Source organism: Mesorhizobium sp. B3-1-8 (assembly GCF_006439495.1).
In the GTDB taxonomy this organism is placed as follows: Bacteria; Pseudomonadota; Alphaproteobacteria; order Rhizobiales; family Rhizobiaceae; genus Mesorhizobium.
Genome location: NZ_VFTK01000026.1, coordinates 1 through 55866 on the forward strand (window position 1 = coordinate 1; position 55866 = coordinate 55866).

55 protein-coding genes, 1 tRNA gene and 1 pseudogene are annotated in these 55866 nt (G+C 65.1%); 34 read left to right on the forward strand and 23 right to left on the reverse strand.

Translation table 11 applies throughout. From position 1 onward, the window contains the following. Positions 1–167: 167 nt before the first annotated feature. Together FJ424_RS22555 and FJ424_RS22560 are read right to left on the reverse strand one after the other, a co-directional pair. The gene (locus FJ424_RS22555; RefSeq protein WP_140659307.1) at positions 168–1742 is read right to left on the reverse strand and encodes an alkaline phosphatase; all 1575 of its coding nucleotides are present in this window, start codon (positions 1740–1742) and stop codon (positions 168–170) included. Between the two features lie 279 nt (positions 1743–2021). Beyond that, a complete protein-coding gene (locus FJ424_RS22560; protein WP_140659306.1) occupies positions 2022–3305 on the reverse strand; it encodes an MFS transporter in 1284 nt (427 codons plus the stop codon). Positions 3306–3383: 78 nt separating this feature from the next. Here FJ424_RS22560 and FJ424_RS22565 point away from each other — a divergent pair, with 78 nt between their 5' ends. Together FJ424_RS22565 and FJ424_RS22570 are read left to right on the forward strand one after the other, a co-directional pair. Continuing rightward, a complete protein-coding gene (locus FJ424_RS22565; RefSeq protein WP_140659305.1) occupies positions 3384–3992 on the forward strand; it encodes a TetR/AcrR family transcriptional regulator in 609 nt (202 codons plus the stop codon). 44 nt (positions 3993–4036) lie between these two features. Further along, positions 4037–4627 (forward strand): hypothetical protein, encoded by a 591-nt coding sequence (locus FJ424_RS22570; RefSeq protein WP_140659304.1) that lies wholly within the window; start codon positions 4037–4039, stop codon positions 4625–4627. 24 nt (positions 4628–4651) lie between these two features. Here the strand turns inward: FJ424_RS22570 and FJ424_RS22575 are convergent, their stop codons facing one another. Then, a complete protein-coding gene (locus FJ424_RS22575) occupies positions 4652–5263 on the reverse strand; it encodes a TetR/AcrR family transcriptional regulator (protein WP_181182214.1) in 612 nt (203 codons plus the stop codon). 80 nt (positions 5264–5343) lie between these two features. On the opposite strand from FJ424_RS22575, the gene FJ424_RS22580 reads away from it, so the two are divergent. The 6 genes from FJ424_RS22580 (at position 5344) to FJ424_RS22615 (ending at position 14322) form a co-directional block, all read left to right on the forward strand. Continuing rightward, on the forward strand, positions 5344–7056 hold the full coding sequence (locus FJ424_RS22580; RefSeq protein WP_140659302.1) for an MFS transporter: 1713 nt from the start codon (positions 5344–5346) through the stop codon (positions 7054–7056). A 96-nt stretch (positions 7057–7152) separates the two neighbouring features. Then, positions 7153–9228, forward strand: a complete 2076-nt coding sequence (locus tag FJ424_RS22585) for a 3-hydroxyacyl-CoA dehydrogenase NAD-binding domain-containing protein (RefSeq protein ID WP_140659301.1) — start codon at positions 7153–7155, stop codon at positions 9226–9228. Between the two features lie 320 nt (positions 9229–9548). Then, a complete protein-coding gene (locus FJ424_RS22595) occupies positions 9549–10574 on the forward strand; it encodes a BMP family protein (RefSeq protein ID WP_140544243.1) in 1026 nt (341 codons plus the stop codon). A 231-nt stretch (positions 10575–10805) separates the two neighbouring features. Next, entirely contained in the window at positions 10806–12326 is a 1521-nt protein-coding gene (locus FJ424_RS22605; RefSeq protein WP_140659299.1) for an ABC transporter ATP-binding protein, read from the forward strand. Then, positions 12326–13381 carry an ABC transporter permease gene (locus FJ424_RS22610; RefSeq protein WP_140659298.1) on the forward strand — a complete coding sequence of 352 codons (1056 nt, stop codon included), beginning with the start codon at positions 12326–12328 and terminating at the stop codon, positions 13379–13381. Before FJ424_RS22605 ends, FJ424_RS22610 begins: the two co-directional genes overlap by 1 nt. Further along, on the forward strand, positions 13378–14322 hold the full coding sequence (locus FJ424_RS22615; protein ID WP_140659297.1) for an ABC transporter permease: 945 nt from the start codon (positions 13378–13380) through the stop codon (positions 14320–14322). Before FJ424_RS22610 ends, FJ424_RS22615 begins: the two co-directional genes overlap by 4 nt. A gap of 224 nt (positions 14323–14546) precedes the next feature. On the opposite strand, the gene FJ424_RS22620 is transcribed toward FJ424_RS22615, so the two are convergent. After that, the gene (locus tag FJ424_RS22620; protein WP_140659296.1) at positions 14547–15314 is read right to left on the reverse strand and encodes an SDR family oxidoreductase; all 768 of its coding nucleotides are present in this window, start codon (positions 15312–15314) and stop codon (positions 14547–14549) included. A 52-nt stretch (positions 15315–15366) separates the two neighbouring features. On the opposite strand from FJ424_RS22620, the gene FJ424_RS22625 reads away from it, so the two are divergent. From FJ424_RS22625 to FJ424_RS22630, 3 genes and pseudogenes are all read left to right on the forward strand, one after another. Then, positions 15367–15558 (forward strand): hypothetical protein, encoded by a 192-nt coding sequence (locus tag FJ424_RS22625; protein ID WP_140659295.1) that lies wholly within the window; start codon positions 15367–15369, stop codon positions 15556–15558. Between the two features lie 53 nt (positions 15559–15611). After that, positions 15612–15767 (forward strand): hypothetical protein, encoded by a 156-nt coding sequence (locus FJ424_RS33675; protein WP_181166914.1) that lies wholly within the window; start codon positions 15612–15614, stop codon positions 15765–15767. 385 nt (positions 15768–16152) lie between these two features. Further along, a pseudogene (locus FJ424_RS22630) lies at positions 16153–16856 on the forward strand (LLM class flavin-dependent oxidoreductase). Positions 16857–16867: 11 nt separating this feature from the next. Here the strand turns inward: FJ424_RS22630 and FJ424_RS22635 are convergent. From FJ424_RS22635 to FJ424_RS22645, 3 genes are all read right to left on the reverse strand, one after another. Next, complete coding sequence (locus tag FJ424_RS22635; protein WP_348640136.1) at positions 16868–17782, reverse strand: sigma-70 family RNA polymerase sigma factor; 915 nt, start codon at positions 17780–17782, stop codon at positions 16868–16870. An 8-nt stretch (positions 17783–17790) separates the two neighbouring features. After that, positions 17791–18105, reverse strand: coding sequence for an antibiotic biosynthesis monooxygenase (locus FJ424_RS34125; RefSeq protein WP_140659293.1), 315 nt, complete (start codon positions 18103–18105; stop codon positions 17791–17793). A gap of 130 nt (positions 18106–18235) precedes the next feature. Continuing rightward, entirely contained in the window at positions 18236–18910 is a 675-nt protein-coding gene (locus tag FJ424_RS22645) for an isochorismatase family cysteine hydrolase (RefSeq protein WP_140659292.1), read from the reverse strand. Between the two features lie 404 nt (positions 18911–19314). On the opposite strand from FJ424_RS22645, the gene exbB reads away from it, so the two are divergent. From exbB to FJ424_RS22705, 12 genes are all read left to right on the forward strand, one after another. Further along, a complete protein-coding gene (exbB, locus tag FJ424_RS22650; RefSeq protein WP_140659308.1) occupies positions 19315–20283 on the forward strand; it encodes a tonB-system energizer ExbB in 969 nt (322 codons plus the stop codon). A gap of 5 nt (positions 20284–20288) precedes the next feature. After that, positions 20289–20792, forward strand: a complete 504-nt coding sequence (gene exbD, locus FJ424_RS22655) for a TonB system transport protein ExbD (RefSeq protein WP_140659291.1) — start codon at positions 20289–20291, stop codon at positions 20790–20792. Further along, complete coding sequence (locus FJ424_RS22660) at positions 20789–21778, forward strand: energy transducer TonB (protein ID WP_140659290.1); 990 nt, start codon at positions 20789–20791, stop codon at positions 21776–21778. The genes exbD and FJ424_RS22660 overlap by 4 nt, the downstream gene beginning before the upstream one ends. Positions 21779–21930: 152 nt before the next feature. Next, positions 21931–23025, forward strand: a complete 1095-nt coding sequence (locus FJ424_RS22665; protein ID WP_140659289.1) for a transporter substrate-binding protein — start codon at positions 21931–21933, stop codon at positions 23023–23025. Further along, positions 23022–23624, forward strand: a complete 603-nt coding sequence (locus tag FJ424_RS22670) for an ANTAR domain-containing protein (protein WP_140659288.1) — start codon at positions 23022–23024, stop codon at positions 23622–23624. The genes FJ424_RS22665 and FJ424_RS22670 overlap by 4 nt, the downstream gene beginning before the upstream one ends. Continuing rightward, a complete protein-coding gene (locus FJ424_RS22675) occupies positions 23602–24507 on the forward strand; it encodes an ABC transporter permease (RefSeq protein WP_140659287.1) in 906 nt (301 codons plus the stop codon). The genes FJ424_RS22670 and FJ424_RS22675 overlap by 23 nt, the downstream gene beginning before the upstream one ends. 13 nt (positions 24508–24520) lie before the next feature. Then, positions 24521–25441: an ABC transporter permease gene (locus FJ424_RS22680; RefSeq protein WP_140659286.1), complete on the forward strand. Its 921-nt coding sequence runs from the start codon at positions 24521–24523 to the stop codon at positions 25439–25441. Positions 25442–25475: 34 nt separating this feature from the next. After that, positions 25476–27119, forward strand: a complete 1644-nt coding sequence (locus tag FJ424_RS22685) for an ABC transporter substrate-binding protein (RefSeq protein ID WP_140659285.1) — start codon at positions 25476–25478, stop codon at positions 27117–27119. Next, positions 27109–28053: an acetamidase/formamidase family protein gene (locus FJ424_RS22690; RefSeq protein ID WP_140659284.1), complete on the forward strand. Its 945-nt coding sequence runs from the start codon at positions 27109–27111 to the stop codon at positions 28051–28053. Before FJ424_RS22685 ends, FJ424_RS22690 begins: the two co-directional genes overlap by 11 nt. Further along, complete coding sequence (locus FJ424_RS22695) at positions 28050–29870, forward strand: ABC transporter ATP-binding protein (RefSeq protein WP_140659283.1); 1821 nt, start codon at positions 28050–28052, stop codon at positions 29868–29870. The genes FJ424_RS22690 and FJ424_RS22695 overlap by 4 nt, the downstream gene beginning before the upstream one ends. Positions 29871–30000: 130 nt before the next feature. After that, entirely contained in the window at positions 30001–31395 is a 1395-nt protein-coding gene (locus tag FJ424_RS22700; RefSeq protein WP_140659282.1) for a multicopper oxidase family protein, read from the forward strand. 96 nt (positions 31396–31491) lie between these two features. Next, a complete protein-coding gene (locus FJ424_RS22705; protein ID WP_140659281.1) occupies positions 31492–31986 on the forward strand; it encodes a hypothetical protein in 495 nt (164 codons plus the stop codon). Positions 31987–32431: 445 nt separating this feature from the next. On the opposite strand, the gene FJ424_RS33680 is transcribed toward FJ424_RS22705, so the two are convergent. The 3 genes from FJ424_RS33680 to FJ424_RS22715 all read right to left on the reverse strand — a co-directional run bounded on the left by FJ424_RS33680 (position 32432) and on the right by FJ424_RS22715 (position 33538). Beyond that, positions 32432–32608, reverse strand: a complete 177-nt coding sequence (locus FJ424_RS33680; protein ID WP_181175593.1) for a hypothetical protein — start codon at positions 32606–32608, stop codon at positions 32432–32434. A 234-nt stretch (positions 32609–32842) separates the two neighbouring features. After that, on the reverse strand, positions 32843–33286 hold the full coding sequence (locus tag FJ424_RS22710; protein WP_128257963.1) for a hypothetical protein: 444 nt from the start codon (positions 33284–33286) through the stop codon (positions 32843–32845). A gap of 176 nt (positions 33287–33462) precedes the next feature. Next, positions 33463–33538, reverse strand: a tRNA-Ala gene (locus FJ424_RS22715). A 166-nt stretch (positions 33539–33704) separates the two neighbouring features. Here FJ424_RS22715 and FJ424_RS22720 point away from each other — a divergent pair. Further along, entirely contained in the window at positions 33705–34004 is a 300-nt protein-coding gene (locus tag FJ424_RS22720; protein WP_140659280.1) for a YggT family protein, read from the forward strand. Next, positions 34004–34315, forward strand: coding sequence for a DUF167 family protein (locus tag FJ424_RS22725; RefSeq protein ID WP_140659279.1), 312 nt, complete (start codon positions 34004–34006; stop codon positions 34313–34315). The genes FJ424_RS22720 and FJ424_RS22725 overlap by 1 nt, the downstream gene beginning before the upstream one ends. Positions 34316–34745: 430 nt before the next feature. Here FJ424_RS22725 and FJ424_RS22730 read toward each other — a convergent pair whose 3' ends face one another. From FJ424_RS22730 to FJ424_RS22740, 3 genes are read right to left on the reverse strand one after another with little or no spacing between them, the layout of a single operon-like run. After that, positions 34746–35627: a MurR/RpiR family transcriptional regulator gene (locus FJ424_RS22730; RefSeq protein WP_140659278.1), complete on the reverse strand. Its 882-nt coding sequence runs from the start codon at positions 35625–35627 to the stop codon at positions 34746–34748. Positions 35628–35636: 9 nt separating this feature from the next. Then, positions 35637–36704 (reverse strand): sn-glycerol-3-phosphate ABC transporter ATP-binding protein UgpC, encoded by a 1068-nt coding sequence (gene ugpC, locus FJ424_RS22735; RefSeq protein ID WP_140659277.1) that lies wholly within the window; start codon positions 36702–36704, stop codon positions 35637–35639. Positions 36705–36706: 2 nt separating this feature from the next. Then, entirely contained in the window at positions 36707–37477 is a 771-nt protein-coding gene (locus FJ424_RS22740; RefSeq protein WP_140659276.1) for an SDR family oxidoreductase, read from the reverse strand. Between the two features lie 172 nt (positions 37478–37649). Here FJ424_RS22740 and FJ424_RS22745 point away from each other — a divergent pair, with 172 nt between their 5' ends. From FJ424_RS22745 to FJ424_RS22760, 4 genes are all read left to right on the forward strand, one after another. Further along, positions 37650–38879, forward strand: a complete 1230-nt coding sequence (locus tag FJ424_RS22745; RefSeq protein ID WP_140659275.1) for a sugar ABC transporter substrate-binding protein — start codon at positions 37650–37652, stop codon at positions 38877–38879. Positions 38880–38979: 100 nt separating this feature from the next. Continuing rightward, positions 38980–39849: a sugar ABC transporter permease gene (locus FJ424_RS22750; protein ID WP_140659274.1), complete on the forward strand. Its 870-nt coding sequence runs from the start codon at positions 38980–38982 to the stop codon at positions 39847–39849. Then, positions 39846–40670: a carbohydrate ABC transporter permease gene (locus FJ424_RS22755; RefSeq protein WP_140659273.1), complete on the forward strand. Its 825-nt coding sequence runs from the start codon at positions 39846–39848 to the stop codon at positions 40668–40670. Before FJ424_RS22750 ends, FJ424_RS22755 begins: the two co-directional genes overlap by 4 nt. A 24-nt stretch (positions 40671–40694) precedes the next feature. Beyond that, the gene (locus tag FJ424_RS22760; protein ID WP_140659272.1) at positions 40695–42194 is read left to right on the forward strand and encodes a M81 family metallopeptidase; all 1500 of its coding nucleotides are present in this window, start codon (positions 40695–40697) and stop codon (positions 42192–42194) included. A 4-nt stretch (positions 42195–42198) separates the two neighbouring features. Here the strand turns inward: FJ424_RS22760 and FJ424_RS22765 are convergent, their stop codons facing one another. The 6 genes from FJ424_RS22765 to FJ424_RS22790 all read right to left on the reverse strand — a co-directional run bounded on the left by FJ424_RS22765 (position 42199) and on the right by FJ424_RS22790 (position 47459). After that, a complete protein-coding gene (locus FJ424_RS22765) occupies positions 42199–44253 on the reverse strand; it encodes a M3 family metallopeptidase (RefSeq protein WP_140786377.1) in 2055 nt (684 codons plus the stop codon). An 80-nt stretch (positions 44254–44333) separates the two neighbouring features. Beyond that, positions 44334–44750 (reverse strand): nuclear transport factor 2 family protein, encoded by a 417-nt coding sequence (locus tag FJ424_RS22770; protein WP_140658706.1) that lies wholly within the window; start codon positions 44748–44750, stop codon positions 44334–44336. A 10-nt stretch (positions 44751–44760) separates the two neighbouring features. Then, positions 44761–45402 (reverse strand): carbonic anhydrase, encoded by a 642-nt coding sequence (locus tag FJ424_RS22775; protein ID WP_140647046.1) that lies wholly within the window; start codon positions 45400–45402, stop codon positions 44761–44763. Positions 45403–45549: 147 nt separating this feature from the next. After that, complete coding sequence (locus FJ424_RS22780) at positions 45550–46314, reverse strand: DUF429 domain-containing protein (RefSeq protein ID WP_140658705.1); 765 nt, start codon at positions 46312–46314, stop codon at positions 45550–45552. Continuing rightward, positions 46311–47195 (reverse strand): pyridoxal kinase PdxY, encoded by an 885-nt coding sequence (gene pdxY / locus FJ424_RS22785; protein ID WP_140658704.1) that lies wholly within the window; start codon positions 47193–47195, stop codon positions 46311–46313. Before pdxY ends, FJ424_RS22780 begins: the two co-directional genes overlap by 4 nt. Positions 47196–47207: 12 nt before the next feature. Next, complete coding sequence (locus FJ424_RS22790) at positions 47208–47459, reverse strand: hypothetical protein (RefSeq protein WP_140658703.1); 252 nt, start codon at positions 47457–47459, stop codon at positions 47208–47210. 241 nt (positions 47460–47700) lie between these two features. On the opposite strand from FJ424_RS22790, the gene FJ424_RS22795 reads away from it, so the two are divergent. The 5 genes from FJ424_RS22795 to ppa all read left to right on the forward strand — a co-directional run bounded on the left by FJ424_RS22795 (position 47701) and on the right by ppa (position 51275). Beyond that, the gene (locus FJ424_RS22795) at positions 47701–48348 is read left to right on the forward strand and encodes a LemA family protein (RefSeq protein ID WP_140658702.1); all 648 of its coding nucleotides are present in this window, start codon (positions 47701–47703) and stop codon (positions 48346–48348) included. Between the two features lie 203 nt (positions 48349–48551). Next, positions 48552–49364, forward strand: coding sequence for a YgcG family protein (locus FJ424_RS22805; RefSeq protein ID WP_181182160.1), 813 nt, complete (start codon positions 48552–48554; stop codon positions 49362–49364). 6 nt (positions 49365–49370) lie between these two features. Next, the gene (locus tag FJ424_RS22810) at positions 49371–50009 is read left to right on the forward strand and encodes a TPM domain-containing protein (RefSeq protein ID WP_140658700.1); all 639 of its coding nucleotides are present in this window, start codon (positions 49371–49373) and stop codon (positions 50007–50009) included. Between the two features lie 101 nt (positions 50010–50110). Then, positions 50111–50620: a GNAT family N-acetyltransferase gene (locus FJ424_RS22815; RefSeq protein ID WP_140658699.1), complete on the forward strand. Its 510-nt coding sequence runs from the start codon at positions 50111–50113 to the stop codon at positions 50618–50620. A gap of 121 nt (positions 50621–50741) precedes the next feature. Then, positions 50742–51275: an inorganic diphosphatase gene (ppa, locus tag FJ424_RS22820; protein ID WP_112101830.1), complete on the forward strand. Its 534-nt coding sequence runs from the start codon at positions 50742–50744 to the stop codon at positions 51273–51275. A 41-nt stretch (positions 51276–51316) separates the two neighbouring features. On the opposite strand, the gene FJ424_RS22825 is transcribed toward ppa, so the two are convergent. The 4 genes from FJ424_RS22825 to FJ424_RS22840 are packed head-to-tail and all read right to left on the reverse strand — an operon-like array spanning position 51317 to position 55773. Next, a complete protein-coding gene (locus FJ424_RS22825; RefSeq protein WP_140658698.1) occupies positions 51317–52264 on the reverse strand; it encodes an ABC transporter permease in 948 nt (315 codons plus the stop codon). Between the two features lie 2 nt (positions 52265–52266). Further along, complete coding sequence (locus FJ424_RS22830; RefSeq protein WP_181181663.1) at positions 52267–53244, reverse strand: ABC transporter permease; 978 nt, start codon at positions 53242–53244, stop codon at positions 52267–52269. A 1-nt stretch (position 53245) separates the two neighbouring features. Beyond that, on the reverse strand, positions 53246–54709 hold the full coding sequence (locus tag FJ424_RS22835; protein ID WP_140658697.1) for a sugar ABC transporter ATP-binding protein: 1464 nt from the start codon (positions 54707–54709) through the stop codon (positions 53246–53248). Between the two features lie 47 nt (positions 54710–54756). Continuing rightward, positions 54757–55773 (reverse strand): ABC transporter substrate-binding protein, encoded by a 1017-nt coding sequence (locus FJ424_RS22840; RefSeq protein WP_140658696.1) that lies wholly within the window; start codon positions 55771–55773, stop codon positions 54757–54759. Positions 55774–55866 lie beyond the last annotated feature (93 nt).

The window sequence follows — 55866 nt, forward strand, 5'->3', positions numbered from 1 at the left end:
CAGGAAATGGCAGTCGCTCCTTCGCTCAACTGCCTCTCCAAAGAATCCTTTCTCAGCCTAAACTCAACCCCAAAAACGCCATATGCGATTCCCCTGCCCTTGAGGGGGAGATGGCCGGCAGGCCAGAGAGGGGGGCCTCGCGCCGGCGCCTCGGATTTTATTGATCTTCAAGCCGACCGCACCGGATCGAGCGTCACCTTGTAAAGCTCGTTGTCGTCGCGATCCATCAGCCGCACGGTGAGCTGTTCGGTCGCGCCCGAAATATCGACCAGGCCGAAGAACTGCAGCCCGGCCGACGGCGGCAGATTCTGGCCCTGTTCGGCGGTCGGCGCCTTGATGAATTTCAACTCCGGCCCGAAGGTCATGTCGAGGTCGTTGGGGCCGAAGGTGCCGGCATGGATCGGGCCGGAGACGAATTCCCAGAACGGATTGAAATCCTGGAACTGCGCCTTGTCGGGGTTGTAGTAATGCGCCGCGGTGTAATGCACGTCCGCGGTCAGCCACACCGTGTTGGTGATGCCGGCATTCTTGATGAAGCGCAGCACGTCGGCGAATTCGAGCTCGCGGCCCTTCGGCGCGCCATTGTCGTTATTGCTGACGGCCTCGAAACCGACCTTCTTGGCCGCATCGTCCCAGACGACGAGGCTGAGCGGCATGTCGGCGGCGATGACCTTCCAGGTCGCCCTGGAATTGGCCAGCTCGCGCTTCAGCCACTTGGACTGCTCCTCGCCGATCATGCGCGACTTCGGCGTCAGCGTTTCTTCCATGTCGGGGCCGTTCGGGCCGCGATAGGAGCGCATGTCGAGGAAGAACACGTCAAGCAGCGGCCCATGCGAGATCTTGCGGTAGACGCGGCCTGGCTCCGACGGCTCGTAGCGGATGGTGGTCATCTCGTGGAAGGCACGCGCCGCTCTGGCCGCCAGCACATGGATCGACTTTTCGTGATAGCGGTCGTCGGCCGTCAGGTCCTTCGAATCCGACCAGTTGTTGAGCACCTCGTGGTCGTCCCACTGGTAGAAGGTCGGACAGATGGCCGACAGGCCAAGCACATGCTTGTCCATCATGTTGTATTTCCACTGGTCGCGGTACTCGTCCAGCGTCTCGGCGACCTTGCGCTTGCCGTCGAGCATGACGACGTTATTCCACTTGCCGCCGCCGGGCAGGTCGACCTCGTCCTTCAAGGCGCCGTCGGCATAGATCGTATCGCCGGAATGCAGGAAGAAGTCCGGCGTGTGCTTGGCGATGGTCGAATAGGTCTTCATGCCGGTCTCGTCGATGCCCCAGCCCTGGCCGGCCGTATCGCCCGACCAGGCGAAGCGCACATCACGCTTCGAAGACGGCGCGGTGCGGAAGCGGCCGACGATCGGCTCGGAGACAGCGTTGATATCGGAGAGATCGGCGGCCACCATGCGGTAGAAGATATCCTGGTCCGAGGCGAGGTCGGTGAGCAGCCGCTTCACCGTGTAGTCGCTGGCCGGCGAGGTGTCGAGCGGCGCGAGCCGGGTCGCATTGGCGAAGCTTTCGGTCGTCGACACCTCATACATGACGCGCGCCGGACGGTCGGTGCGGGTCCACACCATGCCGGAGGTGGCGTCGACGTCACCGGACTGGACGCCATGCGTGAAGGCCGGGCGCTGGCTGGCGCGGGAATAATATGGCAGCGCGAGACCGGAGGCGCCGACAAGGCCGAAGGCGCTGGCCGAGGTGACGAAAGCGCGGCGGGTCAACGAAAGCTTGTTCATGGCTGTCTCCGGATGGCGTTGAACGGGACCGCCAAGCTCTCGCCTCAATGTTTCAGGCGCATTTCGGAACCATGAAGTTTTGATAACAGTTCATCTTTCCCCGTCTCCCTTTGTGGAGAACGGGAAACCTGCGCCGGGAGCCGTGTCGATATTCGGGTCAGGACGAGCCGAAAACGGCGGTCTCCGAGAACCGGAGCGGAGCGTATTCAAAGTACGTGAGCACCGGAAGCGCAGGAGACTGCTGTTTCCTGGCCGGCCTCACCCGAATATCGACACGCCTCAAGCCGCCTGCGCCTCCGGCTCGAAAGCCGGCCTGTCGGTGTTGATCAGCAGCGAGATGCAGGCCGCCGCGATCCCGGTCATCCCGGCAATCAGGAACGCCAGCTCGTAATTGCCCTGCAGCTCGCGCATCGTGCCGCCGAAGGCGGCGGCCGCCGCGGCGCCCACCTGGTGGCCGGCGACGATCCAGCCGAACACGATCGGTCCGCTGCGATCGCCGAACGCCTCGTTGGCAAGCCTCAGCGTCGGCGGCACGGTGGCGATCCAGTCGAGCCCGTAGAGCACGGCGAAGATGACCAGGCTGGTCGCCGAGAAGCCGGAATAAGGCAGGTAGATCAGCGACAGCCCGCGCACCGCGTAATAGACGCCGAGGAGCTTGCGCGGATCGAAGCGGTCGGTGAGCCAGCCGGACAGCGTCGTGCCGATCAGGTCGAAGATGCCCATCATCGACAGCAGTCCGGCAGCCTGCACCTCGCCGATGCCCATGTCGCCGCAGAAGGCGATGAGATGCGTGCCGACGAGGCCGTTGGTGGTGAAGCCGCAAACGAAGAAGGTGGCGAACAGATACCAGAACACCCGGGTGCCGGCAGCCCGGCGCAGCGTGTTCAGCGTATGCGCCAGGAAATTGCCCTGCGATGCGGGCGACACCGGCGGCACGTCATCGGCATCGGCGCCGTAGCGCACCTGGCCGATCGAAGCGGGGCGCTCGGGTACCAGCAGCAGGACGAACGGGATCAGCGCCGCCGTCGCGATCGCCACGGTGATCGCCACCGGCTTCCATCCGCCGCTCTGCGCCAGCGAGGCGATCACCGGCAGGAAGATAAGCATGCCGGTGGCGCTGGAGGCCGACATCAGCCCCATCATCAGCCCGCGATTGGTCTTGAACCAGCGGTTGACGATGGTGGCGCCCAGCACGCTCGCCACCGCGCCCGAACCGATGCCGGAAAACACGCCCCAGGTGATGAAAAGATGCCAGGGCTCAGTCATCAACAGGCTGAGCGCGGTCGATCCCGACATCACCACTAGCGCGCCAAGCAGCGTGCGGCGCAGCCCGATGCGCTCCATCAGCGCCGCGGCGAACGGCCCGGTCAGGCCGTAGAGCAGGATGCCGACGCTGGCGGCCCAGGAGGTCACGTCACGGCGCCAGCCGAAGCTTTCTTCCAGCGGCACCATCATCACCGACGGCGCGGAGCGAAGCCCGGCCGCGATCAAAAGGCAGAAGAAGATGACGGCAACGACGACGAATGCGTAGCGCTGGCCAAACGGGCGGGACTGGGCTATCATGTTACTGACCGGTACGTTGCAAAGGGATGAAGCCATACATACGTACCGGTCAGTAACATTGTCAAGCGAGTTGTTTGCATGCCATCGGACAATAAAATTGAAGCGTCGTTGAGCGATGCCCCCGCTCCCAGGGCGGCGGACAAGATCCTGGACGTCGCGCGCGACCTGTTTTATCGCGAGGGCATCCGGGCGATCGGCGTCGACGAGATCGTCAAGCGCGCCGGCGTCACCAAGCCGAGCCTCTACCGCAGCTTCCCGTCCAAGGACGAGCTTGCCGCCTCCTATCTGCGCAAATACGACCTTGAGTTCTGGGAGCGCTTCGACGAGGCCGTCGACGCGCATCCAGGCAAGCCGCGCGCGCAGATCATCGCTTTCCTGACCCGGGTCGGCAAACGCACCCAAAAGCCGGATTATCGCGGCTGCGGCATGACCAACGCGGCGGTCGAATATCCCGAGCGCGGGCATCCCGCGCGGGTGGTGAGCGAGAACAACAAAGTGGAGCTGCGCCGGCGCCTGCGTGCCATGGCGGCCGCGATGGGCGCGCCCGATTCCGATACGCTGGGTGACGGTCTGCTGCTCCTCATCGAGGGCGCCTATATCAGCGGCCAGCTGTTTGGCCTGGGCGGACCGGCGGCGGCCGTCGCCCGCAACGCCGACCTCCTGATCGAAGCCAGCTTGAAGAAATAGCAATTGAAGCTACGCTTTCGGCAACTCGAACGGAGTTGTCAGCCATGCGTGCTCTTCTGATCCCGCTTGCCCTCGCCGGTTTCTGCCAAACGGTCCAGGCCGGCGAAATCTCCAGCGCCTACACCGATCTCGACTGGAAGAAGGACTGCGTGACCTATGCGCAGGCCGCGGAAGGCGACGGCGATTGGGCGAGCCTCGTCTGCGCGGGCTATCGCGGCTATCCGGTGCTGATCGGCTACGACGACGCGCGAGAGTCTCTCTATTACGGCTTTCCATCCGACGACATGACCGCGGTCTGGGAGAGCTTCACCGCCTTCAACGGCTCGGGCCCGAAGGTCGAGTGGCGCATCGAAACCAATGGCGATGTCGCCATTCCCTTCGCCGCCATCCACCGCCGCTCGATCAGCGACCCACAGGACGAGAAGAAATCGACCGACGTGCTGGTCGTCGCCAAGGTGGCGCAACCGGAAGAGCATCAGGGCTGCACCGTCGGCCTGGTTTTGGCCACCGGCAACCCGCAGGCCAACGACCAGGCGCGCAAGCTCGCCGACGAAAAGGCGAAGACCTTCGCCTGCCGCAAGGACAAGCGCGAAGTGATCGGCGACGTGCCCGCGTTCGGCCGGGTGGACAACTGACCCCAGCTCGGGCTGAGGGCTTGGTCAGCCTTCCCCGGCCTCCAGATGCCGGCTTAGCATCAGCCGCAATTCCTCCAGCACGCCGTCGCGCAGCCGCTTCTCGCCGATCAGCGTCAGCGGAATGCGCATCAGCTGCGGCACGATCACCGCCAGCCTTTCGGCCTGTCCTGCCGGCAGCGGCGGATCGGCCGCGGCGAACAGCGTCGCGATCTGGCTGCGACGGTGCCCTCGCATGGCGCGCCGCCAGCCGTCGTCGCCCGGCAGGTCGAGCAGCGCCGAATAGGCCGGATACCCGGCCATGAAGGTACCGAGCCGCGCGAACAGCCGGTCGGCGATCGCCGCCGCGCTCATCCCCTGCGTCCGGTCGCGCAGGTCGTCGAGTTCGGCCGAAAGCGCCTCGGCATTCTGGGCCAGGATCGCCTGCGCCACCGCCTGCTTGGTCGGGAAGAAAAGATAGAGCGTGCCGATGGCGGCGCCCGCCTTGGCGGCGATCTCGGTCATGGTCGTCGCGTCGAAACCCTTCTCGACGAACAGCTCCGAGGCCGCCGCCATCAGCGCGGCGACGCGGTCGCGGCCTCTTTTTTGCTGTGGGGCGCGCGGCTGCGGCACAGTTACGCTTGATTTTTCCGAGGCCATCCTCATATTCCAAACCTGAGAGTATCCTCATATATAGCCTGCCGGCCCTCGACGCGCCAGCAGCGCCGGATCTGAACGCCATGACCATCGCAAGACAGGACCGCACACAGAGCCACAAATGGATGGTTCTGAGCAACACCACGCTCGGCATGCTGGCCGCAGCCATCAATGGCTCGATCCTTTTGATAAGCCTGCCGGCGGTGTTTCGCGGCATCGGCCTCAAGGCGCTCGACCCCGGCAACATCAATTACCTGCTCTGGGCGATCATCGGCTACATGATCGCCACCGCCGTGCTGGTCGTCGCCTTCGGCCGGCTGGGCGATCAGTTCGGCCGGGCGAAGATGTACAATCTGGGCTTCGCCATTTTCACCGCCGCCTCCATCGCGCTCAGCCTTCTGCCGGGACAAGGCGATTTCGCCGCCATGTATCTGATCGGCGTGCGCATCATCCAGGGCATCGGCGGCGCGCTGATCATGGCCAATTCCACGGCGCTGCTCACCGACGCCTTCCCCGAGAACGAACGCGGCTTCGCGCTCGGCATCAATGTCGTGGCGGCGATCGGCGGCCAGTTCATCGGCCTTTTGATCGGCGGACTGCTCGCCGACACCGACTGGCGGCTGGTGTTCTGGATCAACGTGCCGTTCGGGCTCGTCGGCACTATCTGGGCCTATCTCAAGCTGCACGACGCGCCGAACCGCTCCAGCCACACAATCGATTGGCTCGGCAATATCAGCTTCGGCCTCGGCCTGGTCATGATCCTCACCGCCATCACCTATGGCCTGCAGCCCTATGGCGACCAGGTGATGGCCTGGACCAGCCCGAAAGTGCTGACGCTCTTTGCCGTCGGCATCGCTTCGCTGATCGCTTTCGTCATCATCGAGAGTCGTGTCGCCAAGCCGATGCTCGACCTGTCGCTGTTCCGTATTCCGGGCTTCGCCTATGGCAACGTCGCCAATCTTGCGTCGGGCATCGCGCGCGGCGGCCTGCAATTCATGCTGATCGTCTGGCTGCAAGGCATCTGGCTGCCGCTGCACGGCTATTCCTTCGAGCAGACCCCGCTCTGGTCGGCGATTTTCATGCTGCCGCTCACAATCGGCTTCCTGATCGCCGGGCCGATCTCGGGCTATTTCTCCGACCGCATCGGCGGCGTGCCTTTCGCCGTTGGCGGCATGGTCGCGGGCGCGGCCAGCTTCGTCGCGCTGATGCTGCTGCCGGCCGACTTCTCCTACACCGCCTTTGCCGGCCTGCTCTTCCTCAACGGCCTCGGCTCCGGCCTTTTCGTGGCGCCGAACTCGACGCAGATCATGAATTCCGTGCCGGCGCGCGAGCGCGGCCAGGCATCGGGCATGCGCGCCACCACCACCAATGCCGGGCAGGTGCTGTCGATCGGCCTGTTCTTCAGCCTGATGCTGGCCGGCCTCGCCGCCAGGCTGCCGGCGACGATGGAGGCGGGACTTCTGGCGCAACATGTGCCGGAGGCGATCGCGCACCAGGTCGCCAACATGCCGCCGGTCGCCAGCCTGTTCGCCGCCTTCCTCGGCTACAACCCAATGGGCGAACTGATCCCGGCCGACGTGCTTCACGCTTTGCCGCCGGCCAACGCCGCGACACTGACCGGCAACCAGTTCTTCCCCGAGCTGATGTCGGGGCCGTTCAAGCACGGGCTGGTCTTCGCCTTCACCTTCTCGGCGATCCTCTATCTGGTCGCCGCCATCGCCTCCTGGCGCGGCGGCCGCGGCGCCGAGGCGGAATTTTCAGAGAATCTGGCCGCCGAGGCAGCAAGTCGACGTTAAACGGTCAAGCGTTAGGCCAGCGCTGCATCGGGTTTCCATTCGGGTCGCTGCCTAGTAAACCCTTGCGCGATTGCAGCCGGCCTCGGGAGGTTCCGCTTGTCCAGTTTTGTCAGCGTCGCGAACGAAAACGGCGTGGCGGTGGTCACCATCGACAACCCGCCGGTCAATGCGCTGAGCTTTCACGTCCGCAAGCCGCTCCACGAGGCACTCGCCGCTTTGCGCGACGATCCCGCCGCAAGCGCGATCGTCATCGCCTGCGCCGGGCGCACCTTTGTCGCCGGCGCCGACATCACCGAATTCGGCAAGCCGGTCCAGCAGCCGGAACTACGCGCCATCATCGCCTTGCTTGAAACCATCGCCAAGCCGACGGTCGCTGCGATCCACGGCACCGCGCTCGGCGGCGGGCTGGAACTGGCATTGGGCTGCCATTTCCGCGTCGCCGACAAGGGCGCCAAGCTCGGCCTGCCCGAAGTGAAGCTCGGCCTTTTGCCGGGCGGCGGCGGCACCGTACGACTCCCACGACTTGTGGGTGCTGTGAAAGCGCTTGGCATGATCGTTTCCGGAACGCCGGTTTCGGCCGACGAAGCCAAGGCCACCGGATTGGTGGATGCGGCTTTCGATGGCGATCTGATTGTTCAGGCCATTCGTTTCGCCGGCGAAATGGTCGAGTGGGGCGGCCCGTTCACACCGGTGCGCGACCGCAACGACCGCCTTGCCGGGACCGATCTCGCCGCCTTCGACGCCCAGAGGGCGGAACTGGCCAGGAAGGCCCGCGGGCTTGAAGCGCCGCTTGCCTGCGCCGAAGCCGTGCGCAACGCGATCACCTTGCCGTTCGACGAGGCGCTTGCGGCCGAGCGGCAACTATTCCTGAAACTCGTTTCCGGCGACCAGTCGCGGGCGCAGCGGCATCTGTTCTTCGCCGAGCGCGAGGCGGCCAAGATTCCCGGCAAGGATCTGCGGAAGCGCCGGATCGAACGCGTCGGCATTATCGGCGCCGGCACCATGGGCGGCGGAATTGCCATGGCTTTCGCCAATGGCGGTCTTCCGGTGACTTTGGTCGAGACCAGCGAGGAAGCGCTGCGGCGCGGGCTGGCGACGATCGACAAGAACTATGCCGTTTCGGTCAGCCGCGGCTCGTTGACGGACGAGGCCAAGCAGAAGCGACTCGGACTGTTCAAGGGCAGCACCGACTATGCCGACCTTTCCCATTGCGATCTGATCATCGAGGCCGTGTTCGAGGATATGGCGGTGAAGAAGGAGGTGTTCGGCAGGCTTGACGCCATCGCCAGGCCCGGCGCCATCCTCGCCACCAACACCTCCTATCTCGACGTGAACGAAATCGCCGCCTCGACCTCGCGTCCAGGGGACATGCTCGGCATGCATTTCTTTTCGCCGGCAAACGTCATGAAGCTCCTGGAGATCGTGCGGGCCGAAAAGACCACGCCCGACGTGCTGGCGACGGTCACCGATCTCGCCCGGCGCATCGGCAAGGTGGCGGTGGTCGTCGGCGTCTGCCATGGTTTTGTCGGCAACCGCATGCTGGCCGCGCGCGGCGCGGAGAACGAAGCGCTGTTGCTCGAAGGTGCAACGCCCGCTCAGGTCGACAAGGCGTTCACCGATTTCGGCTGGCCGATGGGGCCGTTCCAGATGGGCGACCTCGCCGGCCTCGACATCGGCTGGCGCAACCGCAAGGCGCGCGGCCAGACGGCGGTGATCGCCGATACGCTGTGCGAGCAGAGCCATTTCGGCCAGAAGACCGGGCGTGGCTGGTACCGCTATAAGAGCGGCGCGCGGGAGCCGGTTGCCGATCCGGAGGTCGAGGCGTTGATCCGCGCCAAGGCGGAAGAACTGAGCATAGCGCGGCGCCAGATCGGCGCCGACGAGATCATCGAGCGCACGCTTTACCCGCTGGTCAACGAAGGCGCGAAGATCCTCGAGGAAGGCATCGCCGCGCGGGCGTCCGATATCGATGTCGTCTGGGTCAACGGCTACGGCTTCCCGATCGGCAAGGGCGGACCGATGTTCTGGGCCGGACTTGAAGGCGCGGCGAAGATCGTCGAGCGGTTGGAGCATTGGCATGGGCGGACCGGCAGGGCGATCTTCGAGCCGGCGCCGGTGCTGAGAAAGTTTGCCGAGACGGGGGCTTGGGAAGGTGCGGGCGACGCCCCATAACTTCGTCATTCCAGGGCGAAGCGAAGCGTAGACCCTGGAATCCATGCCGTTCCATCAGACAAAGAATGCGACGGTCCAGAACAGGCGGTGGCACAGCCGTCGATTGTTCTGCACCGTCGCGGCTCTCGAACGTTCCGGCATGGATCCTCGGGTCGGCGCTGCGTCGCTACGCTCCTTGCTTCGCCCGTGGATGACGAACGCGGGGGCGACATGCCAAATTTGACCATGTGGACAAATCTCAACCACCGTTCCATAGTCTCTCGTCTGACATTTTTTTGAACGGCCGGCTCGACACGGCTGTCGAACAGAGGGGCACTTCAATGGAAAACGAACGTAGCAAGACGCAACGCGCCGGCCTGTCGCGGCGCAACGTGCTGGAACTCGGCGCGCTCGGCCTCGCGGCGACCGTGCTGCCCGGCGCGGCCTTCGCCAAGGACAAGAAGCTGAAGGTGGCGGCGATCTTCGCCACGCCGATCGAGGAGCCGTGGGATAATCAGATCCATGTCGCCCTGCAGAAGGCCGAGAAGGAACTGGGCATCGAATACAAATGGTCGGAAAAGGTGCAGACCGCCGACTTCAGCCGCGTGATGCGCGAATATGCGCAGGGCGGCTATCAGCTGGTGCTGGGCGACGCTTTCGCCGCCGAGCGTGAATCGCGCCGCACGGCAAAACAATTCCCGAAGACGGCGTGGCTGTTCGGCTCGGGCGCTGGGCCCGCCGAACCCAATTTCGGCGTCTTCGACAACTGGATCCACGAACCCGCCTATCTCTCCGGCATGATCGCCGGAAAGATGTCGAAGTCGGGCACGGTCGGCGCCGTCGCGGCGATGGGCATTCCGGAAGTGAACCGGCTGGTCAACGCCTTCTTCGCCGGCGCCAAGGAGGTCAATCCGAACGTCAAGAAGAAGGTCGCCTTCATCGGCTCGTTCTTCGATCCGCCCAAGGCCAAGGAAGCGGCCGTGGCGCAGATCGATGCCGGCGTCGACGTCATCTACGCCGAGCGCTTCGGCGTCATCGAGGCGGCGGTCGAGAAGAAGATTTTCGCCATCTCCAACATGTCCGACCAGTCGAGCCTCGGGCCCGATACGGTCATCACCGGCCCGGTCTGGGATATGTACCCGACAGTCGAGCAGGCGATCAAGCTGGTCAAAGCCGGCGTCTTCACCGCGCAGGACTATGGCGATTTCTCGCGCATGGCCAAGGGCGGCTCGTATCTGGCGCCCTTCCACAAGTTCGACAAGACGCTGCCAGCCGACGTCAAGGACCTGGTCGAGAAGAAGAAGGCCGAGATCCTCGAAGGCAATTTCCGCGTCGACGTCGACGAGAACACGCCGGTTTCGGATTGACGCCTGGTTGAGGGGCGGCGCTAGGCCCCCCTCTCTGTCCTGCCGGACATCTCCCCCTCGAGGGGGGAGATTGGCAGTTCCGTCGACGGCGCTCGATCTTTCAGCATTGAAAGTTGGCGAAGGCCGCCGTGACATCTGATCTCCCCCGTGAGGGGAAGATGGCCGGCAGGTCAGAGAGGGGGTGCAGCGCTGCCCTCCATGGTTGGCCGGATCGCAAATCCAGGAGCACCCTTGTCCGCCCCACTCATCGAAATGCGCGGCATCACCAAGAGCTTCGGCGCCGTCAAGGCGAACGAGGCCGTCGACCTCAGCGTGGCGCCGGGCGAGATCCTCGGCCTGCTTGGCGAGAACGGCGCCGGCAAGACGACGCTGATGAACGTGCTGTTCGGCGCCTATGCGCCGGACGCCGGCGAGATCCTTGTCGAAGGCAGGCCCGTCGCCATCCACAATTCGGCCGATGCGCTCGCCGCCGGCATCGGCATGGTGCACCAGCATTTCCACCTCGCGCCGCGGCTGACGGTGCTGGAAAACCTCCTGATCGGCATTCCCGGCAAGTCCGGCCGCATCGACCGTGGCGGCGGACTGGCGCGGCTACAGGAGATCGGCCGCCAGCATGGCTTGAGCCTCGATCCGAACCTACCTGTCTCGGCGCTGTCGGTCGGCGAGCAGCAGCGGCTGGAGATCATCAAGGCACTGTTTCGCGGCGCCAGGCTTTTGATCCTCGACGAACCGACGGCGGTGCTGGCGCCTTCTGAGGTCGATGGCCTGTTCGCCGCCCTGCGCTCGATGGCGGCGCAAGGGCTCGGCATCATCTTCATCTCGCATAAGCTGAATGAAGTTCGCGCCCTCACCCATCGCTGCGTGGTGCTGCGCCACGGCAAGGTCGCCGGCCGCGTCGACCATCCGGCAAGCACCACATCGGCAGAAATGGCGAAGCTGATGTGCGGCCACGAAATCGTGCCGCCGGTCAAGGAGGCTTCGACGCCCGGCGCCGCCGCGCTGACGCTCGACGGCATTTCCACCTCCGGCCATGCCGGCACGCCGCTGCGCGACGTCTCGCTTTTCGTCCGCGCGGGCGAGATCCTGGGCATCGCCGGCGTCTCCGGCAACGGCCAGCGGGCGCTCGCCGATGTCATTTCCGGCATGCTGGCGCCCAAGGCCGGAGCGATGACGATAGCCGGCAAAACGGTTGCGCAGTTTTCGCCGCGCGAGCTGCAGGCGCTCGGCCTCGGCCGCATACCGGAAGACCGGATGACGACCGGCCTCGTCACCAATCTGCCTTTGGCCGACTCCATGGTGCTGCCGCGTATCGGCACCGAGGCCTTCAGCCGCAGGGGGCTGCTCGATCCGGCCGCGATCCGTGCCTTCGCCGAAGCGCAGATCAAGGCCTACGATATTCGCTGCCCCGGCCCGATGGTGCGCGCCGGCGCGCTGTCCGGCGGCAATCTGCAGAAGGCGCTGCTGGCCCGCGAGCTCGCCTTCGACCCGAGAGTGCTGATCGTCTCGCAGCCGACGCGCGGGCTCGATATCGGCGCCGCCCGCTTCATCCACGAGAAGTTCCTGGCCATGCGCGCCAAGGGCTGCGGCATCATCGTCATCGGCGAGGACCTCGAGGAATTGCTGATGCTCTCGGATCGCATCGCCGTGATGTATGAGGGCCGCATCGCCGGCACGCTTCCCAGCGCGGACGCCACCGTCGCGAGGCTCGGCCTGATGATGACCGGCGCCGGGCGCACCGAGGAGGCGGCCTGATGTTTCGCCTCGAAGCCCGCACCTCGACACCCGCCTGGTTCAATCTCGCGCTGCCGCTGTTGGCCATCGCCGCGACGCTCATCCTGTGCAGCGGCCTGATCGCCATCGCCGGCGCCGGCGTGGTCGAAGCCTATGGCGTGATGCTGTCCGCATCGCTCGGCGACAGCTACGCCATCACGGAAACCCTGGTGCGCGCCGCACCCATGATCTTCACCGGCCTTGCCGTGGCCATCGCCTTCCGCGCCAAATTCTGGAACATCGGCGCCGAGGGCCAATTGCTCGCCGGCGCGGTGGCAAGCTGCTTCGTCGGCGCCATCCCGATGCCCGGCTATCTCGCCATGCTGTTGATGGCGCTGGCGGGCGCCGCCGCCGGCGCGCTCGTCGCGCTGGTCCCCGCCACTTTGCGCGTAAAATTCAAGGTCGACGACGTGGTGAGCTCGCTGCTGCTCAACTCGGTCATCTATTACGCGCTGATGGCGCTGATCGAGGGACCGTGGAAGGATACGTTCAGCGGCTACCCGATCTCGCCGCCGATCGAGGACGCGGCCAATTTCCCGGTGCTGATCGAAGGCACGCGGCTGCATCTCGGCGTCATCGTGGCGTTGATCGCGGCACCGCTGTGCTGGTTCCTGATCACGCGCACCACGCTCGGCTTCCGCATCCGCGTCACCGGCGAGAATCCGGAAGCCGCCCGCTATGCCGGCATCAACGTGCAGCGCGTGCTGCTGTCGACAGCTTTGCTCTCCGGCGCGCTGGCCGGGCTCGCCGGCGTCGGCGAGGTCGGCGGCGTGCACTTCCAGGTGATGAGCGACATTTCGCCGGGCTATGGCTATTCGGGTATCGTCGTTGCGATGCTCGCCCGGCTCAACCCGCTCGGCGTGGTGCCGGCGGCGATCTTCCTTGCCGCTGTCATGACCGGCGCCGAGGCGATGTCGCGCGCAACCGGCGTGCCGGCCTTCCTCAGCGAGGTCATCCAGGGCACGGCGCTGCTTGCCATGCTGGTGGCGCTGCTCTTCACCGCCTACCGCATCCGCCGCGTGGGAGCGCAAACATGAGCGCGGTGTTCGAGCAGATTTTTCAGGTCGGCTTCCTCGCCGCCATCATCCGCATCGCCACGCCGCTCGCCTTCGCCACGCTGGGCGAAATGTTTTCCGAGCGCGCAGGCGTGCTCAATCTCGGCATCGAGGGCATCATGCTGCTCTCGGCGATGGCGGGCTTCACAGCTGCCAGCCTGAGCGGCAGCCTGTGGCTGGGCGTGCTTGTCGCGGTGTTGACCGGCATGCTGATGGGGGCGCTGCATGCGCTGTTCACGGTGGCCCTGGGCCTCAGCCAGCATGTCTGCGGCATCGGCGTGACATTGTTCTCATCCGGCCTTGCCTATTTCCTCTATCGGCTGATCTTCGGCCAGCAATCGGTGCCGCCGAGCATTACCGGCTTCAAGCCGGTGGCTATCCCGCTGCTCTCGGACATTCCGGTTCTAGGCCCGGCGGTGTTCAACCAGTTCACGCTCGTTTATCTCGCCATCATCGCCGTCCCGCTCGCTGCCTTCGTGCTCTACCGCACGCCATGGGGGCTTTCCGTGCGCATGGTCGGCGAGAACCCTCGCGCGGCGGACTCGGCCGGCGTCAGCGTGATCGCCACGCGCTTTCAGGCGGTGATCCTCGGCGGCGCGCTGATGGGCCTTGCCGGCGCCTTCCTCACCATGGCGCAGTTCAACGCCTTCACCTTCGGCGTCGTCTCCGGCCGTGGCTGGGTGGCGATCGCGCTGGTGGTGTTCGGCCGCTGGGATCCCTGGCGCTCGGCGGGCGCCGCGCTGCTCTTCGCCTTCGTCGACGCGCTGCAGCTCAGGATGCAAGCGAGCGGCCTCGGCCACGTCCCCTACGAAGCGTTCCTGATGCTGCCTTTCATCTTCACCATCGTCGCCATGGCCGTCATGTCGCGCAACGCCGTGGCGCCATCGGCGCTGCTGAAGCCGTTTCGGAGGGAAGAGCGGTAGACGAGCAGGCGTCCTTTCCTCTCCCTCCGGACGGGGGAGAGGTGGCGCTGCGAAGCAGCGACGGAGTGGGGGAACCACCTTGCAACCGTCGCCAACGAATATTGAAATGGGGCCCAGGCGCAAGAGTATTTCGGCACCGCGCCAAGGGTCGACCACCACTCTGTCGAGCTACGCTCGACACCTCTCCCCCGATCGACGGGGGAGAGGAAGGCGCCAAGCTGGCCTCAAATCGCCGTGAACGCGTTGTCCACGAACAGATGCGCGCCGTTGACGAAGCTCGATTCGTCGCTGGCCAAAAACAGCGCGGCCTTCGCCACTTCCTCCGGCTCGCCGATGCGGCCCTGCTGCGCGGCCATCGCCGCGTCCGAGACGTCGACGCCGAGCTTGCCGAGATCAGCCACCTCGCGCAAGCCATGCGGCGTGCGGATGAAGCCGGGACAGACGGCGTTGCAGCGGATGTTGCGGTCGCGGAATTCCACCGCGATGGCGCGGGCAAACATGTGGCAGGCGCCCTTGGTGGTGTCGTAGAGCACTTCGTTCGGCGTCGCCGCCACGGCCGAGATCGACGATGTGCAGACGATCGAGCCGCCGCCGGCGGCGATCATGCCCGGCAGCACCGCGCGCGTCATCAGGAACATCGAGCGCACGTTGACGGCATGCAGCCAGTCCCATTCCTGCAGGCTTGTTTCCAGGAATGGCTTGATGACGATGGTGCCGGCGTGGTTGAACAGCACCGTGACCGGGCCGAGCTTCGCCGTCGCCGCCTTCACCGCCGCTTCGACCTGTGCTTCGTCCGAAACGTCGGCGACGAAATGCTCCGCGACATGGCCCCGCGCCCGGATCGCCGCGGCGGTCTTGCCGGCCGCCTCGCCGTTGCGGTCGATGATTGCCACCTTTGCGCCTTCGGCGGCAAACAATTCCGAAGCCGCCCCGCCCATGCCCGTCGCACCGCCCGAGATGATAGCGACCTTGCCCGCCAGCCTTCCACCCATTCTTATTGCTCCTTCAGTGCCGCCCATATCGGCCCAAGCGATGCTATCCGTCATGCGCGAGGCGGCCAAGACCTTCGAGCGACTGGATATTGCGCCTATGAACGCCGCGAAAACGGCCGATTTTCAACCCGTTCGGCCAGATTGCCTATGTCCCGATATCGGCTACATCGCCTGCGCTGCGAGTATGAAAAACCACGATCCGTCCTCTTTAAAAAAATTCATTCCAGGAATCGCCCGAAAATAACAATCGACAAAGTCTACTAACTTTATAGATTAATGGCCGTGACGGAGGTCGATATGTCCTATAGCCAGAACGCCCAGGCCGCCCGCAAGGGGCAAAGGCTGACTGCCGATCAGAGCTGGAGGCCCGCCTATGGCGGCACCTTCGCCTATCTCGTCTTCGCGCTTGCGTTCGTGTTCACCGGCGCGGTGATCCTGGGGCTGATCCCCTGATCCAAGGCGGCCGAGACCCGCCGTCAAACAATCTGAGTCGAATAATCGGAGTGGAAAACTGGCCGGGCGCCAGGGCGTCGTCGCGCGTCTGCGTCTCAGGTCTGATTAGAAGGCTTTGAAGCGGGGCAAGCCAACGTGATGGAGGAGATGGCAATGCCGATCGAGTTCACGCATGTTCCAGGCAAGCCTGCCAATGGCAGCTTCTTCTACGATTTCGCCGAGACGGCGACCAAATTGTCGCTGATCGAGGATTCCGGTTTTCGCAAGCTGGTGGTGGATGACCCCGCAGGCCTACTTACCAATATGGACATCGCCGCGCAGACGCTCGACCGCACCGGCTCGCTGGAGGTGGTGCTAACGCACTGCCGGCGTTATCGAACCGACGGTGGCGGCAAGGCAGCTCGCGGCGCTCGACCGCAAAAGCGGCGGCCGCCTGTCGCTTCGCATGCTGAGCGAACCGCTGGAGGACAGCGACGCCGAGGCCCGGCCCGTTGGCCACAGCGTGGTGTGGCAGCGCATCGACGAATATCTGGTGCTGTTGAAGCGCCTGTGGTCGAACGACAGGCCTTCGACCATGAAGGCGCCTTCTACAGCGTCCGCGGCGGCTTCGTGCCGCGCAAGGGCCCGCATGGCGCCGACCTCGCCATCCGTCTCGGCGGACAGTCCGGCATGGCCTTGAAGGTCGTCGGAAAGCATGCCGATGTCTTCGAGCTGGCCGCCGGCTCCCCGGATGAGGTCGCGCAACTGATGCAGCGCGTGCGCGGCGCCGCGGCGGAACATGGCCGCGCCGGCAGATTGCGCTTCGCGCTGCCTGTCCGCATTCACCCGGACGGCCGGACGGGCACTCCGGATCACAAGGCGATCGAGCTTGCCGGGCCGCCGGCGCGGATTGCCCTGGCACTGCTGCCCTACGCGGCGCTTGGCATCGAGGAATTCATGATCGGTGGCATCGACCGCCCAAGCGACATCGCCCGTATCGGGCGCGAGACGATCACGCTGGTCGCGAATTCGCTGGCGCGGCGCGAGGTGGAGGTTCCGCAACCGGGGATCCTTGCGTCCCAGACCTTCCTTGAGATCCACCTTCGCTAACGCCGGCCTTCCTACGGCTGGGATGAGTAATCCAGGCCGTCCATGACGTAATCCGCGAACAGGAAATCGCGGATGCCGGCGATCCGGCCGTTCTCCCAATCGATGAGAATGAAGTAGCGCGGCGGCCCGCCCGGACGCTCCGGACTGGTGACCAGGATGGCGGGCCGGCCTTCGACAAGTCCGGCCGTGAAATGCCAATGCGTTTCGTCGGCATAGCGGCCGAAATAGTTGCCGACATATTCCTTGCCGTCGGCGCGCAGGCGGTTGACCAGCTCCAGCTTCACGTCCTCGGCCAGCAGGCCGCGCAAGGCATCGAAGTCCCTGGCGTTGAAGGCGGCCACATAGTCACCGAGACGGCGCATGTCCTGCCGGTCGAGCGCCGGGCGGGGCGACGCCATGCGCGGCGCGGCCGCCAGCTTGCGCAGGCTCTCGCGGCCCCGCTGCAGCGCGCCCTTGATCGCCGTGTCGGAGGTTTCGAGGATTTCGCCGATCTCCTCCAGGCTGTGTCCCAGCACATCCTTCAGCACGACCGTGCATCTTTGCGCCGGCGGCAGTTGCATCAGCTCGGCCAGGCTCGCCTCGGCGGCCATGCGCGCATCCAGCGCCGAATTCTCGTCGGCGATCATGTCGAGCTCGACCTCGCTTTCGCGCCCTCGCAAGCGGGTCCGCTTGCGCAGGAAATCGAGCGCCGCGTTGTGCGCGATGCGAAACAGCCAGGGTTCGGTCTTGTCGGGCATGTCGCCATTCCTGATCGCCACGAAGCCTTTGGCCAAAGCCTCCTGGACGATGTCTTCGCCATCGATGACGGATCCGACCATGCGCGAAGCGTAGCGGTGCAGCTTGGCCCTCAGGCCGGCGGCCTCGCGCTCGAAGGCGCGAAGCCTGGTTTCGGTCGCCGCAACGGACTGATCCTGCAAACCGGTCACGCGTCCTCCTAGTCTTCGATCCCGCCCGTATGGGAATAGATCGTGTGACCCATCATGCTCTCGCCGGCGGCCAGCTCGACGATGCTCTTCATGTAATCGGCGAAGCGGGGATCGCCGCGGAAGGCGGCGATGTCCTGCGCCGAACGCCATTGCGAGATATTGGCGACCTTGCTGCCGTCGTCGCCGACGACCACCGACGACGACAGCGAGCCCGGCTGCTTGCTGAAGAAGGCCCTCGTGCCCTCGGCAAGCGTCTTGGCGAGTTCCTGCTGCTTGCCCGGCTTGGCGGTGAAGACGTTGATCAGGGTCACTGTGGTCGACATGGCTTGGCTCCGTTTGTCCTGATGGCGGAGGCCGTCGCGGCTCCCGCACCTGTTACGACCCTCAAGACGAAGCCGGAATCGAAAACGGAACGGTGCGGGTGAAAAAAATTTCGATGGAACCACGAAATCCTCAGCGCATTGCGCCCGCTAGCTGCCGCAGCGCGGCAATGACGGCCTCCGAGTCCGCCAGGGTGCCGAAAATCCCGTCTTCGACCGTCACCATATGCAGCGCTGCTTCGTGCGCATACTGGTCGCCGCTGGCGCAGGCGTCCGCAATCGTCAGGCACTGGAAGTTGCGGTCGCAGGCCTCGCGCAATGTGGTGTGCACGCAGACATCCGTCGTGCAGCCGGTGAACAGGAGATGTGTGATGCCGCGCGCCCGCAAAACAAGCTCCAGATCCGTGTAGGTGAAGGCGCTGTTGCAGGTCTTGTCGATGATGATGTCCTGCGGCGCCACGTCGATGTCGGCGGAGATCTGGAAGCCCGGGCCGGAACGCAGCAGGACGTCGGTGCCGTCGAGGCCAGCCCGCTTGCGGCGCCATTTTTCGAAAGGCGTCATGTCGGCCATGTCGGCGCGATAGCCCTGCCTGGTGTGGATGATGGTTAGGCCGGCGGTTCGAGCGGCCTCGATCAGCCGGTTGACCGCCGGCAGGATGGCTCTCAGCGGCGATGGATCGTAGCCCTTCCTGGCGAAGTAGCCGTTCGGCGACAGGAAATCCTCCTGCAGGTCGACCACCAGCAGCGCCGTATGCTGCGGCACCAGCCTGCCGTCATAGGGGAAGTCGAAGGGTACCGCCTTGATCATCGGCCGCCTGCCTTGGTTGTTGTGCGCGCATCGTGCCCAGCAACTGCCATGCCGTCCAGACCTTGCAGCGTGCCGAACCGATATTGGGGAACGCGTTGCATTGTTGATAACTGCAGTCACCTTTATAGTTGACTTGCAAAGTCATGTTTCATAGTCAACCAGCATTGGCCGCCTGGCACCTGCCTTGGATGGCGGCCGCTCCATTGGAGGCGGATGTTGGCCGGAGCTGGACAGCCTTTCATGTCGACGCCGTGCGCTTCGCCGTCGGCGGACGCACGCTGCTCGGTCCGGTCTTGCTCGATCTGCACCGTTCGCGCGTCTACGGCCTTGTCGGCCACAACGGCTCGGGCAAGTCCACCCGTCCACCCGATCGGATATGTGCAATGATGAAGCGAGGACGAGCCTTGTCCCGAAACGGTCTTTTCGCGGCGCTGGCCGCGTCCCTCATTCTTTCGGCCGGCCTCGCCAAGGCACAGGAACAGCCGGCAGCGCAGCAACCGGCGCCCACCGTGCAGGCTCCCCTCGAGCAGGCTCCGGCAGCACAAGCACCCGTCGCTCCCGCCCCGCAAATGCCGGCGGCGCAGGCGCCCGTCGCCACGCCGGTGGAACCGGGCATCCAACCGGCCCCGAACAACGCCACAGGCGAAGAGCGCTCCATCTCGCTGGCACTGCCGCATGACCTTTCGCCCTGGGGCATGTTCATGAATGCCGACATCATCGTGAAGGCGGTGATGGTGGGGCTGGCCTTCGCTTCCCTCGTCACCTGGACGATCTGGCTCGCCAAGTCGCTGGAGGTCTTAGGCGGCAAGCTGAGAGCCCGCCGCGCCGCCGATGCGATCGGCAACGCCGCGACGCTGATGCAGGCCGGCCGGGAACTTGGCCACAGCGGCGGGCCGGCCGCGCTTCTGGTGCGGGCGGCGGAAGAAGAAAGAGCGCTTTCGGCCGGCGCGCTCGACCATGCCTCCGGTGACGGCCTGAAGGAGCGCGTCGCCTCCCGGCTTTCACGCATCGAGGCGGCGGCGGCCCGGCGCATGTCGCGCGGCACCGGCCTGCTCGCCACCATCGGCTCGACGGCGCCCTTCGTGGGCCTGTTCGGCACCGTCTGGGGCATCATGAACGCCTTCATCGGCATCTCGCAGGCGCAGACCACCAATCTGGCGGTCGTGGCGCCCGGCATCGCCGAGGCGCTGCTTGCGACCGCCATGGGTCTTGTCGCGGCCATTCCGGCGGTCGTCATCTACAACCTCTTCGCGCGCTCGATAGCCGGCTACAGGCAGATCCTTGCCGACGCCTCAGCCAGCGTCGAGCGGCTGGTCAGCCGCGACCTCGATTTCCGCACTATGCCGCCGGCAACGGCCATGGCTGCGGAGTAACGGCGATGGCGGCGCGGATTCGCGAGACTGCCGGCGACGATCTCGAGGAAAGCCACGACATCAATGTCACGCCGTTCATCGACGTCATCCTGGTGCTGTTGATCATCTTCATGGTGGCGGCGCCGCTGGCGACCGTGGACGTCAATGTCGACCTGCCCGGATCGACGGCAACGCCGGCGCCGCGACCCGAGACACCGCTGTTCTTGACTTTGAAAACCGATCTCACGCTGGCGATCGGCAATGACGGCGTGCCCCGTCCGGCCTTTGCCGGCGTGCTCGACAGCCGCACCAAGGGCGACAAGCAGACACGCATCTTCCTGCGCGCCGACAAGACGGTCGGTTATGGCGACCTGATGGAAGTCATGAACCTGCTGCGCCGCGCCGGCTATCTCAAGGTCGCGCTGGTCGGCCTCGAAACAGCTGGCGATGCCGGCGGGCGGGCCGTGCCCGAAATGCCCGCGGCCGGCGCGAACCTCGTCCCGGCGCCGGGCGGAAACTCGGCGCCATGACGGTCGCCGCCCTTTCCCGCATTTCCCAGCCGCGCTTCGGCGCGCGTGAGGCCGGCCTGTGGACGAGTGCCGCCGCGATCATTCTGGCCGCGCATGTGGCGGTCGCCTATGCGTTGCAGACCTTGAGTTTCGCCGAGATGCAGGATGGCGGTCCGCCGCCGGCGCTGGCGGTCGAGATGGCACCGCTGGCGATCGCGCCCGCCGTGCCGGAAGAGGCGGCGATGCTGGACATGGTGACACCGGAGCCGCCCGATGCGGCGGACGCGGAAAAGCCTGTCGAGGTAAAACCGGCGACCGACCCGGCGCCGGCAGTGGAACAGGCCGAGCCCGTGACCGAACAGCCATCCGATGCCGACGACACGCAAGAAGCCGAGCAGGCCGCGCGGGCGGAACAGGCCATTGCCGCGCTGAGCGAGCAGAAGCCGCTGGACGAGGCCGTGCCGGATCCTGTCGAGGCGATCGCCCCGGACGTCGTCATTCCGCTGCCGCAACCAAAACCGGTGGAAGCGGCGGTGAAGGTGCAAAAGCCGGCAGAACCCAGGAAGAAGGCCGAGAAGAAACCGGTCGGAAAACCGAAAGAACGAGTCAGGAAGGAAAGGGCGCCTCCACCCAGGGCGACGACCACCGCCAGCATCGACGCCAAGGCGGCGGCGAAGGCGGCAGCACCCCGGTCCTCGGATGCGGCGCCGCGCTCCAGCGTCAGCCCGTCGCGCTGGAATTCCACCCTGGCTGCATGGATCAGGCGGCACACCCGCTATCCGAGCGCGGCGCGCTCCAGGCGGGCCGAGGGCACGCCGAGCGTGACCTTCACGGTCGACACCTCCGGCAGGGTGGTCTCGGCCCGACTGGCGCGATCCTCGGGCGACGGCGATCTCGACCGCGCGGCGCTCGCGTCCTTGCAGGGCGCCTCTGTGCCGGCCCCGCCGGCCGAACTCGGCGCGCGCGTCACCCGCACCGTGCCCTTCGTCTTCAGCCTGCGGGACTAGATGGCCTTCAACTTTCAGGCTTGACTGACGGACGGTAGGGAATAGGGTAGCTCGACGAAAATACCGGCTTTGGTCGCCGGGCGGCAAGAATGCCTCGTATGCCTCGCCCATCCGGCGCTGGCTGCGAGGCTTTTTCATTTTTGGGGCCTTGCTTGAAACGACGTATCGAGATCGGCATCCTCTATTCCCGGTCAGGCAGCTATCAGCTCGTCTCCGACGCCTGCCGGCTGGGGGCGATGCGCGCGATCGCCGACATCAACGCCGATCGCGCGCAAAGCATCGAGCTCGTCCCGGTCGAGCGCGATCCGCAAAGCAACGCCGACCGCTACGCGACGCTCTGCGAAGACATCTTCCGCACCAGCAGCGCCCGCCATGTCGTCGGCTGCATCACCTCCTGGAGCCGCAAGGAGACCATTCCCGTGCTGGAGAAGGCGGGCGGCATGCTCTGGTATGCCTGCCCGTATGAAGGCTTCGAGGCCAACGAGCATGTAGTCTACATGCATGCCTGCCCGAACCAGCATCTGGTGCCGCTGATGGCTCATGTCGCGCCGCGTTTCGGCGCCAACGGCTTCCTGCTCGGCTCGAACTACATATGGGGCTGGGAGATGAACCGCGTCGCGCGCGACCTGATCGCCGACGCCGGCGGCAAGGTGCTCGGCGAACGCTATCTGCGCATCGGCGAGACCGGCGTTTCGCGCCTGATCGACGAAATCCGCGTCACGCGGCCGAATTTCATCCTCAACAACCTGATCGGCACCTCGTCCTATGCTTTCCTCGCCGCCTATCGCGACCTGGGACGAGAGGATGCGGCCTTCAAGCCTGGCGCCTGCCCGGTGATTTCGTGCAATCTCACCGAGGGCGAGCTGCCGGCAATCGGCGAAACGGGCAAGGGCCATCTGTCGGCCGGGCCTTATTTCGCGCCGCGCCCGGCCGCCTTCGCCTCGTCCTTCGAAGCCTCCGCCTATGCCTCGGTGCAGGTGATGGCGGACGTGCTTGCCGGCAACCCGGACGCCGGCCCGGCGGAATTCTCGAAAGCCTTCGCCGAGCGCCGCTTCGCGACCCGCCTCGGGCCGATCGCCATTGATCCGCACACCCAGCATGCGACCCTGCCGGTGATCATCGGGCGTATTGCCGACGGCTTCTTCGAGGTGGTGAGCCGCGAGGAAGAGGTGGCGCCCGACCCCTATCTTTCGCGCTACGATCCGGCCAAAGTCTTCGGCCGTCCGCGGCTCAGGGTGGTGTCGTGAGCCGCGCCGCGCGCATCCCCAATCTCGGCGGCGCCAAGGCCTTCGTGCTGCATCGTCCGCACACCACGGTGCAGGCGATCACCAGGCAGTTGTCGGCGATCGGCCTCGCGGCGGTCGAGTGCTGGCCGCATCTGCCGGCGGAGGCGCTGGCAGCGGATTTCGTGTTCTTCGACGCCGACCTCGGCTTCGACGAGCAGTTCCCGTGGAAGCCCGGCGAGGCGCCGATGCCGCTGGTGGCGCTGATCGGCTCGGAGGCGCCGGGCCGTATCGAATGGGCGCTGTCGCACAAGGCCGATGCGCAATTGCTGAAACCGGTCGGGACCGCCGGCGTCTACAGCGCGCTGCTGATCGCCCGGCAGAGTTTCGAGGCGCGCAGGCAGCTTGCCGGCGAGATCGCGTCGCTGCGCCAGCGGGTCGGCGAGCGCCAGACCATCGTGCGCGCGGTCGCGGCTTTGTCGAAAGGCAGCGACGACGACCGCGCCTACGCGCAGCTCAGATCGCTGGCGATGAACTGGCAGATCAGCGTCGAGGAAGCGGCCCGGCGCATCGTGGCGATGACCGAAGCGGAGGGCGGCGATGACCAATCCCATCGCGCCTGACCTTTCGACGGGCCGGATGCCGGCAAAGCCGCGCGCTGGCGTCTGGCGCCGGCTGGTCAGGCGGCCGCTGGCGCTGGTCGGGCTGTTCATTATCGCCATCGTGCTCGCCGGCGCCATCCTCGCCCCATGGCTGACCGGCTACGATCCCAACGAGCAGATGTTCGACGGCCTGACGCTCGAAGGCTCGCCGCTGCCGCCGAACGCCAAGTTCTGGCTGGGCACCGACCTGCTCGGCCGCGACCTGTTGACCCGCATCCTGTTCGGCGCGCGCACCTCGCTGATCATCGGCATCGTCGCCAACGGCGTGGCGCTTCTGATCGGCACGCTGGTCGGCGTCACGGCGGGCTATTTCCGGGGCTGGATCGGCAGCGCGCTGATGCGCTTCACCGACCTGATGATGGCCTTTCCCGCGCTGCTTTTAGCCATCTGCCTGGCGGCGGTGTTCGAGCCGAGCCTGTGGATCGTCGCCATGGTGATCGCGCTGGTCAACTGGGTGCAGACCGCGCGCGTCATCTACACCGAAACCTCGTCGCTCTCCGAGCGCGAGTTCATCGATGCCGAGCGCACGATAGGGGCGAGCGCACCGCGTATTCTCATCCGCCACATCCTGCCGCATCTCCTGCCGACCATCATCGTCTGGGGCACGCTCGGCATCTCGACCACGGTGCTGCTCGAAGCCACGCTCAGCTATCTCGGCATCGGCGTGCAGCCGCCGACGGCGTCGTGGGGCAACATCATCTTCGAGAACCAGACCTATTTCCAGGCAGCGCCCTGGCTGGTGTTCTTCCCCGGCGCAGCGATCCTGGCGCTGGCGCTGGCCTTCAACCTGATCGGCGACGCGCTGCGCGACATCCTCGACCCGACGCAAAGAGGGCGGGAATAATGGGGGGCCGATTATGATTGCCTATCTCGGCCGCCGGCTCATCCAGTCGCTGCTCATACTCCTCGGCGTCTCGCTGATCACCTTCGCGCTGCTCTATCTTTTGCCGGCCGATCCGGTGCGCCAGATCGCCGGGCGCAGCGCCACCCCCGAAACGGTGGAGAACATCCGCCGCCAGCTCGGCCTCGACCAGCCCTTCATCGTCCAGTACTGGCACTATCTCACGAGGCTCGTCAGTGGCGATCTCGGCCGCTCCTACATCCAGCGCTCGGAAGTCACCGAACTCATCGTCTCGCGGCTGCCGGCCAGCCTGCTGCTGATGGTCGGCGCCATCCTGTGCGAGCTGGCGATCGGCCTCACCATGGGGCTGATCGCCGCCGTCAGGCGCGGCACCGCCACCGACCAGACCTTGATGGTCGCCTCCTTCGTCGGCGTCTCGGCGCCGCAATTCGTCGTCGGTCTGCTCCTGCTCTACGTCTTCGCCGTCAGGCTCGGCTGGTTCCCGATCGGCGGCTACGGCAGCTGGCGCCACCTCGTGCTGCCGTCGCTGACCATGGGCATACTCGGCGCCGGCTGGTACGCGCGCATGATGCGCTCGTCGATGATCGACGTGCTGCGCCAGGACTATATGCGAACCGCCCGCGCCAAGGGCCTAGCGCGCGGCGCCATCCTGTTCCGTCACGCGCTGCCCAACGCCATCCTGCCGGTCGTCGCCATGATCGGCATCGACGTCGGCATCTTCATGGGCGGCATCGTGGTGGTCGAAAGCGTGTTCGGCTGGCCCGGCATCGGCCAGTTGGCCTGGCAGGCCATCCAGCGTGTCGACATCCCGATCATCATGGGCGTCACCCTGGTCTCGGCCTTCGCCATCGTGCTCGGCAACCTTCTCGCCGACATCATCGCCCCCTTCATCGACCCCCGGATTAAACTCAGATGAAAATGAAAACCGAACAGAGAAAGGGAACATAAAAATGAAAAAGTTTCTCGCATCCACCGTCGCGGCATCGGCGCTTGTGCTGATGCTCGGCATGGCAAGCGCGCGCGCCGAGGACGCGGTCGACCCGAACATCAAGCAGGGCGGCGCCATCACCATCACCTACAAGGACGATGTCGCGACCCTCGACCCGGCGATCGGCTATGACTGGCAGAACTGGTCGATGATCAAGAGCCTGTTCGACGGGCTGATGGACTATGAGCCCGGCACGACCAAGCTCAAGCCCGATCTCGCCGAAAGCTACGAGATCTCGCCCGACGGCAAGACCTTCACCTTCAAGCTGCGCCATGGCGTGAAGTTCCACAACGGCCGCGAGATGACCGCCGACGACGTCAAATATTCGCTCGACCGCGTCACCAACCCGAAGACGCAGAGCCCGGGCGCCGGCTTTTTCGGCTCGATCAACGGCTATGACGATGTCGCCGCCGGCAAGGCGGAAGGCCTCTCCGGCGTCACCGTGGTCGACCCCTACACGATCAAGTTCGAGCTGACCCGGCCGGACGCCACCTTCCTGCATGTCATGGCGATCAACTTCTCGCATGTCGTGCCGAAGGAGGAGGTCGAGAAGTACGGCGCCGATTTCGGCAAGCATCCGGTCGGCACCGGCGCCTTCAAGCTCGCCGAATGGACGCTCGGCCAGCGCATCGTCTTCGAGCGCAATCCCGATTATTGGCACAAGGGCCTGCCGCATCTCGACAAGATCACCTTCGAGATCGGCCAGGAGCCGATCGTGGCGCTGCTGCGCCTGCAGAAGGGCGAGATCGACGTCCCCGGCGACGGCATTCCGCCGGCCAAGTTCCAGGAGGTGATGAACGATCCTGAGCAGAAGGCCCGCGTCGTGGTGGGCGGACAGCTGCACACCGGCTACGTCACCATGAACACCACCATGGCGCCCTTCGACAATGTCAAGGTGCGCCAGGCTGTCAACATGGCGATCAACAAGGGCCGCATCGTCCAGATGATCAACAATCGCGCGGTGCCGGCCAACCAGCCGCTGCCGCCCTCGATGCCCGGCTACGACAAGGCGTTCAAGGGTTATGCCTATGACGTCGCCAAGGCCAAGGCCCTGCTCGCCGAGGCCGGCCATCCCGACGGCTTCGAGACGCAGCTCTTCGCCATGAACACCGATCCCAATCCGCGCATCGCCCAGGCGATCCAGCAGGATCTGGCGGCCATCGGTATCAAGGCCAGCATCCAGTCGCTGGCCCAGGCCAATGTGATCGCCGCCGGCGGCGACAAGGCCGGCGCGCCGATGATCTGGTCGGGCGGCATGGCCTGGATCGCCGACTTCCCGGATCCCTCCAATTTCTACGGCCCGATCCTCGGTTGCGCCGGCGCGGTGCCCGGCGGCTGGAACTGGTCGTGGTATTGCAACAAGGATCTCGACGCCAAGGCGGCCGAGGCCGATTCCGTCGTCGACCCGGCCAAGTCCGAGGAACGCGAGAAGATGTGGAGCGCGATCTATGACAAGATCATGGAGGACGCGCCCTGGGCGCCGGTCTTCAACGAGCAGCGCTTCACGCTGAAATCAGCCCGCATGGGCGGCGCCGACAATCTCTATGTCGACCCGGTCCATATCCCGATCAACTACGACAATGTGTATGTGAAAGATGTGCAGTAACTGCGACTACACCATCCACGGGCGCCATCACCATTTCGGCTGGGACAATTCCTTCGCCCCGGCCGAACGGGTGGCGCCCGGTTCAACGATCGAGTTCCAGTGCCTAGATGCGGCGGGTGGCCAGCTCCAGGCCGACAGCACGGTCGCCGACGTGGCCCGGCTCGACTTCTCCAAGGTCAACCCGGTGACCGGGCCGATCTTCGTCGAGGGTGCCGAGCCCGGCGATGCGCTGAAGGTGACGATCGAGATGTTCAAACCGTCCGGCTTCGGCTGGACGGCGAACATCCCGGGCTTCGGCCTGCTCGCCGACGACTTCAAGGAACCGGCGCTCAACATCTGGAAATACGACGCCGGCTCGCTCGAGCCGGCGTTGTTCGGAAAGAACGCCCGCGTGCCGCTGAAACCGTTCGCCGGCACCATCGGCAACGCGTTGGCCGAGATGGGCCTGCATTCGGTGGTGCCGCCACGGCGTGTCGGCGGCAATCTCGACATCCGCGACCTTGCCGCGGGCACCGCGCTCTATCTGCCGGTGGAAGTGCCGGGCGCGCTGTTCTCGATCGGCGACACCCATGCCGCGCAAGGCGACGGCGAGGTATGCGGCACGGCGATCGAGAGTCCGATGGACGTCGTGCTGAAGCTCGACCTGGTGAAGGACGCGCGGCTGAAGACGCCGCGTTTCACCACGCCCGGCCCGGTGACGCGGCATCTCGACGCCAAGGGCTACGAGGTGACGACGGGCATCGGACCGGATCTGATGGCCGGGGCCAAGGAGGCAGTCAGCCAGATGGTCGACCTGCTGTCCGCCCGTTACAAGCTCGACCCGGTCGATGCCTACATGCTGGTCTCGGTCTGCGGCGATCTCAGGATCAGCGAGATCGTCGACATGCCGAACTGGGTGGTGTCGTTCTACTTCCCGCGCTGCGTCTTCGAATGAGCGCAGTCGTGGTCGACGAACACGCTGACGCCGCCGCAAAGGCGGCCGCGGGGCCGGTGCTCGAAATCACCGACCTCTGCGTCGGCGTGCGCGGCGAGGACGGCGAGCGCGAAGTCGTGTCCGGCCTGTCGCTGTCGCTCAGACGCGGCGAGACGCTGTGCATCGCCGGCGAGTCCGGTTCCGGCAAGTCGATGACGGCGCTGGCGATCATGCAGCTCCTACCGCAACCGGCCGGCCGCATCGCCGCGGGCACGATCCGGCTCTTCGACAAGGATCGCGGCGCCGTCGAGCTGACCGCCCTCGACGAGCGCCGCATGCGCGACATTCGGGGCGATCGCATCGCCATGATCTTCCAGGAGCCGATGACCTCGCTCAATCCGGTGCTGTCGATCGGCCGGCAACTCACCGAATCGATCGAAGCGCATACCGGCCTTTCCCACGCCGAGGCGCAACGGCGCGCGGTCGAGGCGCTGAAGGCGGTTCGAATTTCCGAAGCCGAAAGCCGGCTGAAGCAGTTTCCGCACGAATTGTCGGGCGGCATGCGCCAGCGGGTGATGATCGCCATGGCGCTGGCGCTGGAGCCCGACGTGCTCATCGCCGACGAGCCGACGACGGCGCTCGACGTCACGGTCCAGGGCGAGGTGCTGGAGCTGCTGCGCGACCTGCAGCGCCAGCACGGCACCAGCGTGATCCTCATCACCCACGACATGGGCGTCGTCGCTGAAATGGCCGATAGGGTCATCGTCATGCGCAACGGCCGCATGGTCGAGGAAGGCGCCACCGCCGACATTTTCGCCAGGCCGCGGGCCGCCTATACGCAAGAATTGCTGGCCGCCGTTCCGCGCATCGGCTCGGGCGCTGGTCGGCGCGCCACGGGAGGGGCAGCCGGCGCAACCGGTCAGGACAAGGTGGCGGTGGTGAACGACCTCCATGTCCGCTTCGACCTGCGCGGCGGCTTCTTCGGTCGCGTCAACCGGCGGGTCCACGCCGTCGAGGGCGTCAGCTTCTCGATCGCGCCCAACGAGACGCTGGCGCTGGTCGGCGAATCCGGCTGCGGCAAGTCCACCACCGCCAAGGCGCTGGCCGGCCTCGTGCCCTATACGGGCGGCGTGACGATCGGCGGCCGCGAGCTCTCCGGGCTTGGCGGCGACGCGCGCAAGGCGGTGCGCCGCGACGTGCAGATGGTGTTCCAGGATCCTTACGCTTCGCTCGATCCGCGCATGCGCGTCGGCGATCTGGTGGCCGAGCCGCTTCTGATCCACGGCATCGGCTCACGGCAGGAACGCCAGAGCCAAGTGGCTGCCCTGTTCGAGCGGGTCGGCCTGTCGGCAGCACAGATGGAGCTCTATCCGCATGAATTCTCTGGGGGCCAGCGCCAGCGCATCTGCATCGCCCGGGCGCTGGCGCTAAGGCCGAAGCTGATCATCGCCGACGAGAGCGTGTCGGCTCTCGATGTCTCGGTGCAGGCGCGCGTGCTCGATCTTTTGAAGGAGCTGCAACGCGAATTCGGCGTCGCCTATCTCTTCATCTCGCATGACATGGCGGTGGTCGAGAACATCTCGGACCGCGTCGCCGTCATGTATCTCGGCCAGATCGTCGAGATCGGCAGTCGCGACCAGGTCTTTTCCAACCCGCGCCATCCCTACACGCGGCGGCTTATCGAGGCGGTGCCGGTTCCCGATCCGTCACGACGCCGGACACGCTTTCCCCGTCTCGACCGCGAAATTCCAAGCGCGACCCGGCGGATCGGCGAAACCGTGCCGAAACTTGTGCTCAAGGATTTCGGCGGCGGGCATCTCGCCGCCGTCGGAGATTGATCGGAGCCACGCAGCTGGCCGCATTCCGGCCTGGGACCGATCTTGCTTGCGGGCGGCGATCTGTCCGTTTCGGGATGTGCCCGAATGATGATAAGGCCTGAGACCGCCACTCATCTGTTTCGGGATTCCAATGTCGGTCCTCACACGCCGCAAACTCCTGCAGGGCGCCGGGGCCGCCGGCGCGGCCGGTATCGGCCTCTCGGCCGCCGGCAAGTTTGCCGGCTGGGCGGCGCCGAAGCCCGAGCCGCTGGTCCTGAAGACCGCGAGCATCGAGGCGCAACTGATGGACGGCGCGCCGACGAAGAATGTGCTGACCTACGGCGAAGCCGGCATGCCCCCGGTCGTCAGGATGAGGAAGGGCGAGCCTTTCTCAGCGCGGCTGATCAACGGCATCGACGATCCGACGACCATCCACTGGCATGGCATCCGCGTTCCCAACAAGATGGATGGCGTGCCGTTCCTGGTGCAGCCCTATGTCTATCAGGGCGACCGTTTCGACTACGCGTTTTCGCCGCCCGACGCCGGCACGTTCTGGTACCACCCGCATTGCAACACGCTGATCCAGATGGGTCACGGCCTGACCGGCGTGATCGTGGTCGAGAACCCGAACGACCCGGTCTTCGATGTCGAGATGGTCGTCAACCTGCGCGATTGGCGGCTTGGCGACGACGGCCAGTTCATCGCGCCGTTCAGGCCGCGCGACGCGGCCAAGGCCGGCACCTTCGGCACGGTGCGCACCGCCAACTGGCTCGACCAGCCGCAATTCGATGCGCCGGCCGGCGGGCTGGTGCGGCTTAGGGCGGCCATCACCGACGTCACCCGCATCTATGCCTTCCGCGTCGACGGCGCCGAGGCGACGGTCATAGCGCTCGATGGCAACCCGGTGCCGCAACGGTTTACGCCGGATGCCCTGCAACTGGAACCCGGCCAGCGGCTCGAGCTTGCCATCCGCATGCCCGACGAGGAGGGCGCGATCGTCAGCCTGCGCGACGTCCGGGGCACCAAGCCGAAAATCCTGGCGACGCTGCGTTCGGTCGGCGAATCGCTCAAGCACGATCTGCGCGATCTCGGCCCGCTCGAAGCCAATCCGGTGGCGGAGGTAGACCTTGCCGGCGCCAAGCGCATTCCGCTGGCGCTCAGCGCGACGGCCGAGAACGTTGCGGCCGACAGCATTTGCGGCTCGCTCGGCTACAGTTTCTGGGCGATCAACAAGGTGCCGTGGCCGGGCGACACGCCAGACCCCACCGCGCCGCTCGCCGATCTGAAGCTCGGCCAGAGCTATGTCATCGACATGGAAAACCTCACCCCGCACGCGCACCCGATCCATTTGCATGGGATGAGTTTCAAGGTGCTGTCGTCCTCGACCAGAGCCGTCCAGCCGCTGGTCTCCGACACCTATCTCATCCAGCCCGACGAGAAGGTGCAGCTCGGCTTCGTCGCCGACAATCCCGGCGACTGGCTGCTGCATTGCCACATCATCGAGCACCAGAAGACCGGCATGACGAGCTATCTGCGGGTAACCTGAAGCCGTCTCGTTTTTGCGAGGCGGGTTGACCCCGCCGCTCGATTGCCTAGGTAGCCAACTGGGCAGGCCGGGCAACACGCAACTTCGACCGACGGCATGACATCTTCGCGCATTCGAAAACTTGCCCTTCTTGCGGCAGGCCTCCCCCTTCTGTCGTCCTGTGTCATCCCTGACGATACGTCGCGGCTCGCGAAGGAGGACGTCACCGCTGCCGCGGCCCGCAGGGAAATGGTCGGCCTCAGCGAGGCCGACATACGCATGTGCGCCGGCTTTCCGAGCGCAACGGCGGATGTGGGTTCGTCCGGTCAGATCTGGACCTACCAGCGCACCGTGCAACGCGGCAATCTCAGCATTGCGGTGCCGACCTTGACCGCAGGCCCGATTCCTGCTGTCGGCGGATCGGTCAATGTTGCTCCCGGCGGCTATTGCAACACGCAGATACGCATGCTCGACGGCCACGTCGCCGAGGTCGCCTATGCCGGCGACAACAACTTGCCGAACAGCCGCGATGCACTCTGTGTCAGCACGGTGGACGCCTGCGTGGCCTATGCGCGCCAACGCCATTACAAGGCGCCGGCAGCATCACGATAGGCGGGCTAAGCGATACACCGTTGCGAGCGGATATTCTCGGACATCGGATGCGGGCATTGCTGTCCCGATTGCTGACAGCTCTTTCCGTCAGGCCGAGATGCCCGATCTGCCTGCGCATCGAAGCCGCGTCCTTTAGAAGGCCCTGCCCGGCGCTGAAACGACGACCGTTACTTCGATCGTCTGTCGCGCCGCGAGGAACGCCTTTCGATGTCCGTGACGGGCCTTTCCGCGCCGGCTTCAGCCTGCGCCCGAGGCGCATCCATGAGGTTTCGGACCTTGGCGTTGTTATGCGCGTGGACAACCGCGCGGGTGAAATGAAGCAGGATTCCAAGCACTGACATTGGCATTTCCTCCATTAAGATGGCTGACATGTCGCTGTCTTAGGGCGTGGCGGGCCGGGATCGGAAAAGCCCCCGTCGCGTTCGAAACGAAGGGCCAGGGCTGCTCAGCGCGTGCCGGCGAACACGATCCGCGCGAGCCGCGCCTTTTCGCGCGTGCCCTGCGCGGCCTCCCAGCCGATGTCCTTCTGCAGCTCGGGCGACAGGCTGTTCATGAGGCTTCTGGTTTTGGTGTCGTTATGCTGGCGCATGATGGAGCGGCCGAGATTTCCAAGCATGGACATTTCGCATTCCCCTGTTCCGTTGAGACGGCGTCGCGCCATCGGATGCGGGATGAATGCGCCCGGTCCGTTTCGCGGCAATGGCGCGCGAAATGGCCGATCGTTTCCAAACTCACGGGTTTGGAAACATGCGTATGCGAATGATCTTGGCCGGTGACATATGTGTGGAAAGGGGGCCGGACCTCTGCGTTCGGCGGATCCGACCCATCCAGGATTAACGGACGGAGCTCCTGCCTCCTACCTCTTCAGCGCGATGCTGATGCCGCTGAGATCGGCGTTGACCTGCAGGCCGACCTGCCGGCCGGTAAGCTCGAGCTGGGCGCCCTTGTCATTGGTCATGACGATCACCTGGGCGCCTCTGCCGAGCGCGCCGCCGCCGCCGGCTGCGCCGTAGACGCCCGTCACATCGCTGGCGCGTCGGATGTGGCGCACCCTGCCCTGGAAATAGGTCTTGGACGCGCCGAACGCGAGGCCGCCCGAGACGCCGCCGATCGAGATCGGATAGCGCTTGCCATGGAAGGTCAGCGTGCCTTCGCCGCCGGAGCCGCCGATGAAGAAGGCCGCCTTGTAGACGGAAAAGCGGATCGTGCCGCTGTCGGCATGCGCGGCGCTGGCAATGCTGACGCCCGCGGCGGCGATTGCCGCGACCGCGACGGAACGGAACCTGGACGAAATCTGCATGGTGGAAACTCCTCGAGCATCGCCGCTTACCCAGCCGGCGGGGGCATATCAGCTTCAAAAGTATAGCTGAACCGTCTTGCCCCACCATTGGTTCCAGGCACGCGCCCGAAATCCGGCGGTCACAAAATGCTGAGCGAGGAAGGCGGAAGCGATGAGAAGCACTTGCTTGTGCTGGCTGGTGGAGCTGAGGGGGATCGAACCCCTGACCTCATCATTGCGAACGATGCGCTCTCCCAGCTGAGCTACAGCCCCGTTCCAGCGGATGGGCTTGTATCGGTCGCGGCCGTTTGATGTCAAGGCGAAACGATGGCCTGACGCCATGCGCCGGGACCTGCGGGTCTTGCCCGCTCGCCAAGCCCGCGGGCCTTGCTCGCAGGCCAAGCAATGGCTACATGTCGGCGACAATTTGGAGACCGGCATGATCGCCCTTATTCAGACCATCGTCATGGCGCTTGATATCTACTGGTGGATCATCATCGCCTCGGCGATCTTTTCCTGGCTCTATGCCTTCAATGTCGTCAACTCGCGCAACCAGTTCGTCGGCACCATCGGCAACATGCTCTACCGGCTGACCGATCCGGCCTTGCGCCCGATCCGCCGCTTCATGCCCGATCTCGGCGGCATCGACATTTCGCCGATCATCCTGCTTCTGATCCTTTTCTTCATCCGGCAGTTTCTCGTCACCACCGTCTGGTCCTGGGTCGTGACCGGCGGCTGATGAGCCCGTCGTTCCGGCTGCGCGAGAACGGCATCGACCTTTATGTGCGGCTGACGCCGAAGGCGGCACTCGACCGGATCGACGGCGTCGAGACCACCGCCGATGGCCGCAGTCACCTTAAAGCCCGCGTGCGCGCCGTGCCGGAGAACGGCGCCGCCAATCAAGCGCTGGAACGGATGATGGCCAAGGCGCTGGGTGTACCAGTGTCGGGCGTTTCGGTGGTTGCCGGCGGCACATCGCGACTGAAGACGCTGCGGGTCGTGGGTGATGGGGCCGAGCTGGCGAAAAGCGTCGAGGCTCTGATCGGATAATCTAAATTTGAGATGCAGGCGGGACGGCGCCCCCTCTGTCCTGCCGGACAGAGGCTACAGCATGCACACATTTCCAGGCGGCTGGCCTTTGGCGATAGCGCGCATGGCAGCTTGCCGCTTGCGTTATCCTATGCTGCGCTGGTCGACCCCCACTCCGTCTCGGCTTCGCCGAGCCACCTCTCCCCCGATCGACGGGGTAGAGGAAGGCGCCAAGCTTTTTGCCGTCAATGCTCGTCCAGCAACGCTCCCTTCCTTTCCCTCCGGAGGGGGGAAAGGTGGCGCTGCGAAGCAGCGACGGATTGGGGGAACCACCTGGCAATCAAGCCTCCGCCTGATCAGTCGCGCCAGTCACAGAAGATGTGCATAGAGTAGCGGCCAGAGGAGGGCGCGAGGGATCGCCAGCGCTGACGGCGCAAGCCACTGCAACCGCTCAGTCGCCCAGCGGCAGCCTCGGATCATCCACCTTCAGCGTGTTCACGCTCTGCTTGATGCGGCGCAAATTCTCCAGCACTTTCGGGCCGCGTGATTCCGCCACCGTGGTGGCGATCATGTCGAGGATGGCCAAAAGCGCGTAGCGCGACGAGGTCGGCTTGTAGATGTTGCCGTCCTCGACCGACTGCAAAAGAATCACCGTGTCGGCGGCTTTTGCCAGCGCGGAGTCCGGCGCTGTGATGGCGACGGTGGCGGCGCCATATTGCTGCGCCACCTCGACCGCCTCGATCACCGAGCGCGCATAGCCCGACACCGAGAAGGCGACCAGCGTCGTCTCGGGCGTCGCCACCGCGGCATACATGCGCTGCAACTGGCCGTCGATCTGGGCGAGCGCCGACAGGCCGAGTCGGAACAGCCGGTTCTGCATCTCGGTCGCCATCATCGAGGAAATGCCGCCCGAGCCGATGCACAGCACGTTGCCGGAAGCGGCGATGCGGGCGGCGACATCCATCAGCGTCGTCATGTCGAGGTTTTCGCTGGCGCGCTGGATGGCGGCGATCGCCGCTTCGGTTATCGCCGAGGCGATGCGCTGCTCACGCGCGTCGCGGCTGAGCGGCTCCGGCGACAGATACTGGCCGCCGATGGCGATCGCCTGCGCCAGGTAGAACTTGAAATCGCGCAGGCCCTCGCAACCGAGATTGCGGCAGAAGCGGGTGACGGTCGGCTCGCTGACCCCGACGCGCGCGGCGATCTCCGAGATCGCGGCCTTGGAGGCGAAATCGAGGTCGGAAAGCACCAGCCCGGCTAGCCGGCGATCCGACTTGGTGCCGTCCTGCGACATCAATTGCAGGCGGGTGATGATGTCGGCCGGGGTCTTCATGTCATCATCTCAGAGCGGCAGGCCCGTCGCCTTGTCGAAGAGGTGGATGTTGCGCGGGTCGACGCTCACCGGCAGCCGGTCGCCCGGCTTTACCTGCAGCCGGTCGCGGAACACCGCGCGCACCGTGTCGTCGCCGACCGAGCCATAGACATGGGTTTCCGACCCGGTCGGCTCGACGACATCGACCTTGATGGCGATGGCATCGTCGCCGGCGCCAACCACGAAATGCTCGGGCCTGATGCCGGCCTCGACCGTGTCGCCGCCTGACGTGGCCTTGCCCGAGAGCGCCAGTCGGCCGCCGCTCGTCGTTTCAAACCAGGACTTGGCTCCGACCGTCTTCAGCGCGCCGGAGACGAAACTCATCGAGGGCGAGCCGATGAAGCCGGCGACGAATTTGTTGGCCGGCCGGTCGTAGAGCTCCAGCGGCTGGCCGACCTGCTGGATGCGGCCGCGATCCATCACCACGATGCGGTCGGCCATGGTCATCGCCTCGATCTGGTCGTGGGTGACGTAGACGATGGTCGATTTCAGCCGCTGGTGCAGCGCCTTGATCTCGGTGCGCATCTGCACGCGCAATTGCGCGTCGAGATTGGAAAGCGGCTCGTCGAAGAGGAAGACCGAAGGCTCGCGCACGATGGCGCGGCCCATGGCGACTCGCTGGCGCTGGCCGCCCGACAATTGCCTTGGATAGCGGTCGAGATAGGAGAAGAGGTTGAGCACGCCCGACGCCTTCTTGACCTTGTCGTCGATCGCGGCGCGGTTCTCGCCGCGGATTTTCGGGCCGAAGCCGATATTTTCCGCAGCCTTCAAATGCGGGAACAGCGCGTAGGACTGGAACACCATGGCGATGTTGCGCTTCTGCGGCGGCAGCTCGTTGGCGCGCGTGCCGCCGATGACGAGATCGCCGGAGGTGATCGCCTCCAGCCCTGCCAGCATGCGCAGCAGGGTGGACTTGCCGCAGCCGGACGGGCCGACCAGCACGACGAACTCGCCGGTCCGGATGTCGAGGTTGATGTCCTCGAGGATTTTGTGCTGGCCGAAGGATTTCGACAGGTTGCGGAACTGGACGTCGGTCATGGTCACGCTCCCAATATGTCGTCGATGAAAGGCAGGTAGCCGGCCGTCAGTCCGGCGTCCACGGGCACCACGGCACCTGTTATGCCGGAAGCGCGCTCGGAGGCAAGGAAAGCGACGGCCTCCGCCACTTCCCGTGCGTTGACGATGCGGCCGAGTGGATAGAGCCGCTGCAGCCGGCCGAGGATCTCGGGATCCTTGGCCAGGCGATGGTCCCAGGCGGCGGTGCGGATCGACCCCGGGCACACGACATTGGCCCGCAACCCGGCACGGCCGAGCTCGACGGCGACCGATTTGGCATAGGCGTTGATGCCGGCCTTGGCCGCGGCATAGGCCGGATTGCCGAAATGCGCGATGGCGTTGACCGAGGAAATGAAGACGACGCTGCCAGAACCGCGCCCGGCCATCGCCTTGATCAGCGGATCGGCGAAAGTCATCACGCCGGTCAAATTGAGGTCGAGCTCCTGCTCGATTTTGTCCGCCGTCAGCGCCTTCAAGGTCTCGGCGCGCGTCCAGCCGGCATTGTTGATCAGGATGTCGGGGACGCCGTCCTTGTCGAGCAGCGCGGGGACCGCCGCTTCGATCGAGGCCCGGTCGAGCAGGTTGAAGACATGGCGCGACGCGATATGCGGGCTGGCCAGCGCTTCCGTCGACTGGTCGCAGCCGACGATTCGCGCGCCGCGCTCCGCCATGAGCTCAACGATCGCCGAACCGAGGCCGCCGCCGGCGCCGGTGACGACAATTGTCTTGCCTTCGAACTCGGCTTTCGAACCCAATTTGCCCGCTCCTCCACCCTCATTTTAAGCCGGCAGGCTAACCAAGCAAATGTAATTAAGCAACATGATAATCCGCTTGCATGACGCGAAATGATGGATAATGTAGGAAAGTAACATAAATCCTGCGCCCCCAAGGGTCCAGGCGCCAACGTGCATCAATGGGAGAGATCAGATGAGCCTTGCGAAATGGACTGTCGGCCTGTTGGCCGGAATGAGCATGCTGGCTTTTGCCGCACCTGCCGGTGCCGGCGAGGTGCGCGTCACCGTCGCCGAATACAGCGCCAAGACCGGCCCCTATTTCGAGGAAGTGAAGAAGGAATTCGAGGCGGCCAATCCCGGCATCACCATCAAGTATGAAGTGGTGCCGTGGGATGTGCTCCTGCAGAAGCTCACCACCGACATCACCGCCGGCACCAATGCCGACCTTTCGATCATCGGCACGCGCTGGCTGATCGACTTCGTCCAGCAGGATGTCGCCGAGCCGCTCGACAGCTACATCAAGCCCGAGTTCAAGGACCGCTTCATCGACACCTTCCTGCAGCCCTCGATCATGGACGGCAAGACCTACGGCCTGCCGATCGCGGCTTCCGCGCGCGCCATGTATTACAACAAGGAGCTGTTCGAGAAGGCCGGCATCGCCAAGCCGCCGGCAACCTGGACCGAGCTGCAGGAAGACGCCCGCAAGATCAAGGCTCAAGGCGCTTTCGGCTTCGGCTTGCAGGGCAAGGAGATCGAGACCGACGTCTATTACTACTATGCGATGTGGTCGCAGGGCACCGAGATCCTCAACAAGGACGGCACGTCCGGCCTGAGCACGCCCGGCGCGCTGGAAGCCGCCAAGCTCTACAAGTCGATGATCGACGAGGGCCTGACGGAACCCGGCGTCACCTCCAACAACCGTGAGGACGTGCAGAACCTGTTCAAGCAGGGCAAGGTCGGCATGATGATCACCGCGCCCTTCCTGTCCAACCAGATCAAGGAAGAAGCGCCGAACCTCAAATACGGCGTCGCCGCCATCCCCGCCGGCCCGACCGGCGCGCGCGGCACTTACGGCGTCACCGATAGCATCATCATGTTCAAGAACTCCAAGAACAAGGACGAGGCCTGGAAGCTGCTCGACTTCCTGTTCACCAAGGAGCAGCGCGCCAAGTTCACGCAAGGCGAAGGCTTCCTGCCGGTGAACAAGGAAGAGGCGAAGATGGACTATTACGTCAACAACGCCGACCTCGCCGCCTTTACCGCGCTTCTGCCCGACGCCCGCTTCGCGCCGGTCATCCCCGGCTGGGAAGAGATCGCCCAGATCACGTCGGACGCCATGCAGAAGATCTATCTTGGCGGCGACCCCGAGGCCGGTTTGAAGGACGCGGCGGCCAAGGCCGACGCCGTGCTGAAAAAGAAATAAGGGCGTATCTCCCTGCGCCCCGTGGCGCGCTCCACCCCGTCGGAGCGCGCCACACCTCCCCGGCAAGTCATATTCACTGCAACACGGTGCCATCCAGCCGATGCAAAGCCGGATCCTGCCCTATCTGCTGACGCTCCCCAGCCTGCTCTTGGCGGCGGTGGTGATCTTCTGGCCGGTCTGGGATCTGCTGCAGATCTCGACGCATGACGTCAACCGCTTCGGCCAGTTGCGCGAGTTCAGCGGCTTCGCCAACTTCGCCGAGTTGTTCGCCGATCCGGATTTCGTCGCGGCGCTCTGGCGCACCGGGCTGTGGACCGTGCTGGTGGTCGGCGGCGCGCTGCTTTTGTCGGTCCCGGTGGCGATGATCCTCAACATGGATTTTTATGGCCGCGGCCTCGCCCGCGTCATCATCATGCTGCCCTGGGCAGTGTCGCTGACCATGACCGCGGTGGTCTGGCGCTGGGCGCTCAGCGGCGAGAGCGGCATGTTGAACTCGGCGCTGATGAAGCTCGGCCTGATCAGCCAGAACATCCAGTGGCTGGCGAGCGCCGAGACCGCCTTCCCGATGCAGGTGCTGATCGGCATATTGGTGACGGTACCCTTCACCACCACGATCTTCCTCGGCGGCCTGTCATCGATACCCGACGATCTCTATGAGGCCGCGGCGCTCGAGGGCGCCACGCCTTTCCAGCAGTTCCGCGAGATCACCTTTCCGCTCTTGAAACCCTTCATCAACATCGCGATCGTGCTCAACACCATCTACGTGTTCAACTCCTTCCCGATCATCTGGGTGATGACTCAAGGGGGGCCGGCGAACTCGACCGACATATTGGTCACGCATCTCTACAAGCTCGCCTTCCGCATCGGTAAGCTGGGCGAAGCCTCGGCGGTGTCGCTGGTGATGTTCGCCATCCTGCTCGTCTTCACCATGATCTATGTGCGGCTTGCCATGCGGGAGCAGCGCGCATGACCAGCAAGCTGAAACGCACCATCATCGCCTGGCTGCTGCTTTTGCCATTGATCGTGGTGACGATCTTTCCCTTCGCCGTGATGTTCCTCACCGCCGTCAAGCCGCGCACGGAGGTGCTCACCCCCACCTGGTGGCCGAGCGAATTCCGCTGGTCGAATTTCGCCGATATGTGGGTGGCGACCGGCTTCGGCCAGGCCCTCGTCAACTCGCTCTATGTCTCGGCGCTCGCGACCATCGGCGCCATCCTGATCTCGGTGCCGGCGGCCTACGCGATGTCGCGCTTTCGTTTTGCCGGCCATGGCGCGTTCCGCCAGTTCCTTTTGATCTCGCAGATGATCTCGCCGATCGTGCTGGTGCTCGGCCTGTTCCGGCTGATGGCCGCCTGGGGCCTGGTCGAATCGACCACCGCGCTCGGCTTCATCTACATGGCCTTCAATGTCGCCTTCACGGTGTGGATGCTGCAGAGCTATTTCGACACCATTCCGCGCGACCTCGAGGAGGCGGCCTGGATGGAAGGCGCCGGCCGCTGGCTGACGCTGCGCAAGGTCTTCCTGCCGCTCTGCCTGCCGGCGATCGCCGTGACGGCGATCTTCACCTTCATCAACGCCTGGAACGAGTTCGTCGTCGCGCTCACCATGCTGCGCAGCCAGGAAAGCTACACGCTGCCGATCCAGGTTTTCTCGCTGGTCGCCGGCCGCTATACGATCGAGTGGCACCATGTCATGGCGGCCACGCTGCTGGCGACACTGCCGGTGGCGATCCTCTTCATCTGGCTGCAGCGCTATCTGGTCCGCGGACTGGCGCTCGGCGCCGTCAAATAGCCGATATTCCGCTACGGAGCGTTCATGCGCATCTTCACCGCCTCGCTGGCGACGGAAACCAACACCTTCTCGCCGGTGCCGACCGACCGGGCCTCGTTCGAGATGGCCTTCTATGCCGGTCCGGGCAAGCACCCGGAGACGCCGACGCTCTGCTCCTCGCCGATCGTGGCTTTGCGCAAACGCGCGGCCAAGGAAGGATTGACGGTCATCGAAGGCACCGCCACCTGGGCGGAGCCCGGCGGCCTCGTGCAGCGCCAGACCTATGAGGCGCTGCGCGACGAGATCCTCGATCAGCTCAAGGCCGCGCTGCCGGTCGATGCGGTGATCCTCGGCCTGCATGGCGCCATGGTCGCGCAAGGCTATGATGATTGTGAAGGCGATCTGCTGGAACGCGTGCGCGCCATCGTCGGCCCAAAGGTGGTGATCGCCTCCGAGTTCGATCCGCATAGCCACCTGACGCCGAAACGCGTCGCGGCCTGCAATGTCATGGCCTATTTCCTCGAATTCCCACACACCGATTTCTACGAGCGCGGCGAACACGTCGTCGAGCTTGGCCTTGCCGCGGCGCGCGGCGAGATCAAGCCGGTGATCTCGACCTTCGACTGCCGCATGATCCAGGTGCTGCCAACCAGCCGCGAGCCGATGCGCTCCTTCGTCGACAGGATCAAGGCGCTGCATGGCAAGGACGGCGTGCTGTCGGTCTCGGTCATCCACGGCTTCATGGCCGCCGACGTGCCGGAGATGGGCACGCGCATCCTGGTCGTCACCGACAACGACAAGGAAAAGGGCGACAAGCTCGCGGAAACGCTGGGGCGCGAGCTCTACGCCTTGCGTGAAAAGACAGCGATGACGATGCTTTCCGCCTCGGCAGGCATAGAGCAGGCGCTGGCTGTGCGGGCCGAGCGCCAGGACAAGCCGGTCGTGATCGCCGACATCTGGGACAATCCGGGCGGCGGCGTGCCTGGCGACGGCACCATCGTGCTGCGCGAGCTGCTTGAGCGCGGAATCGACAAGGTCGGCGTGGCGACAATCTGGGATCCGATCGCGGTCACCTTCTGCCACGCGGCCGGCGAAGGCGCCGTCATCGACCTGCGCTTCGGCGGCAAGGCCGGGCCTCAGGCCGGCGAGCCGATCGACGCCCGCGTCACGGTGCTGAAGACCACCAATGAGGGCTGGCAGAGCTTCGGCCCGAGCCGCGTGACGCTGGGGCCATCGGCGCTGGTGCGCATCGAAGGCACCGAGGTCGAAATCATCTTGAACACCAACCGCACCCAGACCTTCGAGCCGGATATCTTTTCCAACGTCGGCATCGATCCGCTGGCGAAAGACATCCTGCTGATCAAGTCGACCAACCATTTCTACGCCGGCTTCGCGCCGATCGCCGCCGAGATCATCTACGTCGCGGCACCGAGTTCCTATCCGAGCAATCCGGCGAAGACGGATTACAGGAAGCTGACGAGGCCGATCTGGCCGAGGGTCGCGGATCCGTGGAAACTGCCAATCTCCCCCCTTGTGGGAGATTAGCCAATCACACCAGCCCGCGCTTCACCATCATCGCCTCGGGCGAAGGCATCTTGCCGCGAAACGCCGTGTAGAGCTCCTCCGGGTCCTTCGAGCCGCCCGCGGCATAGATGTTCTTCCGCAGCCGCTCGGCGAGCGCGGGATTGAAGGGATCGCCCGTCTCCTCGAAAGCCGCGAAGGCATCGGCGTCGAGCACTTCCGACCACATGTAGGAATAGTAGCCGGCTGAATACCCGTCGCCGGCGAAGACATGGCCGAAATGAGGGGTGCGATGGCGCATTGCGATCGTGTCGGGCATATGCAGCTTTTCAAGCGTCTCGGCTTCGTATCGAAGCGGCTCGGCAGGCGCGTCCGGCCGCGCGTGATAAGCCATGTCGATCAGCGCCGAGGCAGTGAACTCGACCGTCGCGAAACCCGCGCCGAATGTGCGGGCGGCGAGCATCTTGTCGAGCAGCGCCTTCGGCATCGGCTTGCCGGTCTTGACGTGCAGCGCGTGCTTTTCCAGCACCGCGGGCACCGTCAGCCAATGCTCGTACAGCTGCGAAGGCAGTTCGACGAAATCGCGGCTGACCGACGTGCCCGAAACCGACGGCCAGTCGACGTCGGTCAGCATGCCATGCAGCGCATGGCCGAACTCGTGGAACAGCGTCTTGGCCTCGTCGACCGACAGAAGTGCTGCCTCGCCGGCCGGCGGCTTGGCGAAATTCATGATGTTGTAGATGACCGGCTTGGCGCCATGACCGAGTTTGTAGCCGGACTGCAGCGCGCTCATCCACGCGCCGGAGCGTTTTGAGGGCCGCGCGAAATAGTCGGCCAGGAACAGGCCGCGCTCGCTGCCGTCGGCATTCTTGACTACGAAGACACGCGCATCGGGATGCCAGGCGGCGATGCCCTTCTTCTCCTCGAAGGTGATGCCGAACAGTTTGGTGGCGACGTCGAAGCAGGCCTCGATGACCCGCTCAAGCTGCAGGTAGGGCTTCAGCTCCGCCTCGTCGAATGCGAATTTCTCGGCGCGCAGCTTTTCCTGGTAGAAGCGCCAGTCCCACGCCGCGAATTTCTCGTTGCTGCCGGCTTCGGTTGCCAGCCGCTCCAGCTCCTTCTGGTCGGCGGCGGCTTTTTCGAGCGCCTTCTCCCACACAGGATCGAGCAGGTCGTGCACGGCCTTCGGCGTCTTGGCCATCGTATCGTCGAGCTTGAGCGCCGCGAACGAGCCGTAGCCCAGCAGCTTCGCCTTCTCGGCGCGCAGCTTCAGCATGTCGCGCACGACATCGGTGTTGTCGGAGGCACCGCCATTCTGGCCGCGCATGATGAAGGCTTTGAACGCGATCTCGCGCAGGTCGCGGCGCTCGGAAAAGGTCGAGAACGGCTCATAGATCGAGCGCGACAACGTCACCGCATAGCGGCCCTTCTGGCCGCGGATCTCGGCCGCTTCGGCCATGGCGCTCTTCAGGAAATCGGGCAGGCCGGCAAGATCGGCTTCGTCGAGGAACAGCGCCCAGTCGCGCTCGTCGGCCAGCACGTTCTGGCCGAATTTGGTGCCGAGCGAGGAAAGCTCCTCATTGATGGCCGCGAGCCGTTTCTTGCCATGGGCGTCGAGTTTCGCGCCCGACCGGACAAAGCCCTTCCAGGTCTTCTCCAGCACGCGCAGCGTTTCGGCATCGAGCTTGAGGCTGTCGCGCCGCTGGTAAAGGTCGTCGATGCGGGCAAACAGTTTTTCGTTCATCGAGATCGCCGAGAAATGCCGCGACATCTTCGGCGAAACCTCGCGCTCCATCGCCTGGATCGTGTCGTTGGTATGGGCGCCGGCGCGGCACCAGAAGATTGACGAGACATGGTCGAGCGCCTCACCCGCGAGTTCGAGCGCTGCCAGCGTGTTCTCGACGGTCGGCGTCTCGCTGTTGCCGGCGATCGCGTCGATCTCGGCCTGATGCGCCTCGAGCGCCGCATCGAAGACAGGTCCGAAATCATTGTCGCCGACGCGCGAGAAATCCGGCAGGCCGAGCGGCCCCTGCCAGACGGTCAGCGGATGGGCGGCGAGATCGACGGTTTTTGACATGGGCAGATCCAATCGGGGAGTTTCGATAGGCGGAGGGCAGCCCGGATGTAGGGCGGTGTCGCGTACAGCGCAACTCGGGCTTCGCCTCAATAGGCGCTGCAATCTTGCGCCACCGCCGTCTGGGTGCTGGCGACAATGCGGCCGCCGGCGACGGTGAAGGTCTCGCGCATCAGCGTGTCGTTACTGGGGAAGTCGTAGCAGGCGAGCACCGTGGTCTCGCCGTTCTCACTCCTTTCGACGCGGTGGCGGATCGCGGCGCCCGCGACCGCGCCCTGCCATTCGTCGATCGAGGCGATGAAGTCCTGTTTGGTCTGGACGACACCGATGTCGTCGAGCTTCATGCGCACGTCGTCGGCAAGCAGGTCGGACAATTCGGTGCGGTCGGCGACCAGCAGCGCCGAGTACCAGCGGTCGATGATGGCGCCGTCATCGGCGCTGGCGCGGGCGATCGTGGACATGAGCAGCGTCGCCGCGAGAAAGACCTTCCACCGGCTCCGGGGCATTATCCCTCCGTCACAGCTCCGGCCGCTCGAAATCGCCGGTGTCCTTGTTCATCACCCAGAGCTCCCCGGTCGAGATGTCGAACCAGGCGCCGTGCAGCGAGAGCCGTCCCTTGCCTTCGAGGATCGAGACGCAGGGAAAGGTCCTGAGATTGGCGATCGAATAGCGGATGGAGATGCGTTCCAGCGCCGTCTGGCGCTCCGTCGCCGTCATCATCGTGCTGGCAGCCACCGTCTCGGCGGCGGGCGCGATCAGGCTCATCCATTTGCCGATGAAGTCGCCGGGCGACAGCGGCGCCGCATTGGTGTCGAGCGCGGCGCGAATGCCGCCGCAGCGGCCGTGTCCCATCACCACGATGTTCTTCACCTTGAGGCTCTGCACGGCGAATTCGAGCGCGGCCGAGGTCGAATGGAATTCGCCGTCCGGCTCGTAGGGCGGCACCAGATTGCCGACATTGCGCAGCACGAAGAGCTCGCCCGGTCCTGCGTCGAAGATCGCTTCCGGGGCCGAGCGGGAATCGCAGCAGGCGACGATCATCGTCTCCGGCGCCTGGCCTTCCCGCGCCAGCGAGCGGTAGCGGTCGCTTTCGGTAGGATAGCGACCGGTCATGAAGTTGCGGTAGCCGTTCAGCAGGTGCTCGGGCAGATGGGGCATTGGCGGCTAGAGCCTTTCCGGGGGTTGAGGCGGCAGCTCGTTGCGATGGAAAAAGGCTCTAACGGCAAAAGCCGGTCGCGGGCAATGCCGAATTGCGGATCGCTGCGTCGCAATCGTTGCGGCAATCATGGCTCGGCCCGATATGCGTCACGCCCAGATGGCAACGGGGATGCCGAAACGGTCGGCCAGCGGCGGATCGGGCGACGGTCGCGCCTCGCCGCTGGCGATCCGCCCGGCAATCAGCATCATCGCCGCCGCATCGAGGAAGTCGTCGCTCGCGGCGCCTCGCGGCGCTGCCTGGTCGAGAAAGGCTTTCTCGTAGCCATGCCGGCAAAGCAGCGCCTTGCGCTCCTCCATGCCGGCCGGGTTGACCGCGCCCTTGATCTTCTTCGGCAAGGCCATCGCCGTGCCGCCATTCAGCCGGCAGAACGCCCTTTCCGGATGCGATTCGAAGATGCGGCGACGCAAATCGGGCCGTGCGATCACCAACTGGTCGATCTCGCGGATTTTTGAAAAAATACCGAAGGCCTGTATCGAAATGCCGCGCGGCGGGTCGGAGGTCTCCATCGCCACCGCGCTTGCCAGCCGGTGCGCCGCATACCAGGCCTCGATCGTGGTGAAGTCGCTGGTGTCGGCATAGAGCGCCGCTCGGGATGGGATGGCGAACACGCTCGATTGCCGCGCCCCGAGCAGCGGCCGCACCAGCGCTTCCGGTCCGCGGCCGCCCTTGCGCGAAAAATCCGGCAGGCCGATCGGCATGTCGACGGCGATGGTGGCATTCGGCAGCGCGTCGAGCAGCGACTGGAAGCTCGGGAAGACCGAAACCGACGGCGCGACGCCCGCTTCGCGGTGGACGGCGATCCAGCCGGCCTTGCAGCCGTCGACGCCGGCCAGGCCGCCGTCTGGCGTCACGCCCGCTTGTCCCGCCCCGGATGCAGCAGGTGGCGCAGCTGCACCATGGCCATCGGATGCGACAGGCTCTGCGCGTCGGTTTCGAGCTGCAGCTCGTCGCCGCCGCGCTTGGCGGTGCGGGCGAGGATCTCGTAGACCGCGGCGGTGGTCGATTGCAGCGCCTTGACCGGCGCCTGGCCGGAGAGAACGCGCGCCAGATAGACGGCGGCCGTCAGGTCGCCGAGCCCATTCGGCGGCTTCTCGATCACGCGGTGCTCGGCAAGCAGCGCCTGGCTGCCGTCGAGCAGGAAATTGCCGGTGCCGCCCGTCATCATGGCGGGCGCCGAGGTCACCAGCATGGTCGAAGGGCCGGCATGAAGCGCCGCCGCCGTCACCGCCTTGATGTCGGGCAGCGGCGCGCCCGCCATCCATTCCAGCTCATAGCGGTTGGGCGTCGCGATATCCGCGATCGGCATCAACTTGTCGCGCATGGCGACGGCCGTCGGCTCGGGCACGTAGAGCCCGCCGGAATCGCCCATCACCGGGTCGCAGACGTAAAGCGCGTTCGGCGTCTTTTCCTTGACGGCGGCGACCAGCGAGGCGACCGCGTCGGCCTGGCCGGCCTCGCCGAGATAGCCCGACAGCACGGCCCTCACCTCGCCCAGCCAGGGCGCCCGCTCGAGATCGGCCATCAGCGCCTTGAACTGATCGAGCGGCGGCACGATGCGCGTGGCCCGGCTGTGGCCCGGATGCCAGGGCAGGATGACGGTGGGCACCGCCCAGACCGGGAAACCCAGCGTCTCCAGCGCAAAGACCGCGGCGCGGTTGCCGACCGAACCGCGGGCGACATGGCTGGAGATGACGATGACCGCGCGCGGCGCGTCGGTTTTTTCTGCATTCATGGAATCTGAATCCTAGCCGCCACGTGTGGCGGCATACACCAGCCAGGCCAATAGCCCAATGGCAATGACGAAACCGAGCGTTCGGCCAATGCGGGTTCCCCAATATTCGATGGGATCGGCGCGGTCGGCGTCGGCGGCGATGACACGGTCGCGCGCGTCCTTCGCCGTGCGTGCGATGAACGACGCGCCGCCCGGCGCCGTCTCGCGCGCCACGCGTTCGAGGATGCGGCGCGATTCGGTCTCGTCGTCCCGGCGCTCGGCCATGCAATTGCCCTTTCCTGCCCGGAGCTTAGAGCAATTCCAGGAAAAGTGCGAAGCGTTTAGACTCGGCGACTTCGCCGTAGCCTTCCGACCGGAATTGCGTCAGACAAATTGAGGGAATCCTGTTCGCTCGACTATTCACAGCGGCTCGCGCCCGCGTCGGAATCGGCGTCATCGGCCGGACATTTTCTTACGCGTGGATTGTGGTAATGCTTCGCATGCAACTTCTGTCGAGGGACCAACCATGATTACAGAGCGCCTCTCACCACCTTCCGTCTTCCGCAATCTGCCTGCCTTCCTGATGATGGCTTTCGTGCTGCCGCTGCTTGCCGGCTGCGGCTACAACACCATTCCGACGGCGGAAGAGAACGCCAAGGCGGCCTGGAGCGAGGTGCTCAACCAGTATCAGCGCCGTTCCGACCTGATCCCGAACCTGGTCGAGACGGTGAAAGGCTATGCCTCGCATGAAAAGGATACGCTCGACGCGGTCGTCCAGGCGCGCGCCAAGGCGACGCAGATCACGGTGACGCCCGACACGCTGAAGGATCCCGAGGCGCTGAAGAAGTTCCAGGATGCCCAGGCCGGGCTGACCAGCGCGCTGTCGCGGCTCATCGCGGTGTCGGAAGCCTATCCCGACCTCAAGGCAAACCAGAACTTCCTGGCGTTGCAGGCGCAGCTCGAAGGCACCGAGAACCGCATCGCGGTGGCGCGACGCGACTACATCCAGGCGGTCAGGGACTACAATCTGACGCTGAAGACCTTCCCGTCCGTGCTGTGGGCGACGTTGTGGTTCCGCGGCAACGAACCTTACGCCAACTTCACGGTGGAAGAGGACAAGATGCAGGTGCCGAAGGTCGATTTCGGCACGAGCACCACCAAGCAGGGCGGGTGAGAGCCTCGACTGAAATTTAATCGAGCTTGCAGGCCTTGAGTTCCTTCACACCCCCCTCTGTCCTGCCGGACATCTCCCCCGCAAGGGGGGAGATCAGCCGTCATCCGCGCTTTCGCCAATTTTCAGCGTCTGAAAGAGAAAGCCGGCGACGAAGCTATCAATCTCCCCCCTTGCGGGGGAGATGGCCGGCAGGCCAGAGGGGGGTGCCTCGCGGCTACCTCGTCTATCTTGGCCTTCTTGCCTTTCTCCTCCTCCCTCTCGCCGCCCTCGCCGCCGACCTTCCCGCGCTGACCGGCCGCGTCGTCGACAACGCCGGCATCATCGATGCCGGTACGCGCGCGACGCTGACCCAGAAACTTGCCGACTTCGAGACAAAAGGCTCGGACCAGATCGTCGTCGCCACCATACCCAGCCTCGGCGGCGAGGAGATCGAGCCTTACGCCAACCGGCTGTTCCGCTTCTGGAAGCTCGGCCAGGCCAAGGAAAACAACGGCGTGCTGCTCCTGGTGGCGCCCAACGACCGCAAGATGCGCATCGAGGTCGGCTATGGTCTCGAAGGCACGCTCACCGACCTGCACACCAAGCTGATCATCGAGAACGACATGGTGCCGGCTTTCCGCGTCGGCGATTTCTCCGGCGGCATCACCAAGGCTGTCGACGACATGATCATGGTGCTGGAGGGCAATCCGGAGGAGCTCGAAGCGCGCGGCAAGCGCAACGAGCAGGCGCCGTTCAACTCCGACGACCTGTTCTTCGCCATCTTCATCACCATCTGGGCGCTGATCTTCTTCGGCGGGATCGCGATGACGGTGCTGCCGCCGATCTTCGGCCAGAAGATCGGACCCGGCCGCTACCGCTGGCTCGGCATGACTTTCGAGCCTGGCCGGCGATCCTCCTCGTCGAGTGGCGGTGGCTGGTCGTCGGGCGGCGGAGGCTGGTCGTCGGGTGGCGGCGGTGGCGGATTTTCCGGCGGCGGCGGCTCGTCCGGTGGCGGCGGCTCCTCGGGAAGCTGGTGAGGCATCATGGCAACGCGATCGATAAGCGCCGAGGACCATGACCGCATCGCCGAGGCGATCCGGGCGGCCGAGTTGAAGACCGACGGCGAGATCTACTGCGTCGTCGCTCGAGCCAGCGACGGCTACTTCTTTCCGGCTGCGTTCACGACGACGATCGGCCTGTTCATCGCCAGCCTTGCCGTCGCCTACGGGCTGGAGGGCTTGTGGCTGACCATCCGGCTGCCGCATTTCGTCCTGGCACAAGTGCTGGCGCAGGCCTCGGTCCTTGCCCTGCTCTGGTTTCTGCCCGCCTTGCGCATTCATTTCGTGCCGAGAAGGCTGCGCTATCAGGCGGCGCACGCCAATGCGATGAAGCAGTTCCTGGCCCGCAACGTCCACCGCACGCAGGCGCGCACTGGCGTGCTCATCTTCGTCTCCATCGCCGAGCGCTATGCCGAGGTCGTCGCCGACGCCGGCATCGATGCCAAGGTCGGCCAGCATGTCTGGGACGGCGTTGTGCGCGACCTGACGAAACATGCCGGCGACGACCGGCTGCCCGACGGCTTCGTCAAGGCCATCGGCACGGTCGGCGCGGTCCTCGCCGAGCATTTCCCGGTGACCGAAGGCGACGCCAACGAGCTCGACGATCATCTCGTCGAAATCTGAGGCGCCTTGTCCGCTCACGCGCCTTTCGCCTGTGCGAAAGCGTCGAAGGGGTTTGGCGGACTCTTTGCAATCAGCCGATGCGGGTTTATGGTTAACCAATCATGAACACGCTGACGATCGACATCCGGAAGGCAGAGCCGCGCGACGCGAGCGCCATCGCCGAGGTGCACCAGCAGGCTTGGCACGGCGCCTATTCCGGCATCATCCCGCACCGCACGCTGACCTCGATGATCAACCGCCGCGGCGTCGACTGGTGGGCCAACGCGATTCGCCGCGCCGCCACCGTGCTGGTGGTCGAGATCGGCGGGACGGTCGCCGGCTATGCCACGATCGGCAAGAACCGCGCCCGCGAGCTCAGGCAGCAAGGCGAGATCTACGAGCTTTACCTGCGTCCTGAATACCAGGGCATCGGGCTCGGCAGCCGGCTGTTCAAGGCGGCCAAGGCCCGGCTCGCCGACCATGGCCTGCGTGGCCTGGTGGTCTGGGCGCTGGAAGACAACCACAACGCCCTGGCCTTCTATGCCGGCAATGGCGGCCGTGATATCGCCGAAGGCGTCGAGGTCTTCGAGCAGAAGGCGCTGAAGAAGGTCGCCTTCGTCTGGAATGACTAGCGTCGCCTAAGTTACAGGCCATCACAAACTGTGCGCTTTCATTAGCGTTCAGTGCTATTCACCGCATTGCACCATGACGTTTCGCCCGCTATCGGTCTTGGAATCGAGAGAGGGATAGATCATGCGTATCGAAGCGATTGCGACCGGAAAGAACCCACCTGACGACGTCAACGTCATCATCGAGGTGCCGATCGGCGGCGAGCCGATCAAATACGAGATGGACAAGGAGGCCGGCACGCTGTTCGTCGACCGCTTCCTGCACACCTCGATGCGCTATCCCGGTAATTACGGCTTCGTGCCGCACACGCTGTCGGGCGACGGCGACCCGATCGACGTTCTGGTCTGCAACACGCGCGCGCTGGTGCCAGGCTGCGTCATCAATGTTCGGCCGATCGGCGTCTTGATCATGGAAGACAATGCCGGCCAGGACGAGAAGGTGATTGCCGTTCCCTCGCCGAAGCTGACTCTGCGCTACGAGAACGTCACCGAATACACGCATCTGCCGGAAATCACGCGCCAGCAGGTGCAGCACTTCTTCGAGCATTACAAGGATCTCGAGCCCGGCAAGTGGGTCAAGATCGAGGGCTGGCACGACTCCAAATATGCCAAGAAGATGATCGTCGACGCGATCGCGCGGGCCAAGGCCGCTAAATAGGGCGAGACCTTAGCCTCGCCGGGAAATGGCGGGGGGAACCCTCACCGCACCGCCTTCTCGCCGCCGGCCGCCGTGATTACGCCGACGATGATCAGTCCGGTCAGCACCAGCCGCACGCCGGCGCTGACGCCGAAGGTGTTGAGCATGGTGAGCAAGAGCACCAGGAACAGGCCGGCGCCCCAGACGCCCGGCACGTTGGCCTTGCCGCCGGCGACCGAGGTGCCGCCGATGACCACGACCGCGATCGAGGCCAGCAGGTATTCGTTGCCGATGTCGACATTGGCGCCGCGGAAATAACCGGCGAGCAGCGCCCCGTCGATGCCGCCCAGCGCACCGCACAGCGTGTAGGTGAGGAAGCGGATGCGGCCGACATGGACGCCGGCGAGCCAGGCGGCGCGGATGTTCTGGCCGATCGCCAGCACCGAGCGGCCGTAGATCATGCGCTGCAGCGCAAGCGCGGCGCCGACGGTGAAGACCACCGTCAGCATCGCCAGCACCGGAATGCCCAGCACCTGCCAGTTGGTGAAGTCGGCGAAACCCGGCGGCGGCTTGATCTGCAACCCGCGGCCATAGCTGATGTCGACGGACTGGATGATGAAGCTCGCCGACAGCGTGGCGATGATCGGCGGTATCCTTAGCGCCCAGATCAGCAGGTAGTTGATGGCGCCGATCGCGGCGCCGCAAGCAAGTGCCGCGAGCAGCCCGACGACGATCATGGCATCGCTGCCGCCCATCACCTTCATCGCGACCGCGCTGGCCAGCCCGATATTGGCCGGCAGCGACAGGTCGACATTGCCGGGTCCCAGCGTGATGACGAACATCTGGCCAACGCCGACGATGACGGTGAAGACGGCAAGCGAGAGCGCCGCCGTGACCATGCCGCCGGCGCCATAGCCGCCGGTGAAGACAATCGTTGCCAGCCAGACGACCAGCGCGCCGACGAAGGACCAGATCCAGGGTTTTTCAAGCACCATACGCAGCGAGGCCATCGCTACCTCTCCCTGCGGCTGATCAGCACCCGCGCGGCAAGCACGATGATCAGGATCGCGCCATTGGCGGCCACCTGCCAGTCGGGCGGGATGTGCATGAAGGTCAAGAGCGGTGATGCGGCCAGCGCCAGCGTCAGCGCCCCGAGCACCGCGCCGATCGGCGACACGCGCCCGCCGACGAACTCGCCGCCGCCGAGGATGACGCCGGCAATCGACAGCAGTGTGTAGCCGTTGCCGATATTGGCGTCGGCCGAGGTGGTGATGCCGATCAGCGCCATGCCGGAAAGCACGCCGAACAGGCCTGTCAGCGCGAACAGCACGACCTTGGTCTTGAGCAACGACCAGCCGGCGCGCCTCAGCGCCGCGGCGTTGCCGCCGGAACCGCGCAGGATCACGCCATAGGACGTGCGCATCAGGCCGAAATGCACGACCGCGGCGATCAGCAGCGCGGCAAGGATCGGAAACGGGATGTAGGGCGGCTTGAAGGACATGATCGAAAGCAGCCAGTCCGGCGCCTTGCCGCCCGGCTTGGGCAGGACCAGGATGGCAAGCCCCTGCCAGACGAAACTCATGCCGAGCGTGACAACGATCGACGGCAAATTGCGCAGATGGATCAGCGCGCCGAGCAAGGCATAGACGCCGATCGATCCCAGCAGAACCACGATGCCGATGAGCGGCGCATCCCTAAGCCAAGTTGCAGTCACGCAGCCGACAAACCCCACGAACGTCCCTATCGAAAGGTCGAGCTCGTTGCCGGCGATGACGAACATCTGCGCGATCGTCGCCAGCGCGATCGGGATCGCCAGGTTGAGCATCAGGTTGAAGCCGAAATAGCTGATGGCGCGCGGATTGAGCCAGGCGATCGCGATCAGCACCAGCGCCAGCGACAAGGCCGGCAAGAGGCCGCGCAGCAGGCGCGCCCGGGCAGCGCTGCCGCGCGGCGAGGATTTCGGGAGCGTGCCGGGAGCGATCGCGGTCATCTCAGGCCGCATCGCCGAACGAGGACTGGATGATCTTTTCCTCCGTCAACTCGTCGCGCCCAAGGTTGGCGACGATGCGGCCGTTCTTGAAGACATAGACATGATCGCAATTGTCGAGCTCCTCGGTCTCTGTGGTGTACCAGAGGAAAGTGCGGCCCTTGGCAGCCTCCTCGCGCACGAGATCGTAGACTTCGAGCTTGGTGCCGATATCGACGCCGCGCATCGGATCGTCCATCAGCACGATCTCGGCGTCGGAGCCGAGCGCGCGGGCAAACAGCGCCTTCTGCTGGTTGCCGCCCGACAGCGAGAAGATGTTGTTGTTCATGTCCGGCGTGCGGATGCCGATCTTCTGCTTCCAGAATTCGGCGAGCTCGGCCTCGCGCTGCGGCGAGATCAGCAGGCCGTTGCGCAGCCGGGCCAGCGAGCGGATGCCGATATTCTGCGCGATCGACCATTGCGAAAAGATGCCGTCCGACTGGCGGTCGCCGGCGACCAGCGCCACCGGCGCGGTGACCTCGATGCCTGCCCTGGCGCGGGAGGCAGCTGAGAATATGGCCAGGAGCAGGTCCGTCTGGCCGTGCCCAGCAAGGCCGGCAAGCCCGATGATCTCGCCGGCGCGGGCGACAAGCTCCTTGCCGTCCTGCTGCCTGGCCGGGCGCGCGCGAACCCTGAGCGCGCCAGGCTCGCTCTTGCGGGCCTCGGCGGCGGCTTTGTGATGCCCTTCGGCGCCACCCATGGCGGCGACCAGCTTATCGCGATCGAAGGCATTGGCGGCATCCGCCGCGACCACCTTGCCGTCGCGCATCACCACGATGCGGTCGGCGTTCTGCAACACCTCGCCCAGCACATGCGAGATCAGGATGCAGCTGCCGCCCTTTTCGACGAAGCGGCGCACGAATGAAAGCAATTGCCCCGCCGTATGCGCATCGAGCGAGGAGGTCGGCTCGTCGAGGATGACAAGGTGCAGCGGCTCGCGGGTCAGCGTGAAGGCGCGCGCCACCTCGACCATCTGCCGCCTGCCGATCGAAAGGTCGCCCGCGATATCGTCCGCCGAAATGCCGTGGTCGGGAAAGATCTCGTCGAGCTTGGCGCGGATGAGATCCGCGGCCTTGCGCCGCCAGCCGAAACCGGTGAGCGAGGGATGGTTGATGCGCGTATTCTCGGCAATGCTGAGATTGGGGCAGAGCGACAATTCCTGAAACACGCAGCGTATGCCGAGCTCGAGCGCCCGCGCCACCGAATAGCTCGCCTCCTGATTGCCGCGCACGGCGATCTGCCCGCCATCCGGTCGCAGCGTGCCGGCCACCATGTGCATGAGCGTCGACTTGCCGGCGCCGTTATGTCCGACCAACCCGACGCATTCGCCAGCGCCGACATGGAAGTCGACGCCGTTAAGCGCCCGGACGGCGCCGAAATGCTTTTCGGCGCCGTCCAGTCTGACGATATCCGCAATAGCCTGGAGCATTCTCAACTTTTATCCGGTTGGCGATGCGGGCGGCAACCTGCCCACCACTATTGCTTGATGTTGGCCTTGATGGCCGCGATGGCGTCTTCCTGCGTGTATTCGTGGGTGGCGACGCCGCCTTCCTTGATGTTCGGCAGCGCGGCCTCGAAATCGTCCTGGGTGAAGGCCAGATAAGGCACCAGAAGATCGTGCGGGATGTCCTTGCGGCCGTCGAGCACCTGCTGCGCCACCCAGAAGGCCAACGTCGACACGCCGGGCGCGATCGAGGCCGACCAGGTCTGGTAGCCGTCCTTTTCCTTCTGCTCCTTCCACCACTTCAGCTCGTCCTGGCGGTTGCCCATGATGATGGTCGGGCGCGGCTTGCCGGCTGCGGCGAAGGCCTGCGCGGCGCCATAACCGTCACCGCCCTGGTCGACGATGCCGACGACATCGGGCAGCGATGGCAGGATGGTCGCCACCGCCTTCTGCGCCGTGGTCTGGTCCCAGTCGCCGGTCACCGAACCGACGATCTTGAACTCCGGATGGGCGGCGACGCCTTCGAGGATGCCGGCATGGATGGCATCGTCGATCGAGGTGCCGGCGAGACCGCGGATTTCCAGCAGATTGCCGCCCTTGGGCTGGAACTTGGCCATCTGCTCGACTTCCTGCTTGCCCATGTCCTTGAAGTCGACGACGACGCGGTAGGCGCAGGGTTCGGTGACAGTGCCGTCGAAGGAGACGACGGTTATGCCGGCATCGCAGGCCTGCTTGATGGCGCCGTTGAGCGCATCCGGCGAGGCGGCGTTGATGACGATGGCGTCATAGCCCTGCAGGATCAGGTTCTGCACCTGGGCGGCTTGGGTCGGCACTTCCTTGTCGGCGGTGGTGAAGACGTCCGCCGCGGCGACGATCTTGTCGTCGACCGCCTTCTTGGTGACGATGCCGTAGCTGTCGAGCATCGCCTGGCGCCACGAATTGCCGGCATAATTGTTGGAGAAGGCGATCTTCTTGCCGCTGGTGTCGGCAAGCGCGGTGCCCGAGGCGAGCATCGCCGCAAGTGCACTCAATACGAGCAGTTTCTTCATGTCGGTTCCTCCCGAGGTTGCTGATATTGCCTGATGATCGTTACGTGCAGTCCCTGTTTTTTATCTATTGTCAGACAAATTCAGACGAACCGC

Bases quoted from the DNA above. Each gene is read 5' to 3' on its own strand.
- FJ424_RS22555 (WP_140659307.1), bottom strand. From the start codon at position 1,742: ATGAACAAGCTTTCGTTGACCCGCCGCGCTTTCGTCACCTCGGCCAGC.
- FJ424_RS22560 (WP_140659306.1), bottom strand. From the start codon at position 3,305: ATGATAGCCCAGTCCCGCCCGTTTGGCCAGCGCTACGCATTCGTCGTC.
- FJ424_RS22565 (WP_140659305.1), top strand. From the start codon at position 3,384: ATGCCATCGGACAATAAAATTGAAGCGTCGTTGAGCGATGCCCCCGCT.
- FJ424_RS22570 (WP_140659304.1), top strand. From the start codon at position 4,037: ATGCGTGCTCTTCTGATCCCGCTTGCCCTCGCCGGTTTCTGCCAAACG.
- FJ424_RS22575 (WP_181182214.1), bottom strand. From the start codon at position 5,263: ATGGCCTCGGAAAAATCAAGCGTAACTGTGCCGCAGCCGCGCGCCCCA.
- FJ424_RS22580 (WP_140659302.1), top strand. From the start codon at position 5,344: ATGACCATCGCAAGACAGGACCGCACACAGAGCCACAAATGGATGGTT.
- FJ424_RS22595 (WP_140544243.1), top strand. From the start codon at position 9,549: ATGGAAAACGAACGTAGCAAGACGCAACGCGCCGGCCTGTCGCGGCGC.
- FJ424_RS22610 (WP_140659298.1), top strand. From the start codon at position 12,326: ATGTTTCGCCTCGAAGCCCGCACCTCGACACCCGCCTGGTTCAATCTC.
- FJ424_RS22615 (WP_140659297.1), top strand. From the start codon at position 13,378: ATGAGCGCGGTGTTCGAGCAGATTTTTCAGGTCGGCTTCCTCGCCGCC.
- FJ424_RS22620 (WP_140659296.1), bottom strand. From the start codon at position 15,314: ATGGGTGGAAGGCTGGCGGGCAAGGTCGCTATCATCTCGGGCGGTGCG.
- FJ424_RS22625 (WP_140659295.1), top strand. From the start codon at position 15,367: ATGCGCGAGGCGGCCAAGACCTTCGAGCGACTGGATATTGCGCCTATG.
- FJ424_RS33675 (WP_181166914.1), top strand. From the start codon at position 15,612: ATGTCCTATAGCCAGAACGCCCAGGCCGCCCGCAAGGGGCAAAGGCTG.
- FJ424_RS34125 (WP_140659293.1), bottom strand. From the start codon at position 18,105: ATGTCGACCACAGTGACCCTGATCAACGTCTTCACCGCCAAGCCGGGC.
- FJ424_RS22645 (WP_140659292.1), bottom strand. From the start codon at position 18,910: ATGATCAAGGCGGTACCCTTCGACTTCCCCTATGACGGCAGGCTGGTG.
- exbD (WP_140659291.1), top strand. From the start codon at position 20,289: ATGGCGGCGCGGATTCGCGAGACTGCCGGCGACGATCTCGAGGAAAGC.
- FJ424_RS22660 (WP_140659290.1), top strand. From the start codon at position 20,789: ATGACGGTCGCCGCCCTTTCCCGCATTTCCCAGCCGCGCTTCGGCGCG.
- FJ424_RS22675 (WP_140659287.1), top strand. From the start codon at position 23,602: ATGACCAATCCCATCGCGCCTGACCTTTCGACGGGCCGGATGCCGGCA.
- FJ424_RS22680 (WP_140659286.1), top strand. From the start codon at position 24,521: ATGATTGCCTATCTCGGCCGCCGGCTCATCCAGTCGCTGCTCATACTC.
- FJ424_RS22685 (WP_140659285.1), top strand. From the start codon at position 25,476: ATGAAAAAGTTTCTCGCATCCACCGTCGCGGCATCGGCGCTTGTGCTG.
- FJ424_RS22690 (WP_140659284.1), top strand. From the start codon at position 27,109: ATGTGCAGTAACTGCGACTACACCATCCACGGGCGCCATCACCATTTC.
- FJ424_RS22695 (WP_140659283.1), top strand. From the start codon at position 28,050: ATGAGCGCAGTCGTGGTCGACGAACACGCTGACGCCGCCGCAAAGGCG.
- FJ424_RS22700 (WP_140659282.1), top strand. From the start codon at position 30,001: ATGTCGGTCCTCACACGCCGCAAACTCCTGCAGGGCGCCGGGGCCGCC.
- FJ424_RS22705 (WP_140659281.1), top strand. From the start codon at position 31,492: ATGACATCTTCGCGCATTCGAAAACTTGCCCTTCTTGCGGCAGGCCTC.
- FJ424_RS33680 (WP_181175593.1), bottom strand. From the start codon at position 32,608: ATGTCCATGCTTGGAAATCTCGGCCGCTCCATCATGCGCCAGCATAAC.
- FJ424_RS22710 (WP_128257963.1), bottom strand. From the start codon at position 33,286: ATGCAGATTTCGTCCAGGTTCCGTTCCGTCGCGGTCGCGGCAATCGCC.
- FJ424_RS22720 (WP_140659280.1), top strand. From the start codon at position 33,705: ATGATCGCCCTTATTCAGACCATCGTCATGGCGCTTGATATCTACTGG.
- FJ424_RS22725 (WP_140659279.1), top strand. From the start codon at position 34,004: ATGAGCCCGTCGTTCCGGCTGCGCGAGAACGGCATCGACCTTTATGTG.
- FJ424_RS22730 (WP_140659278.1), bottom strand. From the start codon at position 35,627: ATGAAGACCCCGGCCGACATCATCACCCGCCTGCAATTGATGTCGCAG.
- ugpC (WP_140659277.1), bottom strand. From the start codon at position 36,704: ATGACCGACGTCCAGTTCCGCAACCTGTCGAAATCCTTCGGCCAGCAC.
- FJ424_RS22745 (WP_140659275.1), top strand. From the start codon at position 37,650: ATGAGCCTTGCGAAATGGACTGTCGGCCTGTTGGCCGGAATGAGCATG.
- FJ424_RS22750 (WP_140659274.1), top strand. From the start codon at position 38,980: ATGCAAAGCCGGATCCTGCCCTATCTGCTGACGCTCCCCAGCCTGCTC.
- FJ424_RS22755 (WP_140659273.1), top strand. From the start codon at position 39,846: ATGACCAGCAAGCTGAAACGCACCATCATCGCCTGGCTGCTGCTTTTG.
- FJ424_RS22760 (WP_140659272.1), top strand. From the start codon at position 40,695: ATGCGCATCTTCACCGCCTCGCTGGCGACGGAAACCAACACCTTCTCG.
- FJ424_RS22770 (WP_140658706.1), bottom strand. From the start codon at position 44,750: ATGCCCCGGAGCCGGTGGAAGGTCTTTCTCGCGGCGACGCTGCTCATG.
- FJ424_RS22775 (WP_140647046.1), bottom strand. From the start codon at position 45,402: ATGCCCCATCTGCCCGAGCACCTGCTGAACGGCTACCGCAACTTCATG.
- pdxY (WP_140658704.1), bottom strand. From the start codon at position 47,195: ATGAATGCAGAAAAAACCGACGCGCCGCGCGCGGTCATCGTCATCTCC.
- FJ424_RS22790 (WP_140658703.1), bottom strand. From the start codon at position 47,459: ATGGCCGAGCGCCGGGACGACGAGACCGAATCGCGCCGCATCCTCGAA.
- FJ424_RS22795 (WP_140658702.1), top strand. From the start codon at position 47,701: ATGATTACAGAGCGCCTCTCACCACCTTCCGTCTTCCGCAATCTGCCT.
- FJ424_RS22810 (WP_140658700.1), top strand. From the start codon at position 49,371: ATGGCAACGCGATCGATAAGCGCCGAGGACCATGACCGCATCGCCGAG.
- FJ424_RS22815 (WP_140658699.1), top strand. From the start codon at position 50,111: ATGAACACGCTGACGATCGACATCCGGAAGGCAGAGCCGCGCGACGCG.
- ppa (WP_112101830.1), top strand. From the start codon at position 50,742: ATGCGTATCGAAGCGATTGCGACCGGAAAGAACCCACCTGACGACGTC.
- FJ424_RS22825 (WP_140658698.1), bottom strand. From the start codon at position 52,264: ATGGCCTCGCTGCGTATGGTGCTTGAAAAACCCTGGATCTGGTCCTTC.
- FJ424_RS22830 (WP_181181663.1), bottom strand. From the start codon at position 53,244: ATGACCGCGATCGCTCCCGGCACGCTCCCGAAATCCTCGCCGCGCGGC.
- FJ424_RS22835 (WP_140658697.1), bottom strand. From the start codon at position 54,709: ATGCTCCAGGCTATTGCGGATATCGTCAGACTGGACGGCGCCGAAAAG.
- FJ424_RS22840 (WP_140658696.1), bottom strand. From the start codon at position 55,773: ATGAAGAAACTGCTCGTATTGAGTGCACTTGCGGCGATGCTCGCCTCG.